Raw genomic sequence first — 56226 nt, 5'->3', positions numbered from 1 at the left:
GTCTGGGTCAATTGCTACGAGGAGGGCGACCTGACCGTGCCCTTCGGCGGCATGAAGCAGTCGGGCAACGGACGTGACAAGTCCGTCCACGCGCTGGAGAAGTACACCGAGCTCAAGACCACCTGGATCCAGCTGTGAGGCCCCTGATCGCGATCCCCGCCCGGTTCTCCGCGCGGACCTCCGCCCTCCGCTACGCCGCCGAGGTCAACGCCCGCGCCCTGATCGAGGCCGTCTGGCGGGCCGGCGGCGAACCGGCGAGCATCCACCCGGCGGACAGCGGCACCGCGGCCCGGCTCGCCCGCTTCGACGGCGTCCTGCTCCCCGGCGGCGGCGACCTCGCCCCCTCCCGCTACGGCGCCACCGGCACCCACGATACCGTCTACGACGTCGACACCCTCCAGGACACCTTCGACCTCGACGTCGCCCGCCACACCCTGGGGTCGGGCCTGCCCTTGCTCGCGGTCTGCCGCGGTCTCCAGGCCGTCAACGTGGCCCTCGGGGGCACCCTGGAGCAGGACATGGGCGGACCTCAGCGCGAACACCGGCACCTCGTGCACCCCGTCATCCTGGAACCCGGCTCGGTCGTCGCCCGGTCCGCCGGCGTCGAGAAGACCGACGCGTCCTGCTATCACCACCAGCGCGTCGACCGCCTGGGCACGGACCTCCGCGTCACGGCCCGGGCGGCGGACGGCACCGTCGAGGCCCTCGAACTCCCGGGCGCCAGGGGCTGGTTCACCGCCGTCCAGTGGCACCCGGAGGACACCGCCCACGAGGACCCCGCCCAGCAGGGCCTGTTCGACGCACTCGTGCGGGCCGCGGCCCGGTGAGGTCGCCGCGGGAGTCAGGCCCGGGGCCGCCGTCCGCTACGCCGCGGCGCGGGCTCGGCGCCGTCCAGCAGGGACTGCCGCCGCTCCTCGCCGTGCTCCTCGACCTGGAGCACCACACTGCGCAGCCCCTCGGCGAGGCTGCGGCACTCCGCGTCGCTGAGCCGGGCCGTCACGAACGCCTCCTCCTCGTTGAACGCCGGAAAGACCCGCCGCATGAACGCGTCGCCCTCCTCGGTGAGGCTCAGCAGCACCAGCCGCCCGTCGCTCGGGTGGTCCGCCCGCCGCAACAGCCCCCGCGACTCCAGCGTGCGCGCCACACCCGTCAGCGTGCCCTTGGAGATCCCCGCCTCCTCCGCCACGTGCCGGGTCTCCGACTCGCCCCACACCCAGACCACCCACAGCACCACGAAGGCCGTCCAGGTCAGGTCCGAACCGCGCAGCACCGAGTTCTCCAGGTGCTGCCGCACGGCGGACGCGGCCCGGTAGATGTTCGCCACCGCCGCCATCTGCTCCCGGCGGATCGGAACACCGCCGAGCTTCGCCGCTGCGAGCTTCTCGGCTTCGGTGATGGATCGGTGGCCCGGCACGGGCGGCTCCTTCGGCTGGTCGCGACGCGTCTCGACCGGGCGGCCTCGCCGCCCGGTCGTTCGGACTCAAATTGTACGGAGATGAAAGGGAAACCCGACATGCCCACCCCTCCCCGCATGCTCCTCGTCCTCAGTGAGAACTGGACGCTGACCGGCGGCCGGGCCGATCTGCCCACAACCGTCCGCTGGGCCCGCGAGGCCGAGGACGCCGGCTTCGACGCGGTCATGGTCAGCGAGCACATCGTCCTCGGACCCGACGCGGCGGCCGCCGGAATCATGGGCAACCCCCGCGACTACGCCCTCCCGGGCAATCAGGACCCGTACACCCCATGGCCCAACTCCCTGTTGCTGCTCGCCGCCATCGCCTCCGTCACCTCCCGGCTGCGCCTGGCCGCCGCGGCCGTCCTCGCCCCGCTGCGCCACCCCCTGCTGCTCGCCCGCGAGCTCGGCACCCTCGACCTGATCAGCGAGGGGCGCCTCGTCGTACAGCCCACGGTCAGCTGGAGCAAGGACGAGTACGACGCCCTCGGCGTGCCCTTCGCCCGGCGCGGGCGGCTCCTCGACGAGCACCTGGAGATCTGGGCGAAGGCCTGGGGCCCGTCCCCGATCTCCCACGACGGACCGCACTACCCCTTCCAGGACGTCTACTTCGAGCCCAAGGCCCACCGCCCGGACGGCCCCCGGCTCTGGTACGGCGGACAGCGGCTGCACGGCCCGGTCCTGCGCCGCCTCGTGCGGTACGGCCACGGCTTCCACCCGCTCGGCCGGCCCACACCCGAGGACCTCCAGGCGCTCAAGGAGGCGATGGCCGCGGCAGGACGGGACAGTGCGGACCTGGAGATGATCGGCGGCACCCGGGCCGTCTTCCCCGACGACCGTTCCCCGGCGGACCTCGGAGCGGCGCTCGCCGTCATCCCTGAGCAACTGGAGCAGGGCTTCACGACCTTCTGCGTCAAGCCGAACCAGTTCATCGACGACCCCGACGGGGTCGGGGCGTTCTGCCGGGACGTCATGCGGCGCGTCGAGGCACTGACCTCCTGACCGCGACCTCCCCGACCGCCACGGCCCGGATCACCGTTCGACGAAACGCCCGAGGTGATCCGGGTCCGGACGCAGCAGCCCGTCCCGGACCGCGAGCGCCGTGGCCTGCGCACGGGAGGCGCAGCCGGTCTTGCGCAGCAGGTGCTCGACATGGCTGTGCACGGTCCGCGGGGACAGGAACAGCGCCTGCGCGATGGCCTGGTTGGTCTGCCCCGTGGCCGCCAGGGTGAGCACTTCCAGCTCCCGGGGGCTCAGCCCGTACGGCAGCTCCGTGGGCGTCTCGTGCACCAGCACCGCGTCGGACGCGAGGCCGGGTCCCGCCGGGTGCCGGTGCAGTACGACCCGCCGCCAGTCGCCGCAGGCCGGCCACAGCAGGCGCAGCCGCCGCCCGCCCGTGCCGGTGAAGGCGTCGAGCAGCGCGCGGAAGCCGCCTTCCTCCCGCAGCACCCGCGGCCGGTCGCGGCCCGGCAGGTCGATCACGCCGCCGTCGCCGGTGACCAGGCTCGCCGCGTCCTGAGCCGCCAGACCGTGCAGGTCACCGGCGTGGGCCAGCGGGTCGGCGAGCGCGGCCAGGGCGGGCATGACGGAGGCGAGGAGCAGGCGGGCGTCGGTGTCGTAGGCGTCCGCGCTCTCGGTGGAGAGGTGGACCATGCCCACCAGCCGGCCCCGGTGCCGCAGCGCTCCCGTGACGCCGTCCCGGAAACCGGCCGGACGGACCCGCTCGGCGTAGAACCAGCCGTGCCGGAAACGCGGCCCGGCGTCCTCGGCGTCCTCGGAGATGGACGGTGGCAGCTCCCGCCGTACGACGTTGCGGTACCACGGCGTCGCGACGAACTCCCCGGCCAGGGCCTGCGAGGCCGCGGCGGTGTAGCCGATGCTCGCGACCTGGACGTGCGAGCCGGTCAGCGGGTCGATCGTGAGCAGGGTCGCCGCGTCCAGCGGCAGGGCGCGGGCGAGTTCGCGCAGGGCCTGCGCGGAGGCCGACGTGGTGTCGCGCTCGCGGGTGAGCATGCCGATGCGCGCTGCTGCCGCGATCTGGTGGTGGCTGGGCATGGCGAGCCTCCGGGCGGCTCCGACGTGATGTCGTTTGGGTCCTAACGATAGGGGGTCGGTCCGGGTCCGACAAGGTGTTCACCGAGTTGTCGAGCGAGAGGCCCGTGATCCGCCGGCTGTCGTTCGCAGTCGGTATTTGTACGGATGGTGCGGCGGGCCCGGCGGGACTTTCCTGTTCGGCACACCCGGACGCCCGCTCCAGCCGGGCCCGCCCCTCGGAGAGCCCCCGCCATGACCCCACCCCCGTCCACGGCCTCACGCCGACACTTCCTCGCCCTCTCCGCCGCCACCGCCCTGGCGGCCGCCGGATGCTCCGCACCGCAGAGCACGGCCGCCTCGACCAAACCGTCGTCCTCCGGCGGCACCCGCCTGACGAAGATCGGACTCGACTACCCCTTCACCCAACTCCCGCTCTACTCCACCCTGGTGAAGCTCTCCACCGTCCAGGCCAAGAAGCACGGCATCTCGCTGCTCACCACCAGCGACAACGCCAGCGCCGACACACAGGCGAGCAACCTCAACGCCTGGGTCGCCCGCAAGGTCCCGGCGATCGTGTCCTTCCCCATGGTCTTCGAGGCCGCCGAGCCCATCGCCAAGGCGGCCCTGGACGCGGGACTGATCTGGGTCACCTACGGCGGTTCCCTGCAACACCAGAGCGCCGACATCCAGTTCAGCTTCCGCAAGGGCGGCACCCTGCTCGGCGAGGCGGCGGCGAAGTGGGCCGAGGAACACCTCGGCGGCAAGGGCAAGATCGCCTTCCTCACCGACAGCACCATCGAGCTGGGCCGCGAACGCACCAAGGGCATGATCGACGCCTTCACCAGGCTGGCACCCGGCGTCGACGTGGTGGCGCGGGAACAGGCCATCGACCCGGACACGGGCCTGTCGAAGACGAAGGCGATCCTCGCCAAGCACCCCGACCTCAACCTCGTCCTCGGCGTCACGGACGCCGCCGCGTACGGCGGATTCAAGGCCCTCCAGCAGGCGGGCCGCGCCGCCGACGACGCCAAGACCTTCGTCGGCGGCCAGGACGGCTCCGCACCCTCCCTCCTCGCCGTCAAGCAGGGCACCTTCTACCGGGCCTCCGCCGCGCTCGCGCCGAAGGACATCGCCGCCGCCATCGTCGAGGTGCCGCGCGCCGTCGCCGCGGGCAAGGCGAACCCCAGCGCCCAGGTGCCGATCGCGCTCGTCCAGCGCGCCGACACCGCAGCGATCGACGCCCTGCTCGCGCAGAACGCCTAGGCCCGGCCGCCATGACGACCACGAACCTCCGTATCAGCGGCCTGGCCAAGTCCTTCGGCGGCGTCAGAGCCCTCGACGGCGTGGACCTCACCGTGCCCGCCGGGCAGGTGCACGCCCTGCTCGGCCACAACGGCGCCGGCAAGTCCACCCTCATCAAGTGCCTGGGCGGCGCCTACCCGCCCGACGCGGGCACGATCGAGGTGGGCGGCACGTCGTACACCCGCCTCACCCCGCGCGAGTCGATCGCGGCCGGCGTGGCGATCATCTTCCAGACGCTGAGCGTGGTCGACGCTCTGACCGTGGCGGAGAACATCTTCCTCGGCCAGGAGTGGACCCGGTACGGCCGCATCGACCGGCGCGCCCAGGAGGAGGTCGCCGCCGGGCTGCTTCAGCGGGTCGCGGCCAGGTGTTCCCCGCGCGACCGGGTGGGCGATCTGCCCATGGGCCAGCGGCAGTTGGTCGAGATCGCCAAGGCCCTCAGCCGCAGTGCCTCCGTCCTGGTCCTCGACGAGCCGACCGCGGCCCTGTCCGGGGCCGAGACCGACGCCCTGGCCGAACGCGTCGAGGACCTCCGCGCGCAGGGCCTCGCCATCGTCTACGTCACCCACCTGCTGTCGGAGGTGGAACGGCTCGCGGACGCGGTGACGGTACTGCGCGACGGCCGGGTGACCCACCAGGCCACGGTGGCGGGACAGACACGGCGTGACCTGGTCGAGGCGATCGCGGGCAGGCCGACGCAGGCCGTGCACGGGCCTGAGTGCGCTACGGACGCGGAAGCGCCAGAGGCGCGGCGCGGGAGCCCGGACACCCGAAGGCCGCAGCACGCGCCCGGACCGGGCGGGCACGACGCCCGCCGCATGTCGAGCCCGGACTGCCAGGATCCGAGGCGCACTCCCGGCCGAGACGAGCGCGACCCCGCGGCCACGCCGGGCCCTGACATGCCCGAGCCGCAGCGCAGGCCGGCCCCGCCCCGGCTGGTCGTCGAAGCCCTGCGCGGCCCCGGCTTCGGGCCCGTCGGTCTCACCGTCGCCGAAGGCGAACGCGTCGGCCTGTTCGGGCTCATCGGCTCAGGCCGCACCCGCATCCTGGAGACGCTCTACGGCAGGCGCCGAGCCACCGCCGGAACCATCCGGGTCGGCGAACGCACCGTCAGCCCCGGCCGGCCGGCCGACGCGCTCGGCGCCGGAATCGCCCTCGTACCGGCGGACCGGCGCGCACAGGGCCTGTTCCCGTCGCTGTCCGCGCAGGACAACACGCTGCTGCCGGCCGTCCGGACCCTGGCCCGGTACAACGTACGGGCGTTGCGCACCGAACGGCGGGTGTTCGACGCGCTGGCCACGGCGGTCGGGCTGCGCCCGGCCCGGCCCGGGCTGCCCGCGGGCGCGTTCTCCGGGGGCAACCAGCAGAAGCTCGTGCTGGGCCGGTGGATCAACGAGGCCCGGCACGTGGACGTGCTGCTTCTGGACGAGCCGACCCAGGGTGTCGACGTGGGGGCCCGTCAGGAGATCTACCGGGTGGTGTCCGGGCTCGCCGCCGGGCGCGGCACCGCCGTGCTGTTCGCGTCCAGCGACCCCGAGGAGATCGTGGCGCTCGCCGACCGCTGCCTGATCGTCGCCCGGGGACGGATCGTCGGCGAACTCTCCGGCGCCGGACTCACCGAACAGGCCCTGCTCTCGGCGGTCCACGACGCCGACCCCGACCCCCTGCCCGCCGAAGGAGCAGCATGACCACCGCCGACCGCGTCCTCACGCGCCCGCGTCTGATCGCCACGGGCGGGCTGACCACCGCACGCCGCAACCCGCTCCTCGTCGTGCTCGTCGCGATGGTGCTGGTCTTCCAGCTGACCACGGGCAGCTTCCTCGACCCCGCCAACCTCGGCGGCATCGCCACCGACGCCGCCACCCTCGCGATCGTCGCCGTCCCGCTGGCCCTGCTCGTCATCAGCGGGTACCTCGACCTGTCGGTCGGCTCCACGCTCGCCCTCGGCGGTCTTGTCGCGGGCTGGCTGGCCGGGCAGCACCACCAGTCGCCCGCCGTCGCCCTGCTCGGGGCGCTCGCCGCCGGTGCGGTGGTCGGCGCGGTGAACGGTGTCCTGTGCTGCTACTTCGGCCTGTCCGCGTTCATCGTCACCCTCGGCATGCTGACCGCCGTACGAGGTCTGGCACAGCAGTTGTTCCCGCTGCCGCTGAGCGGCTTCGGCTCCGGGTTCGCCTGGATCGGCGGGGCGCGGATCGCCGGGATCGCGGCGCCGGTCGTCATCGCGGCGCTGGTGCTGGCGGCGGGTGCGCTGTTCCTCGCGTTCACCCCGGCCGGACGGCACGTCTTCGCCATCGGCGTCAACCGGGAGGCCGCCCACCTCTCCGGCATCCAGATCCGCCGCACCCCGTTCGCGCTGTTCGTCGTCACGGGTGTGGCCGCCGCCCTGGCCGGCGCCGTCAAGGCGTCGATACTGGACAGCGTGGTGGCCGGAACCTCGGGATCCGGTTTTGAGCTGGCCGTGCTCACCGCCGTGCTGGTCGGCGGAGTGGCCCTCACCGGAGGCTCCGGCTCGATCTTCGGCGTCCTGCTCGGCGTGCTCTTCCTCGGCTGCCTGCAGAACGGCCTGACCCTGCTGAACGTGCCGACGTTCTGGCAGCAGATGGCCCAGGGCGTCGCGCTGGTGGCCGGCGCGGCCCTGGCCTACTTCGCACCCCGCACGGGGCGCTGACCCACCCTCCCCTTGAAAAGAGGTCACCGTGAGCGACACCGCACCCGTGTGCGACACCGCCCCCACCCTCGTCCTGACCGGAGGACAGGTTCTCACCGTCGACGCCGGCTTCACCGTCGCCGAAGGCGTGGCCGTACGCGGCCGGGACATCCTGGCCGTCGGCAGCGACGCCGAGATGCGCGCCCTGGCCGGGCCCGGCACCCGGATCGTCGAACTGGGCGGCCGGACCGTGCTGCCCGGCATCAACGACTCGCATCTGCACGGAGCCGCCTACGGGATGACGAAACCGCCGTTCGCCATCGACGTCGCCCATCCGGCGGTGGGTTCCATCGCCGACATCGCCGCGGCCGTGGCCCGGGCGGCACGGGACGTCCCGGACGGAGAGTGGATCGTCGGCCTGGGCTGGGACTCCGGTTACCTCGCCGAGTGCCTGGCCGACCCGGGCCGTTTCCCGCACCGCCGGGACCTGGACGCGGTGGCGCCGGGCCACCCGGTCTGCCTGACCGACTTCTCCTCTCACATGGTGTGGGCCAACTCCGAGGCGCTGCGCCGCTGCGGCATCGACGCGGACACCACGCCCCCGCCCGGCGGCGTCATCGACCACGACCCCGACGGACGGCCGACCGGCATCCTGCGCGAGGCCGCCGGGCGGCTCGTCCAGGCCGCCCTGCCCGCCCCCACGCTCGCCCAGCGCCGCCAGGCGATCCAGGGCGTGATCCGCGAGCTGCACTCCCGCGGCATCACCAGCTACACCGAGCCCGGCCTCGGCCCCGGCGGTGCCGGCACCCTCTTCGGCGGCCTGAGCACCGACAACTGGACCGCGTACGCGGACCTCGCGGCGAGCGGTGAACTCCGGGCGCGCGTCAGCGTCCTGCTGCTGCCCGCCCCCATGGGCGGCTCCGCCGACGACGTTCGCAAGGGCCTGGCCGAACTGCGCCGCCCAGAGTCCGCCGACCCCCGGCTGCTGCGGGCCATCGGTGTCAAGATCTTCGGCGACGGAGTGCCGCCCAACCGCACGGCCTGGATGAACGAGCCCTACCCGGAGGGCGGCCACGGCGCCCTGTGCGTCCACGGCGACACCCCTGGTCTTCAGGCCGACGAACTGCGCGAGATGATCCGGGTCGCCCACGAGGCCGGTTTCCAGCTCGGTGTGCACGTCACCGGCGACCGCGCCATCGACACGGTCGTGGACGCCTTCGTCGCCGCCGACCGGGCCGCGCCCCGCCCCGACGCCCGCCACTACGTCATCCACGGCGACTTCATCAGCCCCGGCAGCCTGGCCGAGCTCGCCGCGCACGGCTACGGCGTCAACATGAACCCCGCCATCAAGTGGACCATCTCCGACCTGATGGACGAGGTCGTGGGCCCCGAACGCTCCGCCTACCAGTGGCCGGTGCGCTCCGCGCTCGACGCCGGAGTACGGGTCTGCGCCAGCTCCGACGCGCCGATCACCGAACCCGACTGGCGACAGGGCGTGGCCTCGATGATGCTCCGCGAGTCCAAGGCCAGCGGACGCCCCAGCGGCCCCGAACAGTGCGTGCCGCTCGCCGACGCCCTGCGCGCCTATACGGCCACCCCGGCCTGGCAGGACTTCGCCGACGACTGGAAGGGCACCGTCGAGCCGGGCAGGGCCGCCGACCTGTGCGTCCTGGACCGACCGCTGCTTGGCCTCGACCCGCACGACATCACCAAGGTCCAGGTGGATCTCACGGTGTTCGACGGGCGGGTGGTCTTCGAACGCTGAGCTTGCACCTCACAGCGGGCCGCCGACAGGCGGCCCGCTGTGCGTGGCGCCACCATGGCGTCACAACGGCACCGGTGCAAGCCACCTCGCTGTCAACGGGGCACCACGACACACCAGATCAAGCAGGAAATGCCAGGTCAGCGTCCTTCGCGTCAAGGAAGTGCCAATCTGGCTCGCCGTGATGCCATTGATGTGCCATCATGGCGCCATGGACCTCACGCCCTACGTCGACAACCTCCGGCACGAGCTCGCCGTCGCCGCGGACGCCGGCGGTGACGACGCTCGTGCCCTCGCCGAGCGGCTCACCGCCCCCCTGGAGTCCGCCGCCCGCCTGACCCTCCTCAACGCACTGTCGGCCGCCATGGGCGAGGTCACCCGGGAGCTCGCGCCGGGCTCGGTCGACGTGCGGCTGCGCGGACTCGACCCCGAGTTCGTGGTGACGCCGCCGCCCGCACCCGAGCCGTTCCGGGAGGTGCGGGAGCCGGTCGCGGCCCCCGCCGCCCCCGGGCCGCCCCCGCCGCCCGCGGACGCCGACGACGGCGCCATGGCGCGGATCAACTTCCGCCTCCCCGCCCACCTCAAGGCCCGCGCCGAGGACGCCGCGGCGGCGGAGGGCCTGTCGGTCAACGCCTGGCTGGTACGGGCCGTGTCCACCGCCCTCGACGGCGGGGCGCGCACGAGCCCGCAGGGCCGCGGCAAGGACTCGGGCAGCCGGGGCTTCACCGGCTGGGTCCGCTAGGGGGTGTCCGCAAAGTCCCGCCTGCCCCGCGACGCCCGGCACGCTCCCCCAAGCTCTTCGAGCAGGGGGCCCCACTCGCCGCACCGGTCGAACACCCGCGTACAACCAGTACGCGGGCGTCCGCCCGGCACGCCGAGAGCACGCACCGAACGCCGCGGGGCCCGCCCTGCGGGCGGACGACGGGACTTTGCGGACACCCCCTAGGGCCGCAGGTCCACCTCCCCCTCACCGGCGGATCGCCGATCCCGCCGACGTGACTCATCACCCGCCCCACCGGCGGGATCACTCACCCATGCCAAGAGGACGTGACAGTCATGCCTGCTTTCGACACCCCCGAACCGATCTCCGCCATCCTCGAGTTGGACGCCGGGACCGCCCGCATCACCGCGGGCAAGCGCACCGACACGGTCGTGGAGGTGCTGCCGCGCAACGGCTCCGACGACAACGACGTGCGCGCCGTGCAGCAGACCCAGGTCACCTTCTCGGGCGGCCGCCTCACGGTCAGGACACCCAGGAAGCGGCCGCTGTTCGGCAAGCCGGGCGCCGTCGAGGTGAGCGTCGAACTGCCCGCGGGGTCCGATGTCCGGGCCACTGCGGCCCTGGGCGGTTTCTTCTGCGAGGGCCGATTCGGGGGACGTCACGCTCAAGACCTCGCTCGGCGACATCCAGGCCGACGAGGTGGCCGGCGCGAATCTCAGGACCGACCTCGGCGACATCCGTCTGGCCCGCTCGACCGGGGACGTCGAGGTCATCGGCTCGGGCCGGATCGAGATCGGCACCGTCTGCGGCACGGCGACCGTCAAGAACGCCAACGGCGCGACCGAGATCGGCGAGGTGACCGGAGGCCTGAAGACCAACGCGGCCAACGGCGAGATCTCCGTCGGCATCGCACACAGCAGCGTCGACGCCAAGTCCGCCAACGGCCGGATCGAGATCGGCGTCGCCCGCGCCGGGGTCGAAGCGATGTGCTCCAACGGCCGCATCCGCGTCGGCGACGTCACCCGCGGCCGGATCGACCTTCGCACCTCCGTCGGCGACCTCGAAGTGGGCATCCACGAGGGCACCGCGGCCTGGCTCGACCTGCACACCAAGTACGGCGCGGTACGCAGCGCGCTCGGTTCCGCCGCCGGCCCCGCGGACTCCGACGAGACCGTCGAGGTGTACGGCCGGACCTCGACCGGCGACATCATCATCCGCCGCGCCTGACCGGGCGTGCCCCCAACTGCCCCCCCCCGAAAGGAAAAGCGGCTTGACTGCCACCCGGACATCCGCGCCGATCGGCGCGAACACGACGGCGCCGGCGATCACCGCCACCGGACTGCGCAAGTCCTACGGCGACAAGCTCGTGCTCGACGGCATCGACCTGAACATCGCGGAAGGCACCGTCTTCGCCCTGCTCGGGCCCAACGGCGCCGGCAAGACCACCACGGTGGAGATCCTCTCCACGCTCATCGACGCCGACGCGGGCGAGGCCTGGGTCGCGGGCCGCCATCTGACCCGGGCCGCCGACGCGGTGCGCTCCGCGATCGGCGTCACCGGCCAGTTCTCGGCCGTCGACAATCTGCTGACCGCCGAGGAGAACCTGCTCCTCATGGCGGATCTGCACCACCTCGACCGGCGGGAAGGCAAACGCCGGGCCGAGGACCTGCTGCGCCGCTTCGACCTGTCCGACGTCGTGGGCAGGACCGCCGTCACCTTCTCCGGCGGTATGCGGCGCAAGCTGGACCTGGCGATGACCCTGGTCGGCGATCCGCGGATCATCTTCCTCGACGAGCCCACCACCGGACTCGACCCGCGCAGCCGGCGCACCATGTGGGAGATCATCCGCGGACTCGTCACCGACGAGGGCGTGACCGTCTTCCTGACCACCCAGTACCTCGAAGAGGCCGACCAACTCGCCGACCGCATCGCGGTACTGGACCACGGCAGGCTGATCGCCGAGGGCACCGCCGACGAACTGAAGCAGCGCATCCCCGGCGGACACATCCGGGTGCGCTTCGCCGACGCCCAGAGCCTGGACGCCGCCGCGGGACTCTTCGGCATCGCCACACGCGACGAGGACTCCCTCACCCTCCAGATCCCCGGCGACGGCTCCCTCCTCACCCTGCGGGCCGTCCTCGACACCCTGGAGTCCACCGGCGTCCAGGCCGAGTCGCTCACTGTGCACACTCCCGACCTCGACGACGTCTTCCTGACCCTCACCGGTCAGCCCCGCCCCGCCGACACCGCCGCAGCGCCCAAGGAGTACGCCTGATGGCCACCCTGTCCTACGCCGCCAAAGACTCCAGGACGATGGTGCGGCGCAACCTCAAGAAGGCCCTGCGCTACCCGTCCCTGACGCTCACCGTCGTCATCATGCCCATCATGATGCTGCTGCTGTTCAACTACGCCTTCGGCACCGCCCTGGGCAGCGGCATCGGATCGTCGGCCGTCGGCGGCGGCGAGTACATCGACTACCTCGCGCCCGGCATCGTCCTGATGGCCGCCACGTCCGGCGCCCTGACCACCGCGATCAGCGTCTGCGTCGACAAGACCGAAGGCATCGTCAACCGCTTCCGCACGATGCCGATCTCCCGCGCCTCGTTCCTGACCGGGCATGTCGTCGGCGGCGTGATCCAGACGATGACCAGCGTCGCCCTCGTCATCGCCGTCGCGCTCCTCGTGGGCTTCCGCCCCGATGCCACGCCCGTCGAATGGCTCGCCGCGATCGGCCTGCTCGCCCTGCTCACCCTGGCGCTGACCTGGCTCTCCGCCGCTATCGGCCTGATCGCCAAGAACGTCGAGACCGCCAGCAACATCCCGATGCCGCTGACGTTCCTGCCGTTCATCGGCAGCGCCATCGTGCCGCCCGAGTCGATGCCCGCCGGCCTGCGCTGGTTCGCCGAGTACCAGCCGTTCACCCCGATCATCGAGACCCTGCGCGGCCTGTGGCTCGGCACCGGGATCGGCTCCAGCGCGGCCATCGGCCTCGCCTGGTGCGTGGCGCTCACCGTGGTCGGCTACCTGTGGGCGCGCCGCACCTTCAGGACCGGCGCAAAGCGGTAACCACCTCTCTCCTCAGGCCACTTCGCACCCATCCACATCGCCGCCCGACGTTCCCAGGAGGACCCCATGTCGTACGACCCGACGGCCGCCGCCACTGCCGAAGAGCCGCCCACCCTGCCCACCGACCGGCACACCGGCTGCCCCTTCGACCCGCCCGCCGAACTCATCGCGCTGAGCGACAAGCCGCTGCGCCGCATGCGCTACGCCGACGGACACCTCGGCTGGCTGACCACCGGACACGCCGCGTCCCGAGCGATCCTGGCCGACCCGCGCTTCAGCTCACGCTACGAACTCATGCACCTGCCGATACCGATCGCAGGGATGCCCCAGGAACTGCCGCCGGCGCCGGTCGGCGACCTCATCGGCCTCGACGCCCCCGAACACACCCGCTACCGGCGCCTGCTCACCGGCAAGTTCACCGTCCGACGCATGCGTCAACTCACCGAGCGTGTCGAGCGGTTAACCACCGAGTGCCTGGACGCCATGGAGCAGGCCGGACCCACGGCCGACCTGGTGGAGGCGTTCGCGCAGCCCGTGCCCGCGCTCATGATCTGCGAGCTGCTCGGCGTGCCGTACGCCGACCGCCGGCGCTTCCAGAGCCAGGTGGCGATCGTCTTCGACCAGACGGCGGACGCGGAGGCGAAGGGCGAGGCCTATACGGCGCTGCTCCAGTACCTGAACGAACTGGTCCTCGCCAAGCGCGCCGAGCCCACCGACGACCTGCTCAGCGATCTGACCACCTCCGACCTCACCGACGAGGAACTGGCCGGAATAGGCGGACTGCTGCTCGCCGCCGGGCTCGACACCACCGCGAACATGGTCGGCCTCGGCACCTTCGCCCTGCTGAGCAACCCCGACCAGCTTCAGGCCCTGCGCGCCGACCCGGGCCTCGCCGAGCAGACCGTGGAGGAGCTGCTGCGCTACCTCAGCGTGGCCGACCCGATTCCGCGGGCAGCGCTCGAGGACGTCGAGGTGGCGGGCCAACTCGTCAGGGCGGGCGAGACGGTGACCGTTTCCGTGCAGGCAGCCAACCGCGACCCGCACAGGTTCCCGGACCCCGACCGGCTCGACATCCACCGCAAGGCCACCGGACACCTGGCCTTCGGCCACGGCGCCCACCAGTGCCTGGGCCAGCAGCTCGCCCGCGTCGAGATGACCGTCGCGTTCCCGGCGCTCTTCGCCCGCTTCCCCACCCTGCGCCTCGCGGTGCCGCCGCAGGAGGTGCCGCTGCGCGAGCGCTCCAACATCTACGGCGTGGTCAGCCTGCCCGTCACCTGGGGCGAGGAGTAGCCGCATGAGCGACCCACGACAGCCGCTGCGTCTCAGCGCCGACCGTGACCGCTGCGCCGGCGCCGGCATGTGCGCCCTGACGGCTCCCGAGGTCTTCGACCAGGACGACGAGGAAGGCCTGGTGGTGCTCCTGCACCCCGTGCCGGCACCCGAGCACCAAGCCGCCGCCCGGATGGCCGTCGGCCTCTGCCCCGCCGGAGCCATCGCTCTGGACTCCCCGGATTCCACGGCCCCGTAGCGACCGTGGCCGATCAGCGGGTCACGCCGCCCGCACCGCCGCCCGCCGCGATCCCCACCGCCGGGTCCGGTACCTCCCGGCCACCCGGCACACCGCGTAGATGCCGAACGAGATCGTCGTGACGTAAGGGCTGATGGGAATGCTGCTGCCCAGCGCGAGCAGGATGCCGCCCTCGATCGAGGCCACGGCGAACAGCACGCTCAGCACGGGCAGCAGCACCGGCGACGCGGTGACGCGGGCGGCGGCCGCGGCCGGGGTGACGACCAGCGTGAGCACCAGCAGCGCGCCGACGACCTGCACCGACAGCGCGACCGCCAGGCCGAGGACCAGCATGAACGCGAAGGACAGCGCACGCACCGGCACCCCGCGTGCCTGCGCCACGTCCGGGTCCGTGCTGGCGAAGGTGAGCGGACGCCACATGACCGCCAGGGCGATCAGCACCAGCACGGACGTGCCGAGCAGCCACGACATCTGCGGGGTGTCCACGGCGACGATCTGACCGGTGAGCAGCCCGAACTTGTTGGCCGCCCGGCCCTTGTAGAGGGCGAGGAAGAGCACGCCGAGGCCCAGCCCGAACGGCATGATGATGCCGATCACCGAGTTGCGGTCCCGGGCCCGTGTCCCCAGCACCCCGATGGCACCGGCCGCGAGGAGCGAACCGGCGATCGAGCCCGCCACGATGTTCGCGCCCAGCAGCAGCGCGGCCGACGCGCCCGCGAAGGACAGCTCGCTGATGCCGTGCACCGCGAACGGCAGGTCCCGCATCAGGACGAAGACCCCGGCCAGCCCGCCCACGAGACCGAGGGCCACGCCGGCGATGAGGGAGTTGCGGACCAGGGTCAACAGCTCGCCGTAGTCGGTGAAGTCGAAGATCTGCTGCCAGACCCCGTCGGCGAGCGTCATGCGCGCACTCCGTCCGTCTCGTGAACCGGCCCGGGATGGTGCGGCGGCGCGGCCGGCTCGTCGGGGGCCCCGGCGACGACGACCCGGCCCCGCACGCGCACCACGTCGACCTGCGTGCCGTAGAGCCGGGACAGCGACTCGGAGGTCAGCACCTCGTCCGGGGTGCCGACGCGGTGGCCGCCGGGGGCCAGGTACAGCACCCGGTCGACCATCCCCAGCACCGGGTTGATCTCGTGGGTCACGAAGACCACCGCCGTGCCGTGGGAGCGGCGCCGGGCGTCGATCAGCTCGGTGACGGCCCGCTGGTGGTTCAGGTCGAGCGACAGCAGCGGCTCGTCGCACAGCAGGATGCGCGGGTCGGTCGCCAGGGCCTGCCCGATGCGCACGCGCTGCCGTTCGCCGCCGGACAGCATGCCGAGCGGGACGTCGGCGTAGGCCGCGGCCCCGACCGACTCGAGGATCTCGTCGACCCGGCGGCGGACCGCCCCGGTGCGCAGGCGCGGCCCGAAGCGGTGCCCGTCGATGCCGAACCGCACGAGGTCCCGGGCGCGCAGCAGGGCCTGCGCGGACAGCGCCGCCTGCTGCGGGACGTAGCCGATGTGCCGGGCGGCCTCGCGAGCGGACCGACCGAGGACGGTCAGCGTCCCGGCGGACAGCGGCCGACGGCCCAGCAGCGCCCGTACGAAACTGGTCTTGCCCGCTCCGTTCGGCCCCAGCACGGCCAGGAACTCCCCGGCCCGTACGTCGAGGTCGAGGCCGCTCCACACCGTGCGGTCGCCGTAGGACAGGGCCGCGCCGCGCAGACTGACGACAGGAGCGCCGTCCTGCCGGACCACCGGGGTCACTTGGCCAGCGCGCTCGCGAGCGCGTCGACGTTGGCGGTCATCCAGCCGAGGTAGTCCTTGCCCTTCGGCAGGGTCTCGGTGACGGGCACGACGGGGATGCCGGCCGTCTTGGCCGCCGCCTCGGTCTTCTCGGTCTGCGGGCCGGAGGTCTGCTCGTTGTAGACGAGTGCCTTGACCTTCCTGCCGCTGAACAGGGCCAGATTCTGCTGGAGGATCCGGGGCGAGACGTCGTCGCCCTCCTCGATCGCCTCGCTGAACGCCGCGGGCGTCTTGTTCACCAGGCCGCTCGCCTCGGTCATGTACAGCGGCACGGGCTCGGTGATCGCCACCGCCTCGCCGCCGTGCTCCTTCTTGATCCGTGCCTCCTTCGCCTCCAGGGGCGCGAGCCGGGCCTTGAAGGCGGTGGCGTTCTTCCCGAAGGCTGCCGCGTCGGCCGGGTCGGCCTTGGCGAGGGCCTCGGATATGCGGTCGGCGACGCGGGCGACGGTGGGGAAGTCGTACCAGACGTGCTCGTTCAGCTCGCCGTCCTTCGGCGCGGTCCTGCCGGACACCCGCACCGCGTTGATCACCTGGGCGGAGTCGTTGTGGCCGCTCTTCAGCATGCGGTCGACGAAGTCGTCGTAGCCGCCGCCGTTCTCGACGACGACCTTGGCCTTGGACAGGGCCAGCTGGTTCTGGGTGTCGGCCTCGTAGGAGTGCGGGTCCTGGTCGGGGTCGCTGATGACCGAGGTGACGTCGACCTTGTCGGCGCCGATGCTGCGCACGATGTCGCCGTAGACGTTCGTGGAGGCGACCACGGACACCTTGGCCGAGGCACTCTTGGCGTCGGCGGAGTCCGACGAGCTGCCGCAGCCCGTAAGAAGGGCCAGTGACGCGCTGGTCAGCAGCGCCAGGCGGCGGGACGTGGACAGGGGCATGGCTCCTCCATGACGGATGGGCAGAGGGGGTGTCCGGCATGCGCCACGCTAGATGGCAATGAATGTCAAGAGCGGGTTCTGGTCGAAGTCATGTGAGAACCATTGCCTGTTGTTGACGGAGGGATTGGACTGCCAGTCCAGAGCCTGGATGTGTAGTCTAATGGCATGCGAGACACTCTGGCCGCGGAACGAGACGCGATCCTCGCCGCGCTGACACCGGTTGTCGAAGGGATCGCCGCGACCTTCGGGCCGGTCTGCGAAGTCGTGCTGCACGACTACCGGAACCAGGAGAAGTCGGTCGTCGCCGTGGCCGGATCGGTGACCGGGCGGACGGTGGGCGGCGCGATGAGCGAGATCGGCATGCGCGTCCTCGCCCGCGGGGACGAGGCGACCGACGAACTGAACTACGTCACGCGCACCCGGAACGGGGCGCTGGTCAAGTCCTCCACGATGGTGCTGCGGGACTCCACGGGAGCCGTGTTCGGCGCGCTCTGCGTCAACGTGGACGTCAGCACCGTCAGCCAGGTCCACGACCTGCTCGGCGCCCTCGCCGGACGCGGCGCGGCCCCCGCGGAGCTGCCGACCACCACCTTCGGCAACGACATCGACTCCGTGGTCGACGCCCTCGTCGACGCCCACCAGTCCAAACAGCGCGGCAGTTGGGCGGAGCTCGACCGCGCGGAACGCCTGGAGCTGTTCGGCGGGCTGGACACCCGCGGTGTCTTCGCCGTGCGCGGCGCGGTCGAGCAGGTCGCCGCCCGGCTCGGCATCTCCCGCGCCTCCGCCTACAACTACCTCTCCCAGGCCCGGTCCGCCCACGGCACGACTTCCGCCCCTTCCGCTGGAGGACAAGCGTGACGACCACCACCCCACCGGTCACCCTCGACGACGTCCGGGACGCCGCCGCCCGGCTCCAGGGCGTCGCCCACCGCACGCCCGTCCTGCGCTCCCGCACCCTGGACGCGCTCGCCGGCGCCGAGATCCACCTCAAGTGCGAGAACTTCCAGCGCGTCGGCGCCTTCAAGTTCCGCGGCGCCTACAACGCCGCCTCCCGCCTCACGCCCGACCAGCTGTCCCGGGGCATCGCCGCCTACTCCTCCGGCAACCACGCCCAGGCCGTCGCCCTGGCCGCCCGCGAGCTCGGCACCACCGCCGTGATCGTCATGCCGGAGGACGCCCCGCCGTCCAAGCGGGCGGCCACCGCCGGCTACGGCGCCGAGATCGTCACCTACGACCGCTACACCGGCGACCGCGTCGCCATCGCCGAGGCCCTGGCTGCCGAGCGGGGTCTCGCCGTCATCCCGCCCTACGAGCATCCGCACATCATGGCCGGGCAGGGCACGGCCGCACTCGAACTCCTCGAAGAAGCTGGGGAGCTGGGGGCGCTGCTGACACCGGTCGGAGGCGGCGGGCTCATGGCCGGCAGCGCCACGGTGGCCAAGGGGCTGCACCCGGACATCCGGATGATCGGCGTCGAACCGGAGGCCGGGGACGACACCAAGCGCTCGCTGGAGGCGGGCCGGCGCATCAGCATCCCGGTGCCGCACACCATCGCCGACGGACAGGCCCTGCACACACCCGGCGAACTCACCTTCTCCGTCAACCGGCGGCTCGTCGACGACATCGTCCTGGTCACCGACGACGAGATCCGGGACGCGATGCGGTTCGCCTTCGAACGTCTGAAGATCGTCGTCGAGCCGAGCGGCGCCACCCCGCTGGCCGCCCTGCTCACCGGCCGCGCGGGCCCTCTCCCACGCCGCGTCGGCGTCATCGTCTCCGGCGGCAACATCGACGCCGAGCGCTTCGCCGACCTCTGCGGACATCAGGCCTGAGCGGGCGGTCCCCCGGTTGGCGGCCCCGGATGGACGGGCGGACGATTGAGGAATAGGGGGCCGGCCGCCGACGGCGGTGTCCAGAGCCGCCGGGAGACCGGCCCCGGCCGCGGAGCGCCGCGGCCTGAAGGGAGCGCATCATGATGGAAGTGAAGACGCTCGACAAGCCGGACGAGCGACGTGATTTCCCCCGCGGGCACATGGAAGCCGTCCACATGACGGACCTCGACTTCGCCGTGGCGACGTTCGAGCCCGGCTGGCGCTGGTCCGAGTCCGTGGGCCCGATCGCGGGCACCGAGAGCTGCCAGATGCACCACAACGGCTATGTCCTCCAAGGCCGCATGCGCATCCGCATGGACGACGGCGGCGAGGTCGAGGTCGGCCCCGGCGACGTCTACGTCATCTCACCCGGACACGACGCCTGGGTCGTGGGCGACGAGCAGACCGTGGTCTACGACTTCCAGGGGCAGACGGCGAGGGAGTTCGCGAAGAAGACGGAGTAGCGCCGGTCGGCCCGCGCCGACCCGTCACATGGTGAGCTCGCCGCGCCTGATCACACCGGCAGCAGCCGCCCCACCAGCGCGCTCAGCTGCCGGGCGGTTCGGCACTCGTGCATCTCGACCAGCCCGGCGTACGCGGGTGCGGCGGAATCGCCGGTGCCCCAGCGGGAACGCTGCTCGGGGTTCAGCCAGTAGACGCGGCGGGCTTGTTCGGCGATCTGCCGGACGGCCGGCAGGTTCGGGTCGCTCATGTTCGTGCGGGCGTCACCGAGGACGAAGACGGTCGTGCGCGGGCCGACGGCGTCGCCGTAGCGCTCCGCGAACTCGCCCAGCGCCATGCCGTAGTCGCTGCTGCCGTGCCAGCCCGTGAGCGTGGCCTCCGCCTCGATGCGGGCAACGAGCCCTTCCGGGTCTGCGGTGCCGTGCCGCAGGAGTCCGGTCACCTCGTCGATCCGGTTGACGAAGGCGAACACCCGCACCTTGCTGAACTGGTCGTGCAGCGCCTGCACCAGCAGCATCGTGAAGTCCGAGAAACCGGACACCGACCCCGACACATCGCACAGCAGCACCAGTTCGGGGCGGGCGGGACGCCGTCTGCGCAGGACCGGCTTCATCGGCACCCCGCCCGTCGACAGCGAACCGCGCAGGGTCCGCCGCAGGTCGATCGCGCCCCGGGAGGCGCGGCGGCGCCGGGCCGCGAGCCGGGTGGCGAGCTTGCGGGCGAGCGGCTGAACCGTCCGGCGCAGCTCGGCCAGCCGGGCCTGTCCGGCGAACAGGAAGTCGACCTGGTCGGCGGTCGGGGCCACCGCCCGCCGGGCGATCTCGTCCCGACCGCGCCGCTCGGCGACCCGGCGCCGCGCCTCCGCGGCCACCAGCGCGCGGAAGCTCTCGATACGCCGCCGGATCTCGTCCTCCAGCAGCCGGTCCGCGAACCCCGGACTCCCGCCCCGACCACGCATGTCGTCGCGGACCCGGGCGAGCAGGGTCTGCGGGCGCAGCCGTTCGAGCGTCTGGTACGACGACCAGCCGTCCGACTCCGGCGCGCAGCCGTAGCCGCCGAAACCGTCGACCGCCTCGACCGCCAGCCGGCCCAGCAGCGCCTGGTCGTCGGCGGCGAGTGCGGCCGCCAGCCGGTCGCGCAGATCGTCCTGTCCCGCGGCCTTCTGCTTCGGGCCGCCGACGCCGCGCGGGAAGTACAGGTCGAAGACCGGGTCGAACACCTGCCGCCCACCGGTGCCGTGCAGCAGAGTCGCCGCGAGCCCCTCCCGCAGCAGCTCCCGGTCCGCCAGCCCGAGCGCCTCGACCGCCCGCGCCGCGTCGACCGTCTCGCCGGTGCCGATCCGGATGCCGTGCGCGCGCAGCGCACCGACCAGGCGCATCGCGAGTACGAACACGGCTCACACCCCCGCCGGCACGTCGTCGCCCAGGTGGGCCAGCCGCTCGGCGACCGCGTCCGCCGTCGGGTCGTCCATCCGGCCGGCCAGTCGGCCGTCCGCGAGGAACAGCACACTGTCGGCGTACGAGGCGGCGACCGGGTCGTGCGGCACCATGACCACCATCCGGCCGTGCGCCCGTACCACCTCCCGGAGCAGCCGCAGCACGTCCCGCGCACTGCGCGTGTCCAGCGCGCCCGTCGGCTCGTCCGCGAAGATCACCCGTGGCTCGGTCACGAGCGTCCGTCATCGCCGGACCGACCCACACCGGCGGCGTCGAGGACTTCGTCTACCAGCTCGTCGACCGCGACCTGCCCTGGGACGAGGCCCAGCGCGCCTTCATGCGACAGCACCGGCCGCAGTCCCTGCTCCAGCGGCTGATCGAGCCGGAGGAGATCGCCAACATGGTCGTCTACCTCGCCTCCGACCAGGCGTCGGCGACCACGGGCGGCGCCCTGCGCGTCGACGGCGGCTACGTGGACTCGATCCTGCCCTGAGTCAGGCGCCCCCCACCAGGATCACCTCCAGCGTGCGCGGACCGTGCACCCCCTCGACCCGGTCCAGCTCGATGTCACTGGTCGCCGACGGCCCGGAGATCCAGGTCAACGGACGTGCCGGGTCGAGGCGTTCGAGACCCTGCGGCACGGACGACACGACCTGGCCGGGGACGCGCACGACGCAGATGTGATGGTCCGGAACGAGGGTGATCCGGCGCCGCCCCTGGTCGGGCGACCCGTCCAGCACGATCGTCCCGGTCTCCGCGATCGCGACCGCACAGGCCGTCACCACGCTGTCCACGCCGTCGAGTTCGTGCGGCGTGCTCTCCACCCGGTCCGTCACCCGCGCCACCCCGGTCGCCGCGAGCCAGCCCTCGTCCAGCCCGGGCGGCACGAGCACCGAAGCCGACCCCCGCTTCTCCAGCAGCCCAGCGATCAGCCCCGCCAGCCCCTCGGCGTCCGTACGGTGCACGATCGCCCGGTAGTCCGCCAGATTCTCGGCGAGCAGATCCACCGTCTCCGGGACGCTCCGGTCCCCGTGCTCACGCGCATAGTCGCGCGAGACCGCCTGCTCGTACGGGGTGTTCTCCCGTGACACGTCCGCCAGCGCGCGCCGCACCCGCCCGAGAATCCGCTCCCTGCTGTTCACCTGGCACCGTCCTTCCCACCACGCGTCCGCTGCCACCAGTCCCGGAACGGCTCGGCGGGCACCGGCGGCAGATCCCGCGTCCCGCTCCACGCCCTGCCCGGGCCCGGCAGCGTACGGGGATGGAAGCGGCGGGTCCGGGAGGCGGCGCGCTGGCCGGTGCGCAGCGCGCCCGGGCGCGTGAACGCCCACCGTGCCGCGCGCATCGCCGCCCGCTCGGCCGCATGCCCCTTCGCGGGCCGCAGCACCACCTTGTTGCCTTCCCGGGTGACCTCCCCGCCCTGCACCACCCGCTCCCGCAGATGCACCAGCACCTCGGGGATGTCGATGGCGACCGGGCACACCTCGTAGCACGCGCCGCACAGCGAGGACGCGTACGGCAGCGAGGCGTCGATCTCACTGCCCGTGCCCCGCAGTTGGGGGCTGAGGATGGCGCCGATCGGCCCCGGGTACACCGAGCCGTAGGCGTGACCGCCGGCCCGCTCGTACACCGGGCACACATTGAGACACGCCGAACAGCGGATGCAGCGCAGCGCCTGCCGGCCGACCTCGTCGGCGAGGGTGTCGGTGCGCCCGTTGTCCAGCAGCACCAGATGGAAGGTGCTCGGCCCGTCCCCGTCGGTCGTACCGGTCCACGTCGACGTGTACGGGTTCATGCGCTCCGCCGTCGAGGAGCGGGGAAGGGTCTGGAGGAACACCTCCAGGTCCCGCCACGTCGGCACGATCTTCTCGATGCCGACGACCGAGATCAGCGTCTCGGGCAGCGTCAGGCACATCCGGCCGTTGCCCTCCGACTCCACGACCACCAGCGTGCCCGTCTCGGCGACCATGAAGTTGGCCCCGGAGATGCCGACCTTGGCGCGCAGGAACTTCTCCCGCAGGTGCAGCCGGGCCGCCTCGGCGAGTTCGGCGGGCGTGTCGGTGAGGCCCTCGGGGGCCGGGCGGCCCCACTCGCTCATCTCACGCGAGAAGATGTCGCGGATCTCGCCGCGGTTGCGGTGGATGGCCGGGACGAGGATGTGCGAGGGGCGGTCCTTGCCCAACTGCACGATCAACTCGGCGAGATCCGTCTCGTAGGCGCGGATGCCCTCGGCCTGAAGCGCCTCGTTGAGCCCGATCTCCTGCGTGGCCATCGACTTGACCTTGACGACCTCCGACTCGCCGGTCATCTTCACGAGCTGGGTGACGATCTCGTTGGCCTCGGCCGCGTCGGTGGCCCAGTGGACGATGCCGCCGGCCGCCGTCACCGACTCCTCCAACTGCTCGAGGTAGCGGTCGAGATGGCGCAGCGTGTGGTCCTTGATCCGCTTGCCCGCCTCGCGCAGCTCGGCCCAGTCGGACACCTCCGTCACGGCCTTGGCCCGCTTGGCGCGGATGGTGTGCGTGGCGTGGCGCAGATTGCCGCGCAGGGTCTTGTTGCCCACGGCCTCCCGCGCGGCCTTGGGAAACGCCGGCATCCCGACGAACGTCCCGCTCATACGGCCGGTTCCTCCTCCGTGCTCGCCAGGATCTCCGCGATGTGCACCGGCCGCATGCCGGTGCGCAGCCTGGCCATCGTCCCGCCGATGTGCATCAGACAGGAGTTGTCGGCCGCGCACAGCACCTCGGCGCCCGTCGACTCGGCGTTGCGCACCTTGTCGGCGCCCATCGCCGCCGAGACGTCGGCGTTCTTCAGCGCGAAGGTGCCGCCGAACCCGCAGCACTCGTCGGCCCCCGGAAGCTCGGCCAGCTCCAGCCCCTTCACCGCCTGGAGCAGCCGCCTCGGCCGGTCGCCGAGGACCAGCCCGCGCAGGCCGTGACAGGTCGGGTGGTACGTCACCTTGTGCGGGTAGTACGCCCCGACGTCCGTCACGCCCAGCACGTCGACCAGGAACTCCGTGAGTTCGTACGTCTTCGGCACCACCGGCGCCAGCGTGGCCGCGAGGGTGTCCCCGCGTCCCTCGGCCCGGGCCCGCTCGCCCATCCGCGGATACAGCTCCCGCACCATCGCCCCGCACGAGCCGGACGGCGTCACGATCGCCTCGTACTCGCCGAAGACATCGGAGAAGTGCCGGGCGAGCGGTTCGGCCTCGTGGCGATATCCGGTGTTGTAGTGCGCCTGGCCGCAGCAGGTCTGCGCCATCGGGAAGTCGACGTCGACGCCCAGTCTGGTCAGCAGTTTCACCACGGCGCGCCCGGTGTCCGGATACAGCGTGTCGTTGACGCAGGTCAGGAACAGGGCGACACGCATCGCGGCTCCTTGTGGTCGATCATCGGATGAGTCAGCGTAGTCCGGGGACGGGACCCGGGGGAGACCCCGTCAGTCCCCGGCGAGCCGGTCCTGCGCGGCGCGCCACCGCTCGGTCCCGCCGCGCGGCTCGTACCGCGTGAGCGGCTGCGTACGGACGAGCAGCCGCCGCATCCCCGCCAGGTCACCGGCCAGACCGTGGGCCCGCGCCTGCACGAGCACGTTCCCCAGGGCCGCCGCCTCCGTCGGCCCCGCCACCACCGGCAGCCCGCAGGCGTCGGCGGTCAGCTGGCACAGCAGCGCGTTGCGCGTACCGCCGCCCACCACGTGCACCACGTCGACCGGATGCCCGGCGAGCCGCTGCGCGTCCTGGACGGCCTTGCAGTGGGCGAGGGCGAGGGAGTCGAGGATGCAGCGCGTCACCTCGGCCGGCGACTCCGGCACGGGCTGCCCCGAGGCCCGGCACGCCTCGGCGATCCGCTCCGGCATCCGCCCCGGCGCGAGAAACGCCGCGTCACCCGCGTCCACGACCGACCGCAGCGCCGGCACCTTGGAGGCCTCCAGCAGCAGCGCGCCCAGGTCCGGGTCGCCCCAGGCCCGCACGCACTCCTGGAGCAGCCACAGCCCCATGATGTTGCGCAGATACCGGACCGTGCCGTCCAGCCCCAGCTCATTGGTGAAGTTGGCCGCCCGGCTCTCCTCGGTCAGCACCGGCGCGTCCAGCTCCAGACCGGCCAGGGACCACGTGCCGGTGCAGATGTACGCGAACCGCTCCTGCCCGGCGGGTACGGCGGCCACCGCCGACGCGGTGTCGTGCGACCCGACCGCCGTCACGGTCACGGGACCGGTCAGCCCGGTCTCCTCCAGCACCGCGTCCCGCAGCACCCCCGCCGGATCACCGGGCTGCCGCAGCGGCGCGAACAGACTCAGGTCGATCCCCAGCCGCGAGGCGATGTCGTACGCCCAGTCGCGCGTCCGGGGGTCGATCAGCTGGGTCGTCGAGGCGTTGGTGAGCTCGGTGCCCTGCTCGCCGGTGAGCCAGTACGTCAGGAGGTCGGGGATGAGCAACAGCCTCTCGGCCTGGGCGAGTTGAGCTGTCTCTCGCGCCGCCGTCAGCTGGTACAGGGTGTTGAAGGGCGCGTACTGCAACCCGGTCGCCGCGTACAGTTCCTCCGCCGGGACCGTCGCCCACACCTTCTCCGCGACGCCCTCCGTCCGGGGGTCCCGGTAGTGCACGGGGTTGCCGAGCAGCGCCCCGTCCGCGTCGAGCAGCCCGTAGTCCACGGCCCAGCTGTCGATACCGACGGAGTCGACCTGCCCGGCCGCCTTCAGCCCGTCCAGCACCCCCGCATACAGCCCCAGGACGTCCCAGCGCAGCCCCTCGGGCACCCGCACGGGCCGGTTCGGGAAGCGGTGCGCCTCGGTCAGCTCCAGGCTGTCGGGGCCGACGCGGCCGACCATGACGCGCCCGCTGGACGCGCCGAGGTCGACCGCGGCGTACGACTTCACGGCCGCGCTCATCGCAGGAAGGCGGCCGCGACGCCGGCGTCGACCGGGATGTGCAGTCCGGTGGTGTGGGTCAGGTCGCCGCCGGTGAGGGCGAAGACCGCGTTCGCGACATGCTCGGGCAGCACCTCACGCTTGAGGATCGTCCGCTGGGCGTAGAACTCGCCGAGCTTCTCTTCCTCGACCCCGTACACGGCGGCCCGCTTGGCCCCCCACCCGCCGGCGAAGATCCCCGACCCACGCACGACACCGTCCGGGTTGATCCCGTTGACACGGATGCCGTGCTCGCCCAGCTCGGCGGCGAGCAGCCGCACCTGGTGGGCCTGGTCGGCCTTGGTGGCCGAGTAGGCGATGTTGTTGGGCCCGGCGAACACGGCGTTCTTCGAGGCGATGTAGACGATGTCGCCGCCCAGCCCCTGAGCGATCATCACGCGCGCCGCTTCCCGCGACACCAGGAAGGACCCGCGCGCCATGATGTCGTGCTGGAGGTCCCAGTCCTTCGCCGAGGTCTCCAGCAGCGGCTTGGAGATCGAGATACCGGCGTTGTTGACGACGAGATCGACACCGCCGAAGGCCAGCACGGCCGCCCGGAACGCCTCGGCGATCTGCTCCTCGGACGTCACGTCCACGGTCACGGCGACGGCCTTGTCCGGACCGCCCAGCTCCTCGGCGACCGCGGTCGCGTTCTCGCCGTTCAGATCGGCCACGACGACACAGGCGCCCTCGGCGGCCAGCCGATGCGCGATGGCCTTCCCGATCCCGCTGCCGGCACCGGTCACCAGCGCGACCCGCGTCGCGAGCGCCTTGGGCTTCGGCATCCGCTGAAGCTTGGCCTCCTCAAGGGCCCAGTACTCGATGCGGAACTTCTCTGACTCCTCGATGGGCGCGTACGTGGACACGGCCTCCGCCCCGCGCATCACGTTGATGGCGTTGACGTAGAACTCGCCGGCCACCCGGGCGGTCTGCTTGTCCTTGCCGAAGCTGAACATGCCCACGCCCGGGACCAGCACGATCGCCGGGTCGGCGCCGCGCATGGCGGGGGAGTCGGGCAGGGCGTGCCGCTGGTAGTAGGCGGCGTACTCCTCGCGGTACTCGGCGTGCAGCTCCTTCAGCCGGGCGATGGCCTCGTCGAGCGGAGCGGTCGGCGGCAGGTCGAGGAGCAGCGGCCGCACCTTGGTCCGCAGGAAGTGGTCCGGGCAGGAGGTGCCCAGCGCGGCCAGCCGCGGATGCTCGGCGCTCGCGAGGAAGTCGAGAACCACCTCGGAGTCGTTGAAGTGCCCGACCTGAGGCCGGTCCTGGGACGCGAGGGCACGGACGTGCGGCGCGAGCGCGGCGGCCCGCTCCCGGCGCTCCCCGGCACTCAGCGCGGCGTACCCGTCGATCACCGGCCCGAAGGGCTCGTCCTTGCCGCGCTCGGCGAGGAACTTCTCCGCGGTCCGGATGATGCGCAGCGAGTTCCGCTCGCACTCCTCGGACGTGTCCCCCCAGGCCGTGATCCCGTGCCCGCCCAGAATGCACCCGATGGCCTGCGGATTGGCCTCCTTCACGGCGGCGATGTCCAGCCCCAGCTGGAACCCGGGCCGCCGCCACGGCACCCACACGACACTGTCCCCGAAACACTCGGCGGTCAGCTTCTCCCCGTCGGCGGCGCAGGCGAGGGCGATACCCGAGTCCGGGTGGAGGTGGTCGACGTGGGCGGCCTCGACCAGTCCGTGCATCGCGGTGTCGATGGAGGGAGCCGCGCCGCCCTTGCCGTGCAGGCAGTAGTCGAACGCGGCGACCATCTCGTCCTCGCGATCCACGCCCGGATACACGTCGACGAGCGCCCGCATCCGGTCCAGCCGGAGCACGGCGAGTCCCGCCTCCGTGAGCGTGCCGAGATCACCGCCGGACCCCTTGACCCACATCAGCTCGACATCGCCACCGGTGACGGGGTCGGTCTCGGTCCCCTTGGCGGAGGCGTTGCCTCCCGCGTAGTTGGTGTTACGGGGATCAGAGCCGAGCCGATGCGACCGAGCAAGCAGAGCGGCAGCTTCGGAATGGGTTGCCATGACAGTTCCTTTTCAAAAGAGAGTGGGTGAGGTGCCTTCAGGGGCGCGGGGAACTGCGCGACCAACCACATACGGCCCGCACCCCGCAGACAACAGATCTGGGCAGACGCTTACGCACCCCACCCCGCCTGCTCCCCACCAACCCGCTCGGCAACGATCTTCTCGCCCCACCCACATCGCCGGTAGGCCGCAATCGGCTCGGGGTCCAACCCCATCTCCTCCCGCACCTCCCGCAGCAACGGCCGCACATCCGTGTTGTACGCATCCATCAGCACGGCATTCGCCTCCAGCACATCACCGCTGCGCTGCGCCGTACCCAACGCGTCACCGTCGACCAGCAACGCCTTCGCCGTGGCCTCCTGCACATTCATCACCGAGCGGATGATCGCCGGGATCTTCGCCTCGATGTTGTGGCACTGGTCGAGCATGAACGCGACCTCGGGCGAGAACCCGCCGCCCCGCACGACCTCGTACATGATCCGGAACAGCTGGAACGGGTCCGCGGCCCCCACCATCAGGTCGTCATCCGCGTAGAACCGCGAGTTGAAGTCGAACCCCCCGAGCTTCCCTTCCCGGAGCAGCGTCGCCACGATGAACTCGATGTTGGTCCCCGGCGCGTGGTGCCCGGTGTCGACGACGACCTGGGCCTTCGGTCCGAGCTTCAGGCAGTGGGCGTACGCCGTGCCCCAGTCCGGCACATCAGTCGTGTAGAAGGCCGGCTCGAAGAACTTGTACTCCAGCAGCATCCGCTGCCCGTCGCCCAGCCGCTCGTAGACCCCCGCGAGCCCCTCGGCGAGCCGGTCCTGCCGGGCCCGGATGTCGTCCTGCCCGGGATAGTTCGTCCCGTCGGCGAACCACAGCTTCAGGTCCGTCGAGCCGGTCGCGTCCATGATGTCGACGCACTCCAGCAGATGATCCACGGCCTTGCGCCGCACCGCCGCGTCCGGGTGGCAGATGCTCCCGAGCTTGTAGTCGTCGTCCTGGAACGTGTTGGAGTTGATCGCGCCGAGCTTCACCCCGCGCTGCTCGGCATGCTTCGCCAGCGCCGCGTAGTCGTCGACCTTGTCCCACGGAATGTGCAGGGCGACCGTCGGGGCGACCCCCGTGAACTCGTGCACCTTCGCCGCGTCGTCCAGCTTCTCGTACGGATTGCGCGGCACACCCGCTTGCGCGAACACCTTGAAGCGCGTGCCCGAGTTCCCGTACGCCCACGACGGCGTCTCGACTGCCTGGGTCTTGAGAGCGGCCTTCACCGCGGCGAGTTCGGTCACGTCAGGGCTCCTGAGGCATCGGGTCGTAACGACCACCGAATGAAACGATTCAGGACGCGAAGTTATGGGCCCCCCGAAGGGGTGTCAACCCCTCCGGCTCACACGGTTACTCGTGATCAGGGCGTGACCTTCTGCCCTCGAAACTTTTTCGACCGGAACCCATTGACGTGACATGCGCGACCCGCCTAACGTCCCGGCAACCCAGTTGAAACCTTTCACGACGCCGAGAGGGCCGTCCCGCCGGCGTCGTCGAGGAGCCCCCATGACCCACCCGTCCACCACGGGTCCGGCCCCGGTTCTGGCACTGAAGGACGTCTCCAAGTCCTTCGGTGCGGTCCGCGCACTGCGGGACGTCTCCCTGGAGCTGTTCCCCGGGGAGGTGCACGCGCTCGCCGGTGAGAACGGTGCCGGCAAGTCCACCCTCATCAAGGCACTCGCCGGAGTGCACCGGCCGGACGCCGGCCAGGTGCTGCTCGACGGTGCGCCCGTCGCCTTCCACGGCCCCGGCGACGCCCGCGACGCCGGCATCGCCGTGATCTACCAGGAGCCCACGCTCTTCCCCGACCTGTCGATCGCCGAGAACATCTACATGGGCCGCCAGCCCCGGCGCGCCCTCGGCCGGATCGACCACAAGGCCACGCACAACGCGACCGCCGCCCTCATGGAGCGCCTCGGTGTCGAACTCGACCCCGACCGGCCCGCCCGCGGCCTGTCCATCGCCGACCAGCAGATCGTCGAGATCGCCAAGGCCCTCTCCTTCGACGCCCGCGTCCTGATCATGGACGAGCCGACCGCCGCGCTCACCGGCAGCGAGGTCGCCCGCCTCTTCGGCGTCGTACGCACCCTGCGCGAACAGGGCGCCGCCGTGCTGTTCATCTCCCACCGGCTGGAGGAGATCTTCGAGATCTGCCAGCGGGTCACCACGCTGCGCGACGGCGCCTGGGTCGGCAGCGAGCCGCTGGAGGGCATGACCGAGGACGACCTCGTGCGCCGCATGGTCGGCCGCGACCTCGACGAGCTGTACCCCAAGCAGGACGTGCAGCCGGGTGAAGTCGCTCTGAGCGTGCGCCGCCTGACCCGCGAGGGTGTGTTCACCGACGTCTCCTTCGACGTGCGGTGCGGTGAGATCGTCGGCCTCGCCGGACTCGTCGGCGCCGGGCGTACGGAGGTCGCCCGGGCCGTGTTCGGTATCGACCGCTGGGACGCCGGCGAGGTCACCGTGGACGGCAAGCCCCTGGTCAACGGCGCCCCGTCCACGGCGATGTCCGCCGGACTCGCCCTGGTCCCCGAGGACCGGCGCGCCCAGGGCCTGGTGATGGACATGTCCATCGAGCGGAACATCGGACTCACCGGGCTGCGCACGACCGTCAAGGCGGGCCTGATGGACCGTGGCGCCGAGCGCAGCCGCTCACTCGACTGGGCCGTCAAGCTCCAGGTCAAGTACGCCCGGATCGCCGACACCGTCAACACCCTCTCCGGCGGCAACCAGCAGAAGGTCGTGCTCGCCAAGTGGCTCGCCACCGGCCCCAAGGTGCTGATCGTCGACGAGCCGACCCGCGGCATCGACGTCGGCACCAAGGCCGAGGTGCACCGGCTGCTGTCGCAACTGGCCGCCGACGGCGTGGCCGTCCTGATGATCTCCTCCGACCTGCCCGAGGTCCTCGGCATGGCCGACCGCGTGCTGGTCATGCACGAGGGCCGGCTCACCGCCGAGATCCCACGCTCCGACGCCACCGAGGAATCCGTGATGGCCGCAGCCACCGGGAGGGCCGCCGCATGACGGTCGTCACCCCACAACAGGCCCCCGTGGCCGACGTGCCCAAGTCGAGCGGCACCCGCCTCGTCGACCGCGTCTTCAAGATGCGCGAACTCGCCATCCTCGTCGTCTTCCTGGTGATGATCGCCGTCACCCAGGCCGGCAACAGCCAGTTCCTGTCCGAACAGGGCATCAAGGACCTGCTGCTGAACGCGACGATCCTCGTACTCGTCGCCACCGGCCAGTCCCTCGTCGTCATCACCCGCAACGTCGACCTGTCCGTCGGATCCACGCTGGGCATCAGCGCCTTCGCCGCCGGCACCTATCTCCAGGGCGGCGGCAACGCGGTCGTGGCGATCGCGCTGGCCGTCCTGCTCGGTATCGGCTTCGGACTGCTCAACGGCCTGCTCGTCAGCCTCGGCCAGGTGCCCGCGCTCGTCGTCACCCTCGGCACGCTCTACATCATCCGCGGCATCGACTCGATCTGGGTCGGCTCCAGCCAGATCACCGCGGCCGATCTGCCCGGCGGATTCGTCGACTTCGGCTCCGGCGGCATCTCGGCGGTGCCGTATCTGGCGCTGATCGCGCTGGCGGTGTTGGTGGCGACGGCCTACTACCTCAAGCACTTCGCCAGCGGCCGCGAGCTCTACGCGCTGGGCTCCAACCCCGAGGCCGCCCGCCTCGCCGGCATCCCCGTGCGCAAGCGGATCCTCGCCGCGTACACCTTCTGCGGCGCCCTCGCCGGACTCGCCGGCGCGATGTACCTCGCCCGGTTCGGCAACGTCGACTCCGGCACCGGCAACGGCTACGAACTCACCGTCGTCAGCGCGGTCGTGGTCGGCGGCGTCGTCTTCACCGGCGGATCCGGCAGCGTCTACGGCGCGGCCCTCGGCGCGCTGCTGCTGACCTCGATCAACAGTGTGCTGCCCGCCCTCGGCGTCAGCTCCGTCTGGGTGCTCGCCATCAACGGCATCCTGCTCATCCTCGCCATCGCGGTCGACCGGATCGTCGCGCTGCGCGTGGCCTCCGCCCTGAAGAAGAGGAACGCCCGCCATGGCTGACATCTCCCTGAGCCGAGCGGTCCGCTGGCCCGCTTTGAAAAGGTGGGATTCCGCCGTCGGCGCCCTGCTGATCGTGGTCCTGCTGTTCTCCTTCGGTTTCGTCGACGGGTTCAGCAACGCGCTCAACCTGTCGTTCCTCATCGGCAACACGCTGCCGATCGCGCTGATCGCCCTGCCGATGACCCTGCTGGTGGTGTCCGGCGAGATCGACCTGTCGGTGGCCTCGACGGCGGGTCTGTCCGGTGCCGTGATGGGCGCCCTGTGGAACCAGGGCATGGCCATCGAGACGATCATCCCGATCTGCCTGCTGCTGGGTGTCGTGTGCGGGCTGATCAACGGCCTGCTGGTGACCAGGCTGGGGCTGCCGTCCCTCGCCGTCACCATCGGCACGCTCGCCGCCTACCGGGGCATCGCGCAGATCGTGCTCGGCTCCGACGCGGTGACCGACTTCCCCACGGCGTACCTGGACTTCGCGGCCGGGCGCATCGGCGACACGTTCATCCCGTACGCCTTCCTGCCGTTCCTCGTCCTGCTCGCCATCGCCGTGGTCGCGCTGCACGCCACCCCGTTCGGGCGGTCGCTGTTCGCGATCGGGGCGAGCGAGGAGGCGGCGCGGTTCGCCGGGATCCGGGTCAAGCGGCAGAAGCTGCTGCTGTTCACGGTGACGGGCCTGATGGCTTCGCTCACCGGCATCTTCTGGGCGCTGCACTTCGCGAGTGCGCGGTACGACAACGCGATGGGTCTCGAACTGTCGGTTGTCGCCGCGGTGTTGCTCGGTGGGATCGACTTCGACGGTGGCAAGGGCACGCTCGGCGGCGCCATCGCCGGGGTGTTTCTGCTGGGGGCGCTCCAGAACGTGATGAGCCTCCAGGACGTTTCCGCGCAGTCGCAGATCGTCGTCACCGGCGTTCTGCTCGTCCTCTCCGTGCTCGGCCCCAGGGTCGCACGGCAGATCTCCGTAGCGAGGGCGGGCCGCAGGGCCGCCTCGACTCCGACCTCGTAACCCAGCCCTTCCTCGTAAAGGACCATCCTCATGCGTAAGTCAACCCTCCGCCGCAGCTGCGCGGCGCTCGCCACCGCCACCTCGCTCGCCCTGGCGCTCACCGCCTGCGGTGGCACCACCAAGAAGGACGTCGCGAACGAAGGCGGTTCCGCCGCCACCGCCGGCAAGGCCGACCCCAACGCCGAGCTGAAGAAGGGGCTGACCGTCGGCTTCCTGCCCAAGCAGGTCAACAACCCGTACTTCACCACCGCCGACAAGGGCGGCGAGAAGGCGCTGAAGGAACTCGGCTCCAGCTACAAGGAGGTCGGTCCCTCCAGCGCCACCGACACCTCCGGCCAGGTCTCCTACGTCAACACGCTCACCCAGCAGCAGGTCGACGCGATGGCCGTGTCCGCGCAGGACCCGGGCGCCCTGTGCACCGCGCTCAAGCAGGCCATGAAGAACGGCATCAAGGTCGTCACCTACGACTCCGACACCACGCCCGACTGCCGCAACGCCTTCGTCTCGCAGGCCTCCGCCGAGGACCTGGGCCGTACCGAGGTGCAGCTGCTCGCCAAGCAGATCGGTTACAAGGGCGAGATCGCGATCCTGTCCGCCGCGCAGACCGCGACGAACCAGAACACCTGGATCGACTTCATGAAGGACGAGCTGAAGAAGCCCGAGTACAAGAACATGAAGCTGGTGAAGACCGCGTACGGCAACGACGACGCCCAGCAGTCCTTCCAGCAGACCCAGGGCCTGCTCCAGGAGTACCCGAACCTGAAGGGGATCATCTCCCCGACCACCGTCGGCATCAAGGCCGCCGCCCAGTACCTGTCGGGCTCCAAGTACAAGGGCAAGGTCAAGCTGACCGGCCTCGGCACCCCGAACGACATGCGCAAGTACGTCAAGAACGGCACCGTCGAGGCGTTCGAGCTGTGGGACCCGGCGAAGCTCGGCGAGCTGGCCGCCCGGACCGCCGTCGCCCTGTCCTCCGGGCAGATCACCGGCAAGGAGGGCGAGACCTTCAAGGCCGGCTCCATGGGCGAGTACACCATCGGCAAGGACGGCGTGATCAGCCTCGGCAAGCCGACCGTGTTCGACGCGAAGAACATCGACCAGTTCAACTTCTAGACCCTGGGAGGTCGTTGATGCAGCGCGTGTGCTTCCTGCTGAAGGTCCGGGCGGACCGCCTCGACGAGTACCGCGAGCGGCACGCCGCGGTGTGGCCCGAGATGCTCAAGGCACTCTCGGAGACCGGCTGGCACAACTACTCGCTCTTCCTGCGCGAGGACGGACTGCTGGTCGGTTACCTCGAGACCGAGGATTTCGCAGCCGCCCAGGCCGGAATGGAAGCCACCGACGTCAACGCCCGCTGGCAGGCGGAGATGGCGCCGTTCTTCGAGTCGCTGGACGGCGCCCGGCCCGACGAGGCCATGCAACCGCTCACCGAAGTGTTCCACCTCGCATGACGATGGAGTCCACGAGATGCACAGACGTACTTTGCTGGCCGCCGCCCTCGCGGGAGCAGTGGTGACCCCCGTCCTCGCCTCCGGCACCGCGCGGGCCGCCGACCCCGGTCCCTCCGTCACCCGGACCGGCACCACCACGCTCGACAGCCAGGCCATCTTCTTCGTGTCCTACGACGGGCTGGTCAACAACAACTCGTTCCAGAAGAACGGCCTGCTGACCTACAAGGGCTACCAGTACGCCGTCTGGTACACCGCCGACCGCAACGCCGTCGTCGGACGCCGGGCCCTCGGCGCCGGCACCTGGTCGACGGTCAAGGTCGGGCACACCCTGCGGTACAACGACTCCCACAACGTCATCTCCATGGGCGTCTCCAAGGTCGACGGCCGGCTGCACCTCAACATGGACTCCCACAGCGACGGCTTCACCTACGTCAAGTCCGTCGCCGGGCTGATGGACAACCCCGGCGGGCTGAGCTGGACCGCGAGCCGTTTCGGCGCGCCCCAGTCCACCCTGGACGGCCTGGCGCTGACCTCGCAGTTCACCTACCCGCAGTTCATATCCACGCCCGAGGGCAGGCTCCAGCTGAGCTACCGCGTCGCCGTCTCCGGAAACGGCCGCAACGCGCTCGCCGAGTACGACGGCACCAAGTGGACGAACCTCGGAGAGTGGTCCAGCTCCACCGGCACGTACAGCAGCGAGCACGGCTCCTCGACGGCCCGCAACATGTACCTGCACGGCATCGACTACGACCGGAACGGCCGGCTGCACTCCTTCTTCACCTGGCGCGAGCAGAACGGCGCCGTGATGTGCAGCAGTGGCGGCATCACCAACCACGACACCGGCTACGTCTACTCCGACGACCGCGGCCGCACCTGGCGCAACAACGCCGGCACCGTCGTCGGCGTCACCGGAGGCTCCGACAAGGTGTCCGTGACCGACGCCGGCCTGGTCGTGGACCCGCTCAACCCGGACCACTCCCTGATGAACCAGGAGAGCCAGTTCACCGACTCCGCGGGCCGGCCGCACGCGATCATCTCCTACGTCCCCGGCCGCTTCGGCCAGTGCACCACCAACTACGTGGCCAACCGCACCGCCAACGGCCGTGCCTTCCACGTCCGCAAGAACGCCTCCGGCACCTGGCAGAAGACCGAGATCCCGGTCCCGCTGAACTCCAGCCAGCGCACCAAGCTGATCCTGGACAAGTACGACAACGCGTACGCGATCTTCCCCTTCGGGCGGATCGCCGGCGCCTCGGCGGCCTCCGGATACACCGACTGGAGGATCCTGTTCGACGGCAGCGGCCTCAACGCCTTCGGCGAGGTCGTCATCGACGAGATGCGCGTCGCGCAGGACGGGGTGCTGTCCTTCATGTACCAGGAGAAGTCCAGCGGTACGACGCCCTCGGCGCTGCGCGTGATCGACTTCCGCCTGCCCGCCTGACCGAAGCCGGTCGCCGGGGCGGCGTGCCGGTAATGTGAAGCCGCTCCGGCCGCCGCCCCCCCCTCATCTCACCAGGAGGTCCCTGCCCGATGACCCAGTCGGTGGGTATCAAGGACGTCGCCCGCGCCGCCGGAGTCTCCGTCGGCACGGTCTCCAACGTGATCAACCGCCCGGACACGGTCGCCACCGAGACCCGGGCCCGCGTGCTGTCCGCGATAGACCGGCTCGGCTACGTCCGCAGCGAGTCCGCGCGCCAGCTGCGCGCGGGCCGCAGCCGGATCATGGGGCTGCTCGTCCTCGACATGGGCAACCCCTTCTTCGTCGACGTGGCCCGCGGCGCCGAACGCGCCGCCCGCCGGGCCGGACTCGGCGTGATGGTCTGCAACAGCGCCCAGAACGCGGGCGAGGAGGCCGAGTACCTGTCGCTCTTCGCCGAGCAGCGCGTGCGCGGCGTGCTGCTCACCCCGGCCGACGCCACGGGCCGCAACATCGAGGCGTTCCGCCGGCACGGCATCCCGTTCGTCCTGGTCGACCGGGTCGCCGAGGGCACCACCGAGTGCTCGGTCTCCGTCGACGACGTCGCGGGCGGCGCCCTGGCCGTACGCCATCTCGTCGACGCCGGGCACCGCTCCATCGCCTACGTCAGCGGCCCGCCCGGCCTCAACCAGGTCCGCGACCGGCGCACGGGCGCCCTCGAAGCGCTCGCCGAGGCCGGGCTCGGCCCCGACGCGCTGCGCGAGCTGCCCACCGAACGGCTGGACGTCGCCGCGGGCCGCGACGCCGGCGCCCGCCTGCTCGGCCTCGCCGACCGGCCGACCGCCGTGTTCTGCGCCAACGACCTGCTGGCGCTCGGTGTCCTGCAGGCCATGTACGCGGCCGGTGTCGGCGTCCCGGACGACCTCGCCATCGTCGGCTACGACGACATCGAGTTCGCGGCGGCCGCCGCCGTCCCGCTCACCTCGGTACGGCAGCCCGCCGTCACCATGGGCGCCATGGCGGCCGACCTGCTCCTGGAGGAGACGGAGGAGGAGGGACCGGCCCGGCCGCACGAGCACCGGCGGGTCGTGCTCCAGCCCGAGCTGGTGGTCCGCCGCTCCAGCCTGTCCGCCCGCTGACCCGCACGCTGAGTCTGAACCGCCGTTCAGGAAGATTTCATGATCCGAAGGGGCCACGCGCGGACGGCCCCTGTGATGAACTGGGACGCGGTCCGAAAATCCGTCCGTCCCGGGAGCCCTGTTGACCCTCAGCTACCGCCAGCCCGGAGTCGTCCTCACCGACCGCCGCTTCACCGTCCCCCTCGACCACGATCACCCCCGGGGCGAGATGATCGAGCTGTACGCCCGCGAGGTCGTCGCGAGCGACAAGGCGCACCAGGACCTGCCGTGGCTTCTCTACCTCCAAGGCGGGCCCGGGTTCGGCGCGGACCGCTCCGTCGGCAGGCCCGGCTGGCTCGGCCGCGCGCTGAAGGAGTACCGCGTCCTCCTCCTCGACCAGCGCGGCACCGGCCACTCCACGCCCGCCAGCCGGCAGACGCTCCCGCTGCGCGGCGGCCCCGCCGAACAGGCCGACTACCTCACGCACTTCCGCGCCGACTCGATCGTCCGCGACTGCGAGGCCATCCGCGCCCAGGTCACCGGCGGCGTCCCCTGGACCGTCCTCGGCCAGAGCTTCGGCGGCTTCTGCGCCACCAGCTACCTGTCCCTCGCGCCCGAGGGCCTGGCCACCGCCGTCATCACCGGCGGACTGCCCTCCCTGGACGCCCACGCGGACGACATCTACCGGGCCGCCTTCCCGCGCGTCGAACGCAAGGTCACCGCCCACTACGCCCGCTACCCGCAGGACGCCGAACGCGCCCGCCGCATCGCCGACCACCTCCTGACCCACGACGTGGTCCTGCCGAACGGCTACCGGCTCACCGTCGAGGCCTTCCAGTCCCTCGGCATCGTCCTCGGCACCGGCGACGGCACCCACCGCCTGCACTACCTCCTCGAAGACGCCTTCGCCCGCACCCCGCAGGGCACCACGCTCTCCGACGCCTTCCTGGAGCAGGTGCAGGGCATGCTGTCCTACGCTCGCCACCCCCTGTACGCCCTGATCCACGAGTCGATCTACGGCCAGGACGCCCGGCCCACCGCCTGGTCGGCGGAGCGGGTCCGCGCCGAGTTCCCGCAGTTCGACGCCGCGAAGGCCCTCGCGGGCGACGAACCGCTGCTGTTCACCGGCGAGTCGATCCACCCCTGGATGTTCGACTGCGACCCGGCGCTGCGCCCCCTGCGCGAGACCGCCGACCTGCTCGCCGCCCGCACCGACTGGACACCCCTGTACGACCCGGCCCGCCTCGCCGCGAACGACGTACCGGTCGTCGCCGCCGTCTTCCACGACGACATGTATGTCGACACGGCCCACTCCCTGCGGACCGCCCGCGCGATCCGCGGCCTGCGCACCTGGGTCACGGACGAGTTCGAGCACGACGGCGTACGCACCGGCGGCGGGCGGGTCCTCGACCGGCTGCTGGCGCTTGCGCGCAACGAGGCGTGATGCCGCACCGGGCGCGTGGTGATGTCGGTGGCGCCGATTAGTCTGCCGACATGACGACCACTCAACTCCAGCCCATGCCCGACGACTGGCGGCGTGCCCTCGCGGTCGTGGCCCACCCCGACGACCTCGAGTACGGCTGCTCGGCGGCGATCGCGGCCTGGACCGACGAGGGCCGCGAGGTCGCCTATGTGCTGGCGACCCGGGGCGAGGCGGGCATCGACACACTGGAGCCCGAGCGGTGCGGGCCGCTGCGGGAGCGGGAGCAGCGGGCGAGCGCCGCGGTGGTCGGCGTGTCGGCCGTGGAGTTCCTCGACCACAAGGACGGCGTCATCGAGTACGGCACCGCCCTGCGCCGCGACATCGCCGCCGCGATCCGCCGGCACCGGCCCGAGCTGGTCATCACGCTCAACCACCGGGACACCTGGGGCGGCGTCGCCTGGAACACCCCGGACCACGTGGCCGTAGGCCGTGCCACGCTCGACGCGGCCGGCGACGCGGGCAACCGGTGGATCTTCCCGGAGCTCACCGGGCAGGGCCTCGAACCCTGGGACGGCGTGCGCTGGGTCGCCGTCGCCGGGTCCAGCACCCCCACGCACGCGGTCGACGCGAGGCCCGGCATGGAACGCGCGGTGCGCTCACTGCTCGAACACCGCACGTACATCGAGGCGTTGACCGACGACGACCCGGAGACATACGTCCGCGGCTTCCTCGCCCAGCACGCCGAGGCCACCGGGGAGCGGTTCGGGGGCAGGCCGGCCGTGGCGTTCGAACTGTTCGGCAGATGACGCGGATGACGGGGGAGACCATGACAGGCAGCGAGGAACTGGCCGACCGGTTCGAGGAGCACCGGGGGCGGCTGAAGGCCGTCGCCTACCGCATGCTCGGATCGCTCGCCGAGGCGGAGGACGCCGTCCAGGAGGCCTGGCTGCGGCTGAGCCGCTCGGACGCGGACGACATCGGCAACCTGGGCGGCTGGCTGACGACCGTGACCGGCCGCATCTGCCTGGACCTGCTGCGCTCGCGCACCGCGCGCCGCGAGGAGCCGATGGACGACGCCTTCGTGCCGGACCCGGTGCTCAGGCCCCTGTCGCCCATCGACCCGGAGCAGGAGGTGCTGCACGCCGACGCGGTGGGCCTGGCCCTGCTCGTCGTCCTGGAGAACCTGGAGCCCGCCGAGCGGCTCGCGTTCGTCCTGCACGACATGTTCGCCGTGCCGTTCGACGACATCGCGCCGATCGTGGAGCGCACCCCGGCCGCGACCCGGCAGCTGGCGAGCCGCGCCCGGCGCCGGGTGCGGGGAGCCACCCCGGCGGCCGAGCCGGACCTCGGCCGACAGAAGGAGGTCCTCGACGCCTTCCTGGCCGCCTCGCGCGGCGGGGACTTCGAGGCACTGCTCGCGCTCCTGCATCCGGACGTGGTGCTGCGGGCCGACTCTGGTGCCCTGGTGCGCGGCGCGGCCGTGTCCAAGGTCCTTCAGGGGGCGAAGGCGGTGGCGGAGCGGGCGCTCATGTTCGCCCGGTTCGCGCAGTCCGCGGAGCTGGTGCTGGTCAACGGCTCGGTCGGGGTCGTCAACGCGCCCGGGGGACGCGTGCAGTCGGTCATGGGGGTCACGATCGCCGACGGCCGGATCACCGCCATGTACATCCTGGCCGACCCCGAGCGGCTGGAGCGCCTGGAGACGCCCGGCCTCGCGGGGTGACACCGGCGACCACGACCAGGTGAGTTCTCATTTCGTATGCTGAACGGCATGCGAGATCACAAGACCGCGCAGGCGGAACTGCGCGGCGACTGCGAGCGGTGCTTCGGACTGTGCTGCGTCGCCCTGCCCTTCGCGGCCTCGGCCGACTTCGCGGTCGACAAGGACGCCGGCACACCCTGCCGCAACCTCCAGAGCGACCACCGCTGCGGCATCCACGCCAGGCTGCGGCAGAGCGGGTTCACGGGCTGCACGGTCTACGACTGCTTCGGCGCCGGGCAGCAGGTCTCGCAGATCACCTTCGGTGGCCAGGACTGGAGGTCCGGGCCACCGGAGCACGCCCGCCGGATGTTCGACGTCTTCCCGGTGGTCCGGCAGTTGCACGAGCTGCTGTGGTACCTGACCGAGGCGCTCGCGCTGCCCGCGGCCCGTCCTGTCCACGCCGATCTGCGGGGGGCCCTGGAGAGGACCGAGGAGCTGACCGGGCTGACTCCCGAGGAGCTCATCGAGCTGGACGTGGCGGCGCACCGCCAGGAGGTCAACGTCCTGCTGTTGAGGACGAGCGAGCTGGCCAGGGCCGGCACCAAGGGCCGCAAGAAGAACCGCCGGGGCGCGGACCTCATGGGCGCCCGCCTCAAGGGCGCCGACCTGCGCGGTGCCAACCTCCGTGGCGCCTACCTCATCGCCGCCGACCTGACGGGCGCGGATCTGCGGGGCGCGGACCTGATCGGTGCCGACCTGCGCGACGCGGACCTCACGGACGCCGACCTGACCGGGGCGTTCTTCCTCACCCAGCCGCAGCTGAACGCGGCCCGGGGGAGTGCCGGGACCCGGCTGCCCGAGTCAGTCACCCGCCCCGGGCACTGGGCAGCGCAGGTCTGAGGCCGGCTCCCGCACCGGCGTCCGGCGCTCAGGGTGCAGCCGCAGCCCCTCCGGCATCAGCGTCAGCCGTTCGGTCACCCGCAGCCGGTACGCCGGGTCGGGCCGCATCTCGTAGCGGCGCAGCAGCAGGCCGAGCACCAACGTCGCCTCGTGCAGGGCGAACTGGCGCCCGATGCAGGCCCGCGCCCCGGTCCCGAACGGCTTGAACGTGTGCGGGGCCCTGGACCGTATGGCCGGCGCGTCGAAGCGGTCCGGGTCGAACCGCTCGGCGTCCGCGCCCCACACCTCGGGGTCGCGGTGCAGCATCGGCGTCAGCACCAGCGCCCAGGCTCCGCGCCGCATGGGGTGCTCCCCGGTCAGCACCGTGTCCTGGCGTGCCTCCCGGGCGAAGGCGGGCGCGGTGGGCCACAGCCGCAGCGACTCGTCCAGCACCCGGCGGACGTAGCGCAGCCTGGCCACCTGCTCGTAGGCCGGTTCCGCCGCGTCGCCCCATACGCGGTCCACCTCGGCGCGCGCCCGGGCCGCGACCTCGGGGTGGCGGGAGAGGTAGTGCAGCGCGAAGGAGAGCGCGCCCGAGGTCGTCTCGTGGCCCGCGACGAGGAAGGTGATCACCTGACGGCGGACGTTCTCCGGCGCCAGCCGTTCCCCGGTCCGGGGGTGGGCCGTCTCCAGCATCCGGTCGAGCAGGTCCCCGTCCCCGTGGCCGGAGGCGCGCCGGGCCCGGACCAGCTCGTCGACCGTGCGGTTGAGGTGGGCGATGTCGGCGGCGTTACGGCGGCTCGCGCCCCGCAGCAGCAGCGGAGCCAGCGGGAAGGGCACCGAGTTGAGCCGCTGCGCGTAGGTCAGCGTGCCGACCATCGCGGTCACGAAGGGATGCGGCCGGGAGCGCTCGAACGACCCGAAGTCGTGGCCGAAGCCGGTGCGCGCGATCGTCTCCAGCGTCAGCTTGGTCATGTCGCCCGGCACGTCCACCGCCCGGCCCGTCGCCGCCGCCCGGTCCCAGTGCTCCGTCAGCTGCCGCGCGACGGTCAGCATCATCGGGTGGTAACCGGCCATGGCTTCGCGGCTGAACCCCGGGGCGAGCACGTCGTGCGCCAGCTGCCAGTTGGGCTCGTGGTTGTACGCCGTGAACAGGCCGTCCCCCGCGACCGGCCGCAGGTTCGCTATGCCCAGTCCCACGTGCTTGGCGAACCGCGACTCGTCCGCGAGGTCGGCCGCGTGCCGGGCGCCCCACACGAACACGAACTCCTTGCCGAAGGCCTTCCGCCGGAAGACCGGACCCAGTTGGCGGGCGTACCGCAGCGAGTCCTGCAGGGGAGTGCGCCGGTTCACGCCCACCACGTCACCGAGCAGCGGGATCCGGTGCGGCGGATGCGGAATGCGGTCCAGCTCCGGCCAGCCCAGCTCGGCACTCCGGAACCCCTTGGGCAGCCCTTCCCGTATCGGCGCCTCCGTCATGACGCGATCTCCCTTGGTCCAGCGGCGGGTTCGCACGTGTTGTACGTGGGTTCAATAGCGCGGTTCAGTCTGGTCCCGTTGTTGAATCGGCGTCAAGTAAAGTGCGGGCATGGCCGCGAACCAGGGCGGGCGCACGCGTCGCCGGCTCAGCACCGAGGAGCGCCGGGAGCAGCTTCTCGCCGTCGGAGCGCGGCTGTTCTCGGAGAGTCCGTACGACGACGTGTGGATCGAGCAGGTCGCCGAGATCGCCGGGGTGTCGCGCGGGCTGCTGTACCACTACTTTCCGACCAAGCGGGACTTCTTCGCGGCGGTCGTCGAGCGCGAGAGCGAGCGGATGCTGCGCATGACGGCGGCGGTGCCCGGCGTCCCGGTGCGCGAGCAGCTCGCGGGCGGCCTCGACGCGTTCCTGGAGTACGTCCAGGCCCACGCCCACGGCTACCGCGCCTTCCATCGCGCCGACGCGGCCGGGGACCAGGCGGTGCGGCGGGTCTACCAGCGGGCCCTGGCCGCGCAGGAGCGGCAGATCCTCGCGGCGCTCGCCGAGGATCCCGAGTTCGGCCCGGCCTGTGAAGGGCGGCCGGAGGCGCGGCTCGCCGTGCGCGGGTGGCTGGCGTTCACCACCTCCGTCTGTCTGGAGTGGCTGCGCGGGAGGGAGTTGAGCCGGGATCAGGTGCGCGAGCTGTGCGCTCGTGCCCTGCTGGGCGTCCTCACTCCCTGAAAGGCCTCGTAAAGATCACGTGACGTGGTTGGCTCACGCCCCGATCTTCGGTAGGTTAGGCAAGGCTTACCTAAGGAGGTCTGGGATGGGTGACGACAGCCACAGCTGGACGGCGGCCCCTGCCGCGGCGGAGCGGGCGCGCTCGGTGCTCGCCGCCGCGTGGTCCTGCTCGGTGACCGCGGAGGGCACGCGGGAGGAGCTGGTCGGCGCGCACACGGTGACCGAGGACGGCCGGGTGCTGGTGGACGTGCCCGGGGACAGTGCCCTGCTCGCGACCGCGATCTGCGCGCCCCGCGGAGAGCCGTCCGCGGTGCTGGAGTTCGCCGACGTGGCCCCCGTCCCCGTGCGCGACCGGATCCGCGCCCGGCTGTGGCTCGCGGGCTGGTTCGCCGTCGTGGAGGACCGGCTGGCCTTCCGGCCCACGCGCGTGGTGCTGCGGCAGCCGTCCGGGGCCGTGGTCGTCGACCTCGACGACTTCGCCGCCGCGACGCCCGACCCGCTCACCACGGCCGAGGCCCGGCTGCTGACGCACCTCGCCGACTGCCACGCGGACGCGGTCGAGCGGCTCACCCGGCTCGTCGACTCCGACAGCCTGCACGGCGCGGTCTGCGTCCAGCCCCTCGCCGTCGACCGGCATGGACTGACGCTGCGTATCGAACGCGCCCGCGCCCACGGCGACGTACGGCTGGCGTTCCACGCACCCGCCGACGACGTCGCGCAGCTCACCGAGCGCATGCACGTCCTGCTCAGCCAGGCGACCGCCGCGTCCTGCCCGCGGGCCCTACAGTGGCAGCGCACAGACGGCGACCGGTGACGGAAACGGTTCACCGGTGCGCCGCAGCGCGCCGCTCGTCTCGTCCACGCCGAAGACGGTGACCGTGCCGGACTTCTGGTTCGCCGCGAACAGCAGCGTGCCCTCCGGTGAGAAGGCGATCTGGCGCGGGAAGTCCCCGCCCACCGGCACGGTGTCCAGCAGCCTGAGCCGGGCACCGTCCGCCTCGACGGCGTAGCGCGTGAGGCTGTTGTGGCCGCGGTTGGCGAGAAAGGCGTACCGGCCGTTCGCGGTCACCAGGATCTGCGCCGGGTAGTTGGTGCCCGAACCGGTGCCCGTGGCCTGTGCCTCGCCGACCGTGACGCGGCCGGAGGCGGGGTCGTACGCGCAGACCGCAACCGTGTTGTCGACCTCGTTGGCGAGGTAGGCGTACCGGCCGCCGGGGTGGAAGGTCAGGTGGCGCGGACCGGCGCCCGGCCGGGTCTGCGCCTGCGCGACCTCGGTGAGCGTGCCGGACTTCTCGTCGAGCCGGTAGGTGTAGACGGTGTCCGTACCCAGGTCCACGGCGAGGACGTGCCCGCCGTCGGGGCTGGTGAAGATCTGGTGGGCGTGCGGACCCTCCTGACCCGGCCCGGGCGCCGGACGGGAGTGCCGGACGAGATCGGTCCGCTCGCCGAGGGCGCCCGCGGCGTCGATCGGATGCACCGCCACACTGCCCGAGCCGTAGTCCGCGCTGAGCAGCCAGCGCCCTCCCGGATGCACGGACAGATGGCAGGGGCCCGCACCGCCGGTGCTCCGGCTGCCCAGGATCTTCCGGTCGGACAGCCGGACGGCCGTCACGGCGCCGTCATCGCGCTCGTTCACCGCGTACAGCGTGCGGCGGTCCGGGTGGATCGCGAGGTACGACGGGTTGCCGACGCCGGTGAGCGTGCCCGTGCCGGTGATCCGGCCTGTCGCCGCGTCGTACGTGGCCAGGCCGATGCCCTTGCCGCCGCCCTCGACGGAGGTGTACGTGCCGAGGTAGAGGGGGCGCGGGCCGGACGGGCGCCGGGCCTCGCGGGTCGGGCTCACGCTCGCCCCGGGGCCCGTGGGACTCGTCGGTGTCGCCGGCGCGGGCGCGTCGTCACAGGCGGGCAGCGCCGCCGCGGCGGCCCCCGACGCCAGTGCGCCGACGAACCGGCGCCTGCTCCAGCCACCACTGCCCATGTCGCCCCTCAGGTCGTCACTCGTCCCCGTCGCGACAGCCACCTTGGCGTGGATCACCCATCGGGTGCAACAACGGCACCGAGCGTTGCGCGCGGCGCAACCGACTCCAGGCGGTCGCTCACCGATAACGCCCGCCGACCCCGGTACGGTTCCGCCACATCTGCTCCTGAACGCCCAGGCGCTCACGCAGCCGCGTCAGGCGCGGCATCCGTGCGCGCTGCTCCCGGGACACACGGTCCAGTTCCTCGAACAGGCGCCGGGTGCGGTGCTCGGTGTCGAGCTCGTCGAGGATCCGGTTGACCTCCGTCAGGACGGCGCCGAGCAACTGCCAGTGCCGCGTTTCGCGCTCTGCCTCCTCGCGCAGCAGCAGGGCCAGCTTGTCCCGGGTGCCCGCCGCGGTGCGCAGCTCCGCGGCGAGACGTTCCTCCGCCGACTCGGCGCTCGCACTGAGATGGGTGGTCACCAGCACCGCGAAACTCACCACGGCGTCGGCGATCTCGGACAGCAGCTGCTCCAGCGCGGCGGCAGTCTCGGCCTCGAACCGCGGCTCCGGCTCGCGCTCCTTCGCGAGGTCGGTCAAGGAGCGCGCGAGCACGCGCAGGACGACCGTGCAGATCTCCAGTGTGTCCAGGCCGGTGCGCAGCACCACCCGGTGCAGCAGGCCCTCCCGCACGCGCGGGTTGAGCCGCAGGCTGTCCTCCGCCTGCTGGAGCGCCGCGTCCACCTCGACGATGTCGTGGTCCAGACGCCGTGCCTCGTGCAGCCGCTCCGCCGCGAGATCCGCGGGTGTACGGCCGGCGGCCTCCTCGCCCATGCGCAGCATCAGCTGCCGCAGCCGGCGCGCCAGACCCTCGATCGACTCGCCCGCCTCCTCCACCCACACCGGCGGAGCCAGCAGCAGATTGCAGCCGAGCCCGACGACCGCGCCGATCAGCGTCTCCACCACCCGGGCCCAGGCGGTGTCCCCGACGGTGGTGACCCCGAGCACCAGCATCGCGCTGATCGCGACCTCGGGTACGTACTCCTCCACCCGGACCAGCCGTCCCACGACCAGCGAGGCCACCAGGAGCAGCGCCAGGCTCCACCAGGTCAGGCCCACCAGCAGGCTGAACGCGATGGCGACGAGAACGCCGGTCACCACGGCGTTCACCCGCCGGAAGCCGTTGGTGAGCGTGGCGTACAGGGTCACCTGGACGACCAGCAGTGCCGTAAGGGGAGCGGTGAGGGGTGCCGCCTCGGGGCTCAGCCGAAGTGCGATGACGTAGGCGATCGTCGCCGCGGTCGCGGACCGCAGCGTCTGGACGACCACGGGGTCCCGGCGCTTGTGCACGATCCGCCTGGCGTGCGCCGTCCACTCACGTACCTCTCGCATCCTCGGGCTGTTCCCCTTCCTCTGGCGTATCGAACGCATCCATGAAGGACGTTAATGCCGGGGGAAAACACGGGCGACCGAGGGCCTCAGGCGTACACCTTGTCGAGGAAGGCGGTCAGATGGCCCATGGTCCGCTCGATCTGCTGCTCAAGGGTGAGGCTCTCCTCGAAGCGGGCCCCGCTCTCCGGCACCTTCTTCCCGCGCAGGTACAGCGAGCAGGCGAGGTCGGTGCACATGTACGCCCCGACGGAGTTCCCCTCGCGCCCGGCCGCTCCCGTCTTCCGCGCGGTCATCAGCGACACACCGCCCCGTGGGTGGGTCGTCAGGCACAGCGAACACATGCTGCGGTGCAGAAAGCCCCGCTGCGCCGCCTGGAACCGCATCGCCACTCCGACGAGCCGCCCCTCGCGCTCGGCGGCCAGATAACTCCGGTCGGGCGCCCCCGGATCCCGCCACCCGAGAAAGTCGAGATCGTCCCAGGGCCGCTCGGCGAGGTCCCGGGGGACGGACAGACGCTTGGCTTCTCCCTTGGAGCAGTTGATAAACGAGTTGCGGATGTCCTGTTCGGTGAGTGATCTCATGGGAGGGCTCCTGGTCGTCGTCGGCGAAACCTAGGGGGCCTAGGTTTCGGGGTCAGGTTAGAAGCACCGACGAGGGGGGATCCAGTGGATTTTCCGGAGGACGCGTCCGCGCGGGCACGGGCGGCGTTGCGCCATGTGGCGGACGGATCGTCGGGGCCCGCCGTCGATCCCAAGGTGCGGATCACGCTGAACTTCCACCCGGACCGGCCGGCGGGCGACGTGCCCGTCCTCGTGGCGCTTTCCCGGGACGGCGCCTACCACTCGCAGTTCGTCACCGGCACCAGCAACGGCGGCCTCACGGCCCGCCCCGGCGGCGACCGGTGGCGCTGGGAGAGCCGGATCTTCGGCGGGGCTTACGACGAAGCGACCGCACACGAACGGCCCGTGTACGGCGCCCTGAACTTCCGCCGGCAAGTGGTCGGCGCGGCGCCGCGCTTCGGCTCCTCGCACTTCCGGCTGCGCGCCGGCGTCCTGACCCGGGCCACGTTCTGCTACCCCGACAGCGCCGCCGAGCCGGCCGACTTCGGCGTGGCGGCCGGGATGTCGCTCATCGCGCTGGCCGAGGCGGACGAACAGGACGCCCTCGACGACTACATCGAGGCACATGTGCACGGAGGCGTCGCTCTCGCCCGGGACGTGGAGGCGCTGGTGCTGGATGCCTGCTACCGCGGCACACCGGTCGAGGCCGCGGCCCGGCGCCTGCCCTGCCCCGTGGAGTGGCACCCCGGCTACCGGCTCACCGTGGCCGGATTAAGGCGCCACGCGGACTACCGCGGCCGGGAGTACGTGGAACTGGGCGCGCGGATCGCCCGGGACGGCCTCGTCGACCCGCGTGTCATCGGCGACGCCGCCCGGACGGGGCGATACGAACTGCAGGACCTGAAGATGGTGTGGCACACCCTCGCCCGCTTCGGCGCGCCGGAGGGAGCGGGCACGGCCTACTCGGCGGCCGGGGCCTCAGGCGGCCAGACCCCCGGGGTGAGCACGCCCAGCGTGTAGGCGCGGGCCACCAGTTGGGTGCGGTTGGTGGCGTGCCAGCGGGAGGACAGGCGGCGCAGGTGGTAGGTGACGCCGTCGGTGGTGAGGCCGGTTTCGCGGGCTGCCCGGGCCGTCGTGGCACCGGCGGCCAGCAGGGCCAGGATGCGGGCCTCGATGGGGGTGACCCGGGCCTGTTCGGCGGGCGGGGCGGGGGAGGGGGCGCGTTCGCCGTCCACGCGCAGCATCACCAGCAGCGCCGGCGTGTCCTGCACCGTGTCGCTCACCGGGTCCGCCGTCAGCTCCCCGTACCGCTCCGCGCCGCCGGGGGCCCGCCAGCGCACCGAGACCTGGTAGCGCGAGCGGTGTCGCAGTCGCAGGGCCTGGGCGATGCGCTCCACCTGCGTGGCCTCCCGCGGGCTGAACAGGTCCAGCACGTCACGGCCGCGCAGCCGCCCCGGCGTCGTACCGCACTCCGCGGCCATCGCCGGATTGGCGAGCAGCACCGCGCCGTACACGTCGCACACCGCGACCGGCATCGCCACCCGGTCGAAGAGGAGCAGGGCGCGATTGCGCCATGTCACGGCTTCCTGCCGAGCCTGGTCCACGAGCATCTCCTGCCACGCCGGGCCGCCCGCGCGCAAGGGCGACGCGTCTGCATGTACTACACAAACATGTAGGGCCGCGGCGCCGTCCGCCGGGTCCCGTGGATCACGCTGGATCGCAGTACTTCCGTACCGCGAAAGGCAGTTGTCGCGTCATGCGCCCCACCGCACAGTCCCCCCGGCCCGCAGAGGTCCTCCCCGTCGCCGACATCTCCGGCACCGGACCCGGCGACGCGCCCGTCCAGCAGGCCATGGACCTGATGCGCGAGCACGGGCCGGTGTTCGTGCGGCGGCTGTACGGACGCGACACCCTGTTCGTGGGCGACCTGGACCTCGTGGCCGAGCTCTCGGACGAGCAGCGGTTCGCCAAGCACATCGGGCCCGGTCTGGAGAACGTCCGCGAGTTCGCCGCCGACGGACTGTTCACCGCGTACAACGACGAGCCCAACTGGGCCAAGGCGCACGACATCCTCATGCCCGCCTTCGCGCTGGGCTCCATGCGGACCTACCACCCCGTGATGCTGAAGGTGGCCCGCAGGCTCATCGCGTCCTGGGACCGCGACGCCCGCGCCGGGCAGCCCGTCGACGTGCCCGGCGACATGACCCGCATGACGCTCGACACCATCGGACTCTCCGGCTTCGGCTACGACTTCGGCTCCTTCGAGAGGGCCGAACCGCACCCCTTCGTCGAGTCGATGGTCCGCTGCCTGGAGTGGAGCATGACCCGCCTCGCGCGCGTCCCGGGCCAGGACTACTCGGCGCAGGACGCGGCCTTCCAGGACGACTCCGCCTATCTCGCCCGGGTCGTCGACGACGTCATCGCCGCCCGCACCGGCACCGACCAGAGCCAGGCCGACGACCTGCTCGGCCTCATGCTCACCGCCGAGCACCCCGCCGACGGCAGCACGCTCGACGCCGCCAACATCCGCAACCAGGTCATCACCTTCCTGATCGCCGGCCACGAGACCACCTCCGGCGCCATGTCCTTCGCCCTGTACTACCTCGCCAAGCACCCGACCGCGCTCCAGCTGGTGCAGCGCGAGGTCGACGAGCTGTGGGGCGACCAGACCGACCCCGAACCGGCGTACGACGAGATCGGCCGGCTCACCTACACCCGCCAGGTCCTCAACGAGGCGCTCCGGCTGTGGCCCACGGCCGCCGTCTTCGCCCGGGAGGCCCGCGAGGACACCCTGCTCGGCGGCCGCATCCCGCTGCGCGCCGGGCAGTCCGCCCTGGTGCTCACGCCGATGCTGCACCGGCAGCCCGTCTGGGGTGACAACCCCGAGCTGTTCGACCCCTCCCGCTTCACGGCCGAGGCCGAGGCGGAGCGCCCGGTGCACGCCTTCAAGCCGTTCGGCACCGGTGAGCGCGCCTGCATCGGACGGCAGTTCGCCCTGCACGAGGCGACCATGCTGCTGGCCATGCTCGTCCACCGCTACCGGCTGCGCGACCACGCCGACTACCGGCTCACGGTCAAGGAGACCCTCACCCTCAAGCCCGAGGGCTTCACCCTCACGCTCACCCCGCGCACGTCCGCCGACCGGGTCCACACGCCGCTGCCCGGCGCCGCCCCGGTCCAGGACTCCCGGTCGGCCGAACCGCAGGGCCTCCCCGCCCGCGTCCGCCCCGGCACCGCCGCCCTGTTCCTGCACGGCAGCAACTACGGCACCTGCCGCGACTTCGCCGCCCGGCTCGCCGACGAGGCCGCCGCCGTCGGCTGCGAGACCCAGGTGGCGCCCTTGGACGCCTACGCCGGCGGCCTGCCCACCGACCGGCCCGTGATCATCACGGCCGCCTCCTACAACGGCCGCCCCACCGACGACGCCACCGCCTTCGCCGCCTGGCTGGAGCAGACCCACGACCTGTCCGGCGTGACGTACACCGTCCTCGGCGTCGGCGACCGCAACTGGGCCGCCACCTACCAGCACGTCCCCACCCGGATCGACGAACGGCTCGCGGAGTCCGGCGCCACCCGGCTCCTCGACCGCGCCGCCGCCGACGCCTCCGGCGACCTCACCGGCACGGTCCGGGAGTTCACGGCGGCCCTGTGCGTCGCCCTGCTGGAGCGGTACGGCGACCCGGACGCCACGACCCCCGACCCCGAGCCCACCGCCGCCTACGAGGTCCGCGCCCTGACCGGCGGCCCGCTGGACGCCCTCGCCGAACGGCACGAGCTCGTCCCCATGCGGGTCACCGAGGCGTACGACCTCACGGCGCCCGGCTACGCGCGCCGCAAGCGGTTCGTCCGCGTCGCACTGCCGGACGGCGTCACCTACCGCACGGCCGACCACCTCACCGTGCTGCCCGCCAACCACCCGGACCTCGTCACCCGCGCCGCCGCCGCGCTCGGCGTCGACCTCGACACCGTCCTGGACATCCGCCCCACCCGCCCGCGCCGCGACTCGATCGCCGTCGACCGCCCCGTGACGGTACGGCAACTCCTCACCCACCACGTGGAGTTGCAGGAGCGCCCGAGCGCCGGTCAGCTGGCCGCGCTCGCCGCCGCCAACCCCTGCCCGCCGGAGCGCCTGGCCCTGGCCGCCCTCACCGACGACCCCCGCACCCTCGTGGAGATCATCGAGGACCACCCGGCCCTGCGCGGTGCCCTGGACTGGCCGCAGCTCCTCGACCTCCTCACCCCGCTGCGACCCCGCCACTACTCCGTCTCCTCCTCGCCCGCCGTCGACCCCGGCCACGTGGACCTGATGGTGTCGCTGCTGGAGGCACCAGCACGTTCCGGCAAGGGCGTCTACCAGGGCACCGGATCCGGCTACCTGGCGACCGTCGAGCCCGGAGACACGGTGTACGCGCGCGTGCAGCCGTGCCGGGAGGCCTTCCGTATCGACGCCACCGGCGGATCAGCGCCGGTCGTCATGATCGCGGCGGGCACCGGCCTCGCCCCGTTCCGCGGCGCGATCGCCGACCGCGCGGCCGCCCTCGCGGCAGGAGCCGAACTCACCCCGGCCGTCTGCTACTTCGGCTGCGACGCGCCCGAAGCCGACTTCCTGCACGCCGACGAACTGCGCGCCGCCGAGACCGCCGGAGCCGTCTCGCTGCGCCCCGCCTTCAGCGAGGCCCCCGAGGGCGAGGTGCGGTTCGTGCAGCACCGCATCGCCGCCGAGGCAGAGGAGGTCTGGGCCCTGCTGGCCGCCGGAGCACGGGTGTACGTCTGCGGCGACGGTTCGCGGATGGCGCCCGGGGTGCGGGAGGCGTTCCGTACCCTGTACCGGAAGCACACGCCGGGCGCCGACGAGACGGCCGCCGAGCAGTGGCTCGACGGGCTGGTCGCGCAGGGGCGTTACGTCGAGGACGTGTACGCGGCCGGCTGACCGAAGGCGAAGGGGAGGGGTGGGCGCACGGTGGTGGACTCCTGGGAACGGGCCCGGCACATCCTGGAGGCGACGGGTCTGGAGCCCGGCCGCCTCGCCCACCTCGCCCCGCTGGCCGGCGGCACGTACAACACCGTCGAGGAACTCCGCCTCACCGACGGCACCCGCTACGTGCTGAAGATCCCGCCCGCGGCGGCCACCCCCGGCCTCCGGCACGAGCGCCGGCTCCTCGTCTCGGAGGCCGAGTTCTACCGCTCGGCCGCCCGCGCCGGGGTCCCCGCACCGGGGCTGGTGTCCATGGGCGACGACTTCCTGCTGATGACGGCCTGCCCGGGCGATACCTGGGACGACGGCTCGCTCTCCGACGTGGAACAGACCGCACTGCGCACGGAGCTGGGACGCCTGACGGCCCGGCTGCACCGCGTGACGGGCCACGCCTTCGGCTATCCCTCCGGCGCCCTCGGCCCGCTCGCCCCCGACTGGCGGACCGCGTTCACGACGATGTTCGACGCCGTCCTCGACGACGCCCGGCGCTACGGAGCGTGGCTGCCCCGCCCCGTCGACTCGGTGGCCCGTACCGCCCGGTCCGCGTACGGCGCCCTCGACGAGGTCACCGTCCCGTGTCTCGTGCACTTCGACCTGTGGCGGGGCAACATCCTGGTCGACCGCTCGGCCGGCGACGCCCGCATCGGCGGCCTCATCGACGGGGAGCGCATGTTCTGGGGCGACCCCCTGGCCGACTTCGTCTCCCTGGCGCTGCTGGGCGACATCAAGCAGGACGAGGCGTTCCTGGCGGGCTACCGGGAGGCCGGCGGCCGGGCCCGCTTCGACGCCCCGGCCCGCCTCCGACTGGCCCTCTACCGCGCCTACCTGTACCTGATCATGCTCACCGAGACGATTCCGCGCGCGGTCGGAGAGGAACAGGAGCGCTGGGTGCAGGACAGGGTCGCTCCGGAACTTGTCGCGGCCCTGGACGAGATCGAGGAAACTCTTCGGGCGGCGCCGCGCTGAGGTTTCTCAGGTCACGGCGGGGTACTCGCGTGGCGCCCGGACCAGCGAAGGGAGCACGCCGTGACCGACCACCGCCTCGAAGGACCCGGCGAGAACGGTGACCCCGTACCGCGGGACATGCCGGACCAGCAGGCCGACGCCGGCGAGGACCCGTGGGAGGTCGCCCCGCGCTTCACGGGCACCGGCAAGGACCGGAAGAAGGACGACGAAGACGAGGCCGAGGGCCATGAGCCCGCCCGCGACGTCCCCGACACGGACGAAGCGGGGACGGGACGGCAGGGAGTACCGCGCTCGGGAACCGTCCACCCCGAGCATCCGGAGCCGGACGAGTCCTCCGCCTGAGCGCCGTTCAGCGCTCAGGCGGCGTGAGCGCCGATGGCCGCAGCTGACCGTGGGGGCCGGCTGCGGCCATCGGTCGTCTTGGCAGGGTCGCGCGGGCCGAGCGGTCAGCCGACCTTGCGCCCCCGCATCGGTTCCGTCCGTGCGCCCCCGCCCTGCTGAAGGCCCTCGAAGAACTCCTGCAGCACCTCCGTCGCCGTACGCTCCGGCCGCCAGCCGAGTTCCGCACGCGCACGCGTGCAGTCCATCAGCGGCAGCCGCAGCACCGCGTCGAACAGGTGCGGGGAGGCGGGCAGCAGGTGCAGGCCCCAGGCGGCGGCGATCGCCGAACGGGCCGCGGTGCGCGGCAGCCGTACCGGGCGCGCCCCGAGCATCTCGCCCAGCACCTGCGCGTCGACCGGCTGCTCGGCCGCCAGGTTGAAGGCGCCCCGGACGTCGGAGTGCACGGCCAGCCGGTACGCGTTCGCCGCGTCGTCCGTGTGCAGCGCCTGCACCCGCAGCCCCGGGATGTCGGGCAGGAAGGGCAGCAGCTCCGGGCGGGCCAGCGGGCCGGGCAGGAACCGCCCGCCGAAGATCCGGCGCTGCTCGCTCGCGGACTCCCACTTGAAGAGGAAGGCGGGCCGCATCCGCACCACCCGCGTCTCGGGGTGATCGCGCTCGAACGTGTCCAGCGCGCGCTCCAGATAGGCCTTCTCACGGCAGTAGGCGGCGTCCGGCCAGCCGTGCGTCGGCCACGACTCGTCCACCGCCCGGTCCTTCGGGCCCGGCGAGTACGCGCCGACCGACGAGGCGTGCACCAGCGCCGGCACCCCCGCGGCGGCCACCGCCTCGAACACTCGCATGCTACCGAGCACATTGGTGCGCCAGGTCGCCGCCGGGTCGTGCGTCGGCTGGAACGCCCAGGCCAGATGGACGACCGCGTCGGCGCCCCGGACGTGCTCGGCCACATCGGACTGCTCGGAGGCCAGGTCGACCGCCGACCACTCCGTCTTCGGCGGCGACCAATCGGGGATCCGCCGGGCCAGGCCCAGCACGGAGGCGACCTCCGGATCCTCCGAGAGGAGGCGCACCACGCTGGTGCCCACGTTGCCGGTGGCGCCCGTGACGACGATCCTCATGCCTGTTGCGCTGCTCACCATCCGCTCCTCTCGGCCGCGACCGTCCTCGGAGAATGACCGAGTACCCGGGTCGCGCGGATTGCACGTGGGCAGAGGAAAGCCCCGGCCGGACGGGGGAGTCCCACGGCCGGGGCGGCTCATGAGGTGGGCACGGATGGCGGTCGCCTCTCGGTGAAAGGCTCCACAGGGCTTCAGCCGAACGATCGTCCCTGTGGGCGGTGTGTGTCACCGCTCCCCGTGCTCCGGAAGGATCTCGGCCCACAGGTTCTCGGCCTGGAGCAGCAGCGTGCCGAGCACCGCCGCGTGCTCGGCTCCCAGCCCGGCGTGCTCCCGCAGCCTTTCCTGCAAGTACCCGTGCAGCTCCCGCATCCGCCCCTCCCTCTCGTCGCACCGGCGCGGGTCCACGCCGCCGTTGAGCAGACGGTCGGCCTCCGTGTCGCAGGCGTCCCCGATCAGGTCCAGCAGGTCCGCGTACGAGCGCAGGGCCCGCCCCTCGGGCGGTGCGGGCGTGCGGCTGTCGTCCACGGTCACCGCCAGCGCCCGGGTCAGGGCCGTGACGTGCCCGGTGACGCGGCCGAGGCGTTCGTCCTCGTCCGGCGGCGGCAGGGGCATGTGCGGTACGCGGTGCAGGGCGCGCAACGGGCCGTAGGTCAGGCGCAGGCTCTCCTGGCTCCAGTGGCGCGCCGAGCGCAACGCGTCCAGATGGTGGTCCAGCCGAGCCGAGGCGTTGAGCCAGCCGGCGGCGGTCTGCGCGTCCCAGTCGCCCTCGTGCAGGTCCGCGGCGACGGCGCGCAGAACGTCGCCCGATTCCCGGGCGAGGGTCGCCAGGTTCTCCCGGACGTCCCGCAGATGGATCGGCGGGAAGACGAGGGCGTTGACGGCGACGCCGATGACGGCGCCGAGCGCCGCCTGCCCCACCCGGTGCCCCACGCCGGACATGCTCACCGTGCCCGAGGTGAGGGTGAACAGGGCCGTGGTCGCCGCGTAGATGCCCTGGTCGCCGAAGCGAGGCCAGTTCGAGAGCAGCATCAGCACCGGGACGGACAGGGCGAGCGCGCCCGTCGTGTCGCCGGTGAGGGCCAGCGTCGCCGAGGCCAGCACGGTGCCGACGCAGACCGCCCCGAACTGCCGCGCGCCCTGCACCAGCGAGCTGTAGACGGTGGCCTGCACCAGCACCAGCGCCACCCACGGCGCCATCAGCGCCAGCGGGTCGCCCATCCAGACGCCACCCACCAGCCAGGCGATCACCGCCGCCGCGGCGGCCTTCAACGACTGGACGACCAGGTCCCGCTCCCGCCCGGGCCCCCGCCAGGCGGCCCGCACGGCCTCCACGGCCCCCCGCGCCTCCCGCCGCACGGCGTCCATCGGCCGCGTGCCACGGACCCCCTGCCCGAGATCACCCATACGCTCACGCAGCGCATCGGCGGCCGCCCGGCTGTCCATCGCCCTGCGGCCCCGGTCCGACGGCCTGCCGGCCGCCCTGCCGTGTTCCGTCTCCCGGGCTGCCCGGCTGCCGCTCGCCGCGTAGGGTCCTGTCTTCTGGGTTGCCCGGTCGCCCGTCGCCTTGTGGGGCTGGGCCTCCGGTGCCGTACGGCTGTCCGCAGCGTTGTCGTGTTCCGTCTGCGGGACCGCCGGGCTGTCCGTCGCTGTGTCGGGTTCTGTCTTTTGGGTTGCGCGGTCGCCCGTCGCCTTGTGGGGCTGGGCCTCCGGTGCCGTACGGCTGTCCGCAGCGTTGTCGTGTTCCGTCTGCGGGACCGCCGGGCTGTCCGTCGC

General features: G+C 72.1%; 51 protein-coding genes and 3 pseudogenes (1 of these 54 cut by a window edge). 34 read left to right on the top strand and 20 right to left on the bottom strand.

Annotated features, from left to right (window positions below; translation table 11 throughout):
* Positions 1 to 138 carry the 3' portion of an aldehyde dehydrogenase gene (locus ACIBNA_RS06995; protein ID WP_399164211.1) on the top strand. Its footprint begins 1353 nt before the window's first position, so 138 of the gene's 1491 nt are visible here — the last part of the coding sequence; its start codon lies beyond the left edge, outside the window; it ends in the stop codon at positions 136 to 138.
* Positions 135 to 827, top strand: coding sequence for a gamma-glutamyl-gamma-aminobutyrate hydrolase family protein (locus ACIBNA_RS06990; RefSeq protein ID WP_399164210.1), 693 nt, complete (start codon positions 135 to 137; stop codon positions 825 to 827). The genes ACIBNA_RS06995 and ACIBNA_RS06990 overlap by 4 nt, the downstream gene beginning before the upstream one ends.
* A gap of 14 nt (positions 828 to 841) precedes the next feature.
* On the opposite strand, the gene ACIBNA_RS06985 is transcribed toward ACIBNA_RS06990, so the two are convergent.
* Positions 842 to 1414 carry a MarR family winged helix-turn-helix transcriptional regulator gene (locus ACIBNA_RS06985; RefSeq protein WP_399164209.1) on the bottom strand — a complete coding sequence of 191 codons (573 nt, stop codon included), beginning with the start codon at positions 1412 to 1414 and terminating at the stop codon, positions 842 to 844.
* Between the two features lie 99 nt (positions 1415 to 1513).
* On the opposite strand from ACIBNA_RS06985, the gene ACIBNA_RS06980 reads away from it, so the two are divergent.
* Positions 1514 to 2455 (top strand): TIGR03619 family F420-dependent LLM class oxidoreductase, encoded by a 942-nt coding sequence (locus ACIBNA_RS06980; RefSeq protein WP_399164208.1) that lies wholly within the window; start codon positions 1514 to 1516, stop codon positions 2453 to 2455.
* 30 nt (positions 2456 to 2485) lie between these two features.
* Here the strand turns inward: ACIBNA_RS06980 and ACIBNA_RS06975 are convergent, their stop codons facing one another.
* Positions 2486 to 3508 (bottom strand): response regulator transcription factor, encoded by a 1023-nt coding sequence (locus ACIBNA_RS06975; protein WP_399164207.1) that lies wholly within the window; start codon positions 3506 to 3508, stop codon positions 2486 to 2488.
* 231 nt (positions 3509 to 3739) lie between these two features.
* On the opposite strand from ACIBNA_RS06975, the gene ACIBNA_RS06970 reads away from it, so the two are divergent.
* The 10 genes and pseudogenes from ACIBNA_RS06970 (at position 3740) to ACIBNA_RS06925 (ending at position 14513) form a co-directional block, all read left to right on the top strand.
* Complete coding sequence (locus ACIBNA_RS06970; RefSeq protein ID WP_399164206.1) at positions 3740 to 4750, top strand: sugar ABC transporter substrate-binding protein; 1011 nt, start codon at positions 3740 to 3742, stop codon at positions 4748 to 4750.
* Between the two features lie 11 nt (positions 4751 to 4761).
* Entirely contained in the window at positions 4762 to 6477 is a 1716-nt protein-coding gene (locus ACIBNA_RS06965; protein ID WP_399164205.1) for a sugar ABC transporter ATP-binding protein, read from the top strand.
* The gene (locus tag ACIBNA_RS06960) at positions 6474 to 7457 is read left to right on the top strand and encodes an ABC transporter permease (protein ID WP_399164204.1); all 984 of its coding nucleotides are present in this window, start codon (positions 6474 to 6476) and stop codon (positions 7455 to 7457) included. The genes ACIBNA_RS06965 and ACIBNA_RS06960 overlap by 4 nt, the downstream gene beginning before the upstream one ends.
* Positions 7458 to 7503: 46 nt before the next feature.
* A complete protein-coding gene (locus tag ACIBNA_RS06955) occupies positions 7504 to 9201 on the top strand; it encodes an amidohydrolase (RefSeq protein ID WP_399164343.1) in 1698 nt (565 codons plus the stop codon).
* A gap of 208 nt (positions 9202 to 9409) precedes the next feature.
* Positions 9410 to 9940 carry a toxin-antitoxin system HicB family antitoxin gene (locus ACIBNA_RS06950; RefSeq protein ID WP_399164203.1) on the top strand — a complete coding sequence of 177 codons (531 nt, stop codon included), beginning with the start codon at positions 9410 to 9412 and terminating at the stop codon, positions 9938 to 9940.
* Between the two features lie 314 nt (positions 9941 to 10254).
* Positions 10255 to 11146: pseudogene (locus tag ACIBNA_RS06945) on the top strand (DUF4097 family beta strand repeat-containing protein).
* 43 nt (positions 11147 to 11189) lie between these two features.
* Positions 11190 to 12194 carry an ATP-binding cassette domain-containing protein gene (locus ACIBNA_RS06940; protein WP_399164202.1) on the top strand — a complete coding sequence of 335 codons (1005 nt, stop codon included), beginning with the start codon at positions 11190 to 11192 and terminating at the stop codon, positions 12192 to 12194.
* Complete coding sequence (locus tag ACIBNA_RS06935) at positions 12194 to 12985, top strand: ABC transporter permease (RefSeq protein ID WP_399164201.1); 792 nt, start codon at positions 12194 to 12196, stop codon at positions 12983 to 12985. Before ACIBNA_RS06940 ends, ACIBNA_RS06935 begins: the two co-directional genes overlap by 1 nt.
* A 66-nt stretch (positions 12986 to 13051) precedes the next feature.
* Positions 13052 to 14275 (top strand): cytochrome P450, encoded by a 1224-nt coding sequence (locus ACIBNA_RS06930; RefSeq protein WP_399164200.1) that lies wholly within the window; start codon positions 13052 to 13054, stop codon positions 14273 to 14275.
* A gap of 4 nt (positions 14276 to 14279) precedes the next feature.
* A complete protein-coding gene (locus tag ACIBNA_RS06925) occupies positions 14280 to 14513 on the top strand; it encodes a ferredoxin (RefSeq protein ID WP_274821519.1) in 234 nt (77 codons plus the stop codon).
* 21 nt (positions 14514 to 14534) lie between these two features.
* Here the strand turns inward: ACIBNA_RS06925 and ACIBNA_RS06920 are convergent, their stop codons facing one another.
* Genes ACIBNA_RS06920 through ACIBNA_RS06910 form a run of 3 tightly spaced genes read right to left on the bottom strand, consistent with a single transcriptional unit; the run spans position 14535 to position 17178 of the window.
* Positions 14535 to 15416, bottom strand: coding sequence for a metal ABC transporter permease (locus ACIBNA_RS06920; RefSeq protein WP_399164199.1), 882 nt, complete (start codon positions 15414 to 15416; stop codon positions 14535 to 14537).
* A complete protein-coding gene (locus ACIBNA_RS06915) occupies positions 15413 to 16261 on the bottom strand; it encodes a metal ABC transporter ATP-binding protein (RefSeq protein WP_399164198.1) in 849 nt (282 codons plus the stop codon). The genes ACIBNA_RS06920 and ACIBNA_RS06915 overlap by 4 nt, the downstream gene beginning before the upstream one ends.
* Positions 16258 to 17178 carry a metal ABC transporter solute-binding protein, Zn/Mn family gene (locus ACIBNA_RS06910; RefSeq protein WP_399164197.1) on the bottom strand — a complete coding sequence of 307 codons (921 nt, stop codon included), beginning with the start codon at positions 17176 to 17178 and terminating at the stop codon, positions 16258 to 16260. Before ACIBNA_RS06910 ends, ACIBNA_RS06915 begins: the two co-directional genes overlap by 4 nt.
* A 165-nt stretch (positions 17179 to 17343) precedes the next feature.
* Between ACIBNA_RS06910 and ACIBNA_RS06905 the strand changes: the two genes are divergently transcribed.
* The 3 genes from ACIBNA_RS06905 (at position 17344) to ACIBNA_RS06895 (ending at position 19513) form a co-directional block, all read left to right on the top strand.
* A complete protein-coding gene (locus ACIBNA_RS06905) occupies positions 17344 to 18036 on the top strand; it encodes a transcriptional regulator (RefSeq protein WP_399164196.1) in 693 nt (230 codons plus the stop codon).
* Positions 18033 to 19010, top strand: coding sequence for a pyridoxal-phosphate dependent enzyme (locus ACIBNA_RS06900; protein ID WP_399164195.1), 978 nt, complete (start codon positions 18033 to 18035; stop codon positions 19008 to 19010). The genes ACIBNA_RS06905 and ACIBNA_RS06900 overlap by 4 nt, the downstream gene beginning before the upstream one ends.
* Before the next feature lie 140 nt (positions 19011 to 19150).
* Positions 19151 to 19513: a cupin domain-containing protein gene (locus tag ACIBNA_RS06895; RefSeq protein WP_399164194.1), complete on the top strand. Its 363-nt coding sequence runs from the start codon at positions 19151 to 19153 to the stop codon at positions 19511 to 19513.
* A 50-nt stretch (positions 19514 to 19563) separates the two neighbouring features.
* Here the strand turns inward: ACIBNA_RS06895 and ACIBNA_RS06890 are convergent, their stop codons facing one another.
* Positions 19564 to 20889: a VWA domain-containing protein gene (locus tag ACIBNA_RS06890; RefSeq protein WP_399164342.1), complete on the bottom strand. Its 1326-nt coding sequence runs from the start codon at positions 20887 to 20889 to the stop codon at positions 19564 to 19566.
* Positions 20890 to 20907: 18 nt separating this feature from the next.
* Positions 20908 to 21189 (bottom strand): annotated as a pseudogene (locus tag ACIBNA_RS06885) (ABC transporter ATP-binding protein); the annotation flags it as partial.
* On the opposite strand from ACIBNA_RS06885, the pseudogene ACIBNA_RS06880 reads away from it, so the two are divergent.
* Positions 21186 to 21440 (top strand): annotated as a pseudogene (locus ACIBNA_RS06880) (SDR family oxidoreductase); the annotation flags it as partial. The pseudogenes ACIBNA_RS06885 and ACIBNA_RS06880 overlap by 4 nt on opposite strands.
* A 1-nt stretch (position 21441) precedes the next feature.
* On the opposite strand, the gene ACIBNA_RS06875 reads toward ACIBNA_RS06880, so the two are convergent.
* From ACIBNA_RS06875 to rhaI, 6 genes are all read right to left on the bottom strand, one after another.
* A complete protein-coding gene (locus ACIBNA_RS06875) occupies positions 21442 to 22089 on the bottom strand; it encodes a lactate utilization protein C (RefSeq protein WP_399164193.1) in 648 nt (215 codons plus the stop codon).
* Entirely contained in the window at positions 22086 to 23564 is a 1479-nt protein-coding gene (locus ACIBNA_RS06870) for a LutB/LldF family L-lactate oxidation iron-sulfur protein (RefSeq protein ID WP_399164192.1), read from the bottom strand. The genes ACIBNA_RS06875 and ACIBNA_RS06870 overlap by 4 nt, the downstream gene beginning before the upstream one ends.
* Complete coding sequence (locus ACIBNA_RS06865) at positions 23561 to 24316, bottom strand: (Fe-S)-binding protein (protein WP_399164191.1); 756 nt, start codon at positions 24314 to 24316, stop codon at positions 23561 to 23563. Before ACIBNA_RS06865 ends, ACIBNA_RS06870 begins: the two co-directional genes overlap by 4 nt.
* A gap of 69 nt (positions 24317 to 24385) precedes the next feature.
* Positions 24386 to 25834 (bottom strand): rhamnulokinase family protein, encoded by a 1449-nt coding sequence (locus ACIBNA_RS06860; protein WP_399164190.1) that lies wholly within the window; start codon positions 25832 to 25834, stop codon positions 24386 to 24388.
* Positions 25831 to 27870, bottom strand: a complete 2040-nt coding sequence (locus tag ACIBNA_RS06855) for a bifunctional aldolase/short-chain dehydrogenase (RefSeq protein WP_399164189.1) — start codon at positions 27868 to 27870, stop codon at positions 25831 to 25833. The genes ACIBNA_RS06860 and ACIBNA_RS06855 overlap by 4 nt, the downstream gene beginning before the upstream one ends.
* Positions 27871 to 27980: 110 nt before the next feature.
* The gene (gene rhaI, locus ACIBNA_RS06850) at positions 27981 to 29141 is read right to left on the bottom strand and encodes an L-rhamnose isomerase (RefSeq protein WP_399164188.1); all 1161 of its coding nucleotides are present in this window, start codon (positions 29139 to 29141) and stop codon (positions 27981 to 27983) included.
* 262 nt (positions 29142 to 29403) lie between these two features.
* Between rhaI and ACIBNA_RS06845 the strand changes: the two genes are divergently transcribed.
* The 11 genes from ACIBNA_RS06845 (at position 29404) to ACIBNA_RS06795 (ending at position 40969) form a co-directional block, all read left to right on the top strand.
* A complete protein-coding gene (locus ACIBNA_RS06845) occupies positions 29404 to 30921 on the top strand; it encodes a sugar ABC transporter ATP-binding protein (protein ID WP_399164187.1) in 1518 nt (505 codons plus the stop codon).
* Complete coding sequence (locus tag ACIBNA_RS06840; RefSeq protein WP_399164186.1) at positions 30918 to 31958, top strand: ABC transporter permease; 1041 nt, start codon at positions 30918 to 30920, stop codon at positions 31956 to 31958. Before ACIBNA_RS06845 ends, ACIBNA_RS06840 begins: the two co-directional genes overlap by 4 nt.
* Positions 31951 to 32961: an ABC transporter permease gene (locus tag ACIBNA_RS06835; RefSeq protein WP_399164185.1), complete on the top strand. Its 1011-nt coding sequence runs from the start codon at positions 31951 to 31953 to the stop codon at positions 32959 to 32961. The genes ACIBNA_RS06840 and ACIBNA_RS06835 overlap by 8 nt, the downstream gene beginning before the upstream one ends.
* A 30-nt stretch (positions 32962 to 32991) precedes the next feature.
* On the top strand, positions 32992 to 34074 hold the full coding sequence (gene rhaS / locus ACIBNA_RS06830; protein ID WP_399164184.1) for a rhamnose ABC transporter substrate-binding protein: 1083 nt from the start codon (positions 32992 to 32994) through the stop codon (positions 34072 to 34074).
* 17 nt (positions 34075 to 34091) lie between these two features.
* Positions 34092 to 34412 carry an L-rhamnose mutarotase gene (locus tag ACIBNA_RS06825; RefSeq protein WP_399164183.1) on the top strand — a complete coding sequence of 107 codons (321 nt, stop codon included), beginning with the start codon at positions 34092 to 34094 and terminating at the stop codon, positions 34410 to 34412.
* Positions 34413 to 34428: 16 nt separating this feature from the next.
* Positions 34429 to 35853: a BNR repeat-containing protein gene (locus ACIBNA_RS06820; RefSeq protein ID WP_399164182.1), complete on the top strand. Its 1425-nt coding sequence runs from the start codon at positions 34429 to 34431 to the stop codon at positions 35851 to 35853.
* An 89-nt stretch (positions 35854 to 35942) separates the two neighbouring features.
* A complete protein-coding gene (locus ACIBNA_RS06815; protein WP_399164181.1) occupies positions 35943 to 36968 on the top strand; it encodes a LacI family DNA-binding transcriptional regulator in 1026 nt (341 codons plus the stop codon).
* Between the two features lie 121 nt (positions 36969 to 37089).
* Positions 37090 to 38391, top strand: coding sequence for an alpha/beta fold hydrolase (locus tag ACIBNA_RS06810; protein ID WP_399164180.1), 1302 nt, complete (start codon positions 37090 to 37092; stop codon positions 38389 to 38391).
* Positions 38392 to 38441: 50 nt separating this feature from the next.
* Positions 38442 to 39176, top strand: a complete 735-nt coding sequence (locus tag ACIBNA_RS06805; protein WP_399164179.1) for a PIG-L deacetylase family protein — start codon at positions 38442 to 38444, stop codon at positions 39174 to 39176.
* Between the two features lie 5 nt (positions 39177 to 39181).
* Positions 39182 to 40090 carry an RNA polymerase sigma factor SigJ gene (gene sigJ, locus ACIBNA_RS06800; RefSeq protein WP_399164341.1) on the top strand — a complete coding sequence of 303 codons (909 nt, stop codon included), beginning with the start codon at positions 39182 to 39184 and terminating at the stop codon, positions 40088 to 40090.
* Positions 40091 to 40126: 36 nt separating this feature from the next.
* Positions 40127 to 40969, top strand: a complete 843-nt coding sequence (locus tag ACIBNA_RS06795) for a pentapeptide repeat-containing protein (protein ID WP_399164178.1) — start codon at positions 40127 to 40129, stop codon at positions 40967 to 40969.
* On the opposite strand, the gene ACIBNA_RS06790 is transcribed toward ACIBNA_RS06795, so the two are convergent.
* Positions 40931 to 42427 carry a cytochrome P450 gene (locus ACIBNA_RS06790; RefSeq protein ID WP_399164177.1) on the bottom strand — a complete coding sequence of 499 codons (1497 nt, stop codon included), beginning with the start codon at positions 42425 to 42427 and terminating at the stop codon, positions 40931 to 40933. The genes ACIBNA_RS06795 and ACIBNA_RS06790 overlap by 39 nt on opposite strands.
* A 109-nt stretch (positions 42428 to 42536) precedes the next feature.
* Here ACIBNA_RS06790 and ACIBNA_RS06785 point away from each other — a divergent pair, with 109 nt between their 5' ends.
* Together ACIBNA_RS06785 and ACIBNA_RS06780 are read left to right on the top strand one after the other, a co-directional pair.
* Complete coding sequence (locus tag ACIBNA_RS06785) at positions 42537 to 43145, top strand: TetR/AcrR family transcriptional regulator (protein ID WP_399164176.1); 609 nt, start codon at positions 42537 to 42539, stop codon at positions 43143 to 43145.
* Between the two features lie 85 nt (positions 43146 to 43230).
* A complete protein-coding gene (locus ACIBNA_RS06780) occupies positions 43231 to 43959 on the top strand; it encodes a DUF2470 domain-containing protein (RefSeq protein ID WP_399164175.1) in 729 nt (242 codons plus the stop codon).
* Here the strand turns inward: ACIBNA_RS06780 and ACIBNA_RS06775 are convergent.
* The 3 genes from ACIBNA_RS06775 to ACIBNA_RS06765 all read right to left on the bottom strand — a co-directional run bounded on the left by ACIBNA_RS06775 (position 43927) and on the right by ACIBNA_RS06765 (position 47076).
* Positions 43927 to 45123 carry a lactonase family protein gene (locus tag ACIBNA_RS06775; protein WP_399164340.1) on the bottom strand — a complete coding sequence of 399 codons (1197 nt, stop codon included), beginning with the start codon at positions 45121 to 45123 and terminating at the stop codon, positions 43927 to 43929. The genes ACIBNA_RS06780 and ACIBNA_RS06775 overlap by 33 nt on opposite strands.
* Positions 45124 to 45241: 118 nt before the next feature.
* Positions 45242 to 46495 carry an FUSC family protein gene (locus tag ACIBNA_RS06770; protein ID WP_399164174.1) on the bottom strand — a complete coding sequence of 418 codons (1254 nt, stop codon included), beginning with the start codon at positions 46493 to 46495 and terminating at the stop codon, positions 45242 to 45244.
* 86 nt (positions 46496 to 46581) lie between these two features.
* On the bottom strand, positions 46582 to 47076 hold the full coding sequence (locus ACIBNA_RS06765; protein WP_399164173.1) for an FBP domain-containing protein: 495 nt from the start codon (positions 47074 to 47076) through the stop codon (positions 46582 to 46584).
* A gap of 84 nt (positions 47077 to 47160) precedes the next feature.
* Here ACIBNA_RS06765 and ACIBNA_RS06760 point away from each other — a divergent pair, with 84 nt between their 5' ends.
* Positions 47161 to 48075, top strand: a complete 915-nt coding sequence (locus ACIBNA_RS06760; protein WP_399164172.1) for a DUF3626 domain-containing protein — start codon at positions 47161 to 47163, stop codon at positions 48073 to 48075.
* On the opposite strand, the gene ACIBNA_RS06755 is transcribed toward ACIBNA_RS06760, so the two are convergent.
* Positions 48015 to 48665 carry a PAS domain S-box protein gene (locus ACIBNA_RS06755; protein WP_399164171.1) on the bottom strand — a complete coding sequence of 217 codons (651 nt, stop codon included), beginning with the start codon at positions 48663 to 48665 and terminating at the stop codon, positions 48015 to 48017. The two genes, ACIBNA_RS06760 and ACIBNA_RS06755, sit on opposite strands and share 61 nt — an antisense overlap.
* A gap of 146 nt (positions 48666 to 48811) precedes the next feature.
* Between ACIBNA_RS06755 and ACIBNA_RS06750 the strand changes: the two genes are divergently transcribed.
* From ACIBNA_RS06750 to ACIBNA_RS06740, 3 genes are read left to right on the top strand one after another with little or no spacing between them, the layout of a single operon-like run.
* Positions 48812 to 51985, top strand: coding sequence for a cytochrome P450 (locus ACIBNA_RS06750; protein WP_399164170.1), 3174 nt, complete (start codon positions 48812 to 48814; stop codon positions 51983 to 51985).
* 30 nt (positions 51986 to 52015) lie between these two features.
* Complete coding sequence (locus tag ACIBNA_RS06745) at positions 52016 to 52996, top strand: phosphotransferase family protein (protein ID WP_399164169.1); 981 nt, start codon at positions 52016 to 52018, stop codon at positions 52994 to 52996.
* A 60-nt stretch (positions 52997 to 53056) separates the two neighbouring features.
* The gene (locus ACIBNA_RS06740) at positions 53057 to 53338 is read left to right on the top strand and encodes a hypothetical protein (protein ID WP_399164168.1); all 282 of its coding nucleotides are present in this window, start codon (positions 53057 to 53059) and stop codon (positions 53336 to 53338) included.
* Positions 53339 to 53442: 104 nt separating this feature from the next.
* Here the strand turns inward: ACIBNA_RS06740 and ACIBNA_RS06735 are convergent, their stop codons facing one another.
* Together ACIBNA_RS06735 and ACIBNA_RS06730 are read right to left on the bottom strand one after the other, a co-directional pair.
* Positions 53443 to 54471 carry an SDR family oxidoreductase gene (locus tag ACIBNA_RS06735; RefSeq protein ID WP_399164167.1) on the bottom strand — a complete coding sequence of 343 codons (1029 nt, stop codon included), beginning with the start codon at positions 54469 to 54471 and terminating at the stop codon, positions 53443 to 53445.
* Positions 54472 to 54678: 207 nt separating this feature from the next.
* Positions 54679 to 55818 (bottom strand): aromatic acid exporter family protein, encoded by a 1140-nt coding sequence (locus tag ACIBNA_RS06730; protein WP_399164339.1) that lies wholly within the window; start codon positions 55816 to 55818, stop codon positions 54679 to 54681.
* Positions 55819 to 56226: the final 408 nt, after the last annotated feature.

Source organism: Streptomyces sp. NPDC050164, from assembly GCF_044459945.1.
Classification (GTDB): Bacteria; Actinomycetota; Actinomycetes; order Streptomycetales; family Streptomycetaceae; genus Streptomyces; species Streptomyces coeruleorubidus_A.
Note: the sequence above shows the minus strand (reverse complement) of the source record. Positions and strands in the feature narration are given on the sequence as shown.

Excerpts from the sequence above, each read along its gene's own strand:
- ACIBNA_RS06980 (WP_399164208.1), top strand. The coding sequence starts at position 1,514 with ATGCCCACCCCTCCCCGCATGCTCCTCGTCCTCAGTGAGAACTGGACG.
- ACIBNA_RS06975 (WP_399164207.1), bottom strand. The coding sequence starts at position 3,508 with ATGCCCAGCCACCACCAGATCGCGGCAGCAGCGCGCATCGGCATGCTC.
- ACIBNA_RS06970 (WP_399164206.1), top strand. The coding sequence starts at position 3,740 with ATGACCCCACCCCCGTCCACGGCCTCACGCCGACACTTCCTCGCCCTC.
- ACIBNA_RS06965 (WP_399164205.1), top strand. The coding sequence starts at position 4,762 with ATGACGACCACGAACCTCCGTATCAGCGGCCTGGCCAAGTCCTTCGGC.
- ACIBNA_RS06960 (WP_399164204.1), top strand. The coding sequence starts at position 6,474 with ATGACCACCGCCGACCGCGTCCTCACGCGCCCGCGTCTGATCGCCACG.
- ACIBNA_RS06950 (WP_399164203.1), top strand. The coding sequence starts at position 9,410 with ATGGACCTCACGCCCTACGTCGACAACCTCCGGCACGAGCTCGCCGTC.
- ACIBNA_RS06935 (WP_399164201.1), top strand. The coding sequence starts at position 12,194 with ATGGCCACCCTGTCCTACGCCGCCAAAGACTCCAGGACGATGGTGCGG.
- ACIBNA_RS06930 (WP_399164200.1), top strand. The coding sequence starts at position 13,052 with ATGTCGTACGACCCGACGGCCGCCGCCACTGCCGAAGAGCCGCCCACC.
- ACIBNA_RS06925 (WP_274821519.1), top strand. The coding sequence starts at position 14,280 with ATGAGCGACCCACGACAGCCGCTGCGTCTCAGCGCCGACCGTGACCGC.
- ACIBNA_RS06920 (WP_399164199.1), bottom strand. The coding sequence starts at position 15,416 with ATGACGCTCGCCGACGGGGTCTGGCAGCAGATCTTCGACTTCACCGAC.
- ACIBNA_RS06910 (WP_399164197.1), bottom strand. The coding sequence starts at position 17,178 with ATGCCCCTGTCCACGTCCCGCCGCCTGGCGCTGCTGACCAGCGCGTCA.
- ACIBNA_RS06905 (WP_399164196.1), top strand. The coding sequence starts at position 17,344 with ATGCGAGACACTCTGGCCGCGGAACGAGACGCGATCCTCGCCGCGCTG.
- ACIBNA_RS06895 (WP_399164194.1), top strand. The coding sequence starts at position 19,151 with ATGATGGAAGTGAAGACGCTCGACAAGCCGGACGAGCGACGTGATTTC.
- ACIBNA_RS06890 (WP_399164342.1), bottom strand. The coding sequence starts at position 20,889 with ATGCGCCTGGTCGGTGCGCTGCGCGCGCACGGCATCCGGATCGGCACC.
- ACIBNA_RS06870 (WP_399164192.1), bottom strand. The coding sequence starts at position 23,564 with ATGAGCGGGACGTTCGTCGGGATGCCGGCGTTTCCCAAGGCCGCGCGG.
- ACIBNA_RS06865 (WP_399164191.1), bottom strand. The coding sequence starts at position 24,316 with ATGCGTGTCGCCCTGTTCCTGACCTGCGTCAACGACACGCTGTATCCG.
- ACIBNA_RS06860 (WP_399164190.1), bottom strand. The coding sequence starts at position 25,834 with ATGAGCGCGGCCGTGAAGTCGTACGCCGCGGTCGACCTCGGCGCGTCC.
- ACIBNA_RS06855 (WP_399164189.1), bottom strand. The coding sequence starts at position 27,870 with ATGGCAACCCATTCCGAAGCTGCCGCTCTGCTTGCTCGGTCGCATCGG.
- ACIBNA_RS06845 (WP_399164187.1), top strand. The coding sequence starts at position 29,404 with ATGACCCACCCGTCCACCACGGGTCCGGCCCCGGTTCTGGCACTGAAG.
- ACIBNA_RS06840 (WP_399164186.1), top strand. The coding sequence starts at position 30,918 with ATGACGGTCGTCACCCCACAACAGGCCCCCGTGGCCGACGTGCCCAAG.
- ACIBNA_RS06835 (WP_399164185.1), top strand. The coding sequence starts at position 31,951 with ATGGCTGACATCTCCCTGAGCCGAGCGGTCCGCTGGCCCGCTTTGAAA.
- rhaS (WP_399164184.1), top strand. The coding sequence starts at position 32,992 with ATGCGTAAGTCAACCCTCCGCCGCAGCTGCGCGGCGCTCGCCACCGCC.
- ACIBNA_RS06825 (WP_399164183.1), top strand. The coding sequence starts at position 34,092 with ATGCAGCGCGTGTGCTTCCTGCTGAAGGTCCGGGCGGACCGCCTCGAC.
- ACIBNA_RS06820 (WP_399164182.1), top strand. The coding sequence starts at position 34,429 with ATGCACAGACGTACTTTGCTGGCCGCCGCCCTCGCGGGAGCAGTGGTG.
- ACIBNA_RS06815 (WP_399164181.1), top strand. The coding sequence starts at position 35,943 with ATGACCCAGTCGGTGGGTATCAAGGACGTCGCCCGCGCCGCCGGAGTC.
- ACIBNA_RS06805 (WP_399164179.1), top strand. The coding sequence starts at position 38,442 with ATGACGACCACTCAACTCCAGCCCATGCCCGACGACTGGCGGCGTGCC.
- sigJ (WP_399164341.1), top strand. The coding sequence starts at position 39,182 with ATGACGGGGGAGACCATGACAGGCAGCGAGGAACTGGCCGACCGGTTC.
- ACIBNA_RS06795 (WP_399164178.1), top strand. The coding sequence starts at position 40,127 with ATGCTGAACGGCATGCGAGATCACAAGACCGCGCAGGCGGAACTGCGC.
- ACIBNA_RS06790 (WP_399164177.1), bottom strand. The coding sequence starts at position 42,427 with ATGACGGAGGCGCCGATACGGGAAGGGCTGCCCAAGGGGTTCCGGAGT.
- ACIBNA_RS06785 (WP_399164176.1), top strand. The coding sequence starts at position 42,537 with ATGGCCGCGAACCAGGGCGGGCGCACGCGTCGCCGGCTCAGCACCGAG.
- ACIBNA_RS06780 (WP_399164175.1), top strand. The coding sequence starts at position 43,231 with ATGGGTGACGACAGCCACAGCTGGACGGCGGCCCCTGCCGCGGCGGAG.
- ACIBNA_RS06775 (WP_399164340.1), bottom strand. The coding sequence starts at position 45,123 with ATGGGCAGTGGTGGCTGGAGCAGGCGCCGGTTCGTCGGCGCACTGGCG.
- ACIBNA_RS06770 (WP_399164174.1), bottom strand. The coding sequence starts at position 46,495 with ATGCGAGAGGTACGTGAGTGGACGGCGCACGCCAGGCGGATCGTGCAC.
- ACIBNA_RS06765 (WP_399164173.1), bottom strand. The coding sequence starts at position 47,076 with ATGAGATCACTCACCGAACAGGACATCCGCAACTCGTTTATCAACTGC.
- ACIBNA_RS06755 (WP_399164171.1), bottom strand. The coding sequence starts at position 48,665 with ATGCTCGTGGACCAGGCTCGGCAGGAAGCCGTGACATGGCGCAATCGC.
- ACIBNA_RS06750 (WP_399164170.1), top strand. The coding sequence starts at position 48,812 with ATGCGCCCCACCGCACAGTCCCCCCGGCCCGCAGAGGTCCTCCCCGTC.
- ACIBNA_RS06730 (WP_399164339.1), bottom strand. The coding sequence starts at position 55,818 with ATGGACGCCGTGCGGCGGGAGGCGCGGGGGGCCGTGGAGGCCGTGCGG.